Annotated in this window: 57 protein-coding genes and 1 pseudogene (1 of these 58 cut by a window edge); 28 read left to right on the top strand and 30 right to left on the bottom strand. The window is 71.4% G+C overall.

Annotated features, from left to right (window positions below):
• Positions 1-142 precede the first annotated feature (142 nt).
• Both OG453_RS42815 and OG453_RS42810 read left to right on the top strand, forming a co-directional pair.
• On the top strand, positions 143-730 hold the full coding sequence (locus OG453_RS42815) for a hypothetical protein (RefSeq protein ID WP_266874209.1): 588 nt from the start codon (positions 143-145) through the stop codon (positions 728-730).
• Between the two features lie 5 nt (positions 731-735).
• Positions 736-1,170, top strand: coding sequence for a hypothetical protein (locus tag OG453_RS42810; RefSeq protein ID WP_266874208.1), 435 nt, complete (start codon positions 736-738; stop codon positions 1,168-1,170).
• Positions 1,171-1,180: 10 nt separating this feature from the next.
• On the opposite strand, the gene OG453_RS42805 is transcribed toward OG453_RS42810, so the two are convergent.
• Both OG453_RS42805 and OG453_RS42800 read right to left on the bottom strand, forming a co-directional pair.
• Positions 1,181-1,918 (bottom strand): MerR family transcriptional regulator, encoded by a 738-nt coding sequence (locus OG453_RS42805; RefSeq protein WP_266874207.1) that lies wholly within the window; start codon positions 1,916-1,918, stop codon positions 1,181-1,183.
• 85 nt (positions 1,919-2,003) lie between these two features.
• Positions 2,004-2,918 carry an alpha/beta fold hydrolase gene (locus OG453_RS42800; protein WP_266874206.1) on the bottom strand — a complete coding sequence of 305 codons (915 nt, stop codon included), beginning with the start codon at positions 2,916-2,918 and terminating at the stop codon, positions 2,004-2,006.
• A 177-nt stretch (positions 2,919-3,095) separates the two neighbouring features.
• Here OG453_RS42800 and rph point away from each other — a divergent pair, with 177 nt between their 5' ends.
• Positions 3,096-5,708: a rifamycin-inactivating phosphotransferase gene (gene rph, locus OG453_RS42795; RefSeq protein ID WP_266874205.1), complete on the top strand. Its 2,613-nt coding sequence runs from the start codon at positions 3,096-3,098 to the stop codon at positions 5,706-5,708.
• A gap of 4 nt (positions 5,709-5,712) precedes the next feature.
• Here rph and OG453_RS42790 read toward each other — a convergent pair whose 3' ends face one another.
• Positions 5,713-6,933 (bottom strand): MFS transporter, encoded by a 1,221-nt coding sequence (locus OG453_RS42790; RefSeq protein ID WP_266874204.1) that lies wholly within the window; start codon positions 6,931-6,933, stop codon positions 5,713-5,715.
• 54 nt (positions 6,934-6,987) lie between these two features.
• Here OG453_RS42790 and OG453_RS42785 point away from each other — a divergent pair, with 54 nt between their 5' ends.
• Entirely contained in the window at positions 6,988-7,731 is a 744-nt protein-coding gene (locus tag OG453_RS42785; protein WP_266874203.1) for a helix-turn-helix domain-containing protein, read from the top strand.
• 36 nt (positions 7,732-7,767) lie between these two features.
• On the opposite strand, the gene OG453_RS42780 is transcribed toward OG453_RS42785, so the two are convergent.
• Complete coding sequence (locus tag OG453_RS42780) at positions 7,768-8,757, bottom strand: nitronate monooxygenase family protein (protein WP_266874202.1); 990 nt, start codon at positions 8,755-8,757, stop codon at positions 7,768-7,770.
• Between the two features lie 104 nt (positions 8,758-8,861).
• Between OG453_RS42780 and OG453_RS42775 the strand changes: the two genes are divergently transcribed.
• Positions 8,862-9,116 carry an alpha/beta fold hydrolase gene (locus OG453_RS42775; protein WP_266874201.1) on the top strand — a complete coding sequence of 85 codons (255 nt, stop codon included), beginning with the start codon at positions 8,862-8,864 and terminating at the stop codon, positions 9,114-9,116.
• Between the two features lie 31 nt (positions 9,117-9,147).
• Here the strand turns inward: OG453_RS42775 and OG453_RS42770 are convergent, their stop codons facing one another.
• Both OG453_RS42770 and OG453_RS42765 read right to left on the bottom strand, forming a co-directional pair.
• Positions 9,148-9,726: a DUF2867 domain-containing protein gene (locus OG453_RS42770; protein WP_266874200.1), complete on the bottom strand. Its 579-nt coding sequence runs from the start codon at positions 9,724-9,726 to the stop codon at positions 9,148-9,150.
• 48 nt (positions 9,727-9,774) lie between these two features.
• Positions 9,775-10,383, bottom strand: a complete 609-nt coding sequence (locus OG453_RS42765) for a TetR/AcrR family transcriptional regulator (RefSeq protein WP_266874199.1) — start codon at positions 10,381-10,383, stop codon at positions 9,775-9,777.
• A gap of 109 nt (positions 10,384-10,492) precedes the next feature.
• On the opposite strand from OG453_RS42765, the gene OG453_RS42760 reads away from it, so the two are divergent.
• Together OG453_RS42760 and OG453_RS42755 are read left to right on the top strand one after the other, a co-directional pair.
• The gene (locus OG453_RS42760; protein ID WP_266874198.1) at positions 10,493-11,971 is read left to right on the top strand and encodes a cytochrome P450; all 1,479 of its coding nucleotides are present in this window, start codon (positions 10,493-10,495) and stop codon (positions 11,969-11,971) included.
• Between the two features lie 201 nt (positions 11,972-12,172).
• Positions 12,173-12,460 carry a hypothetical protein gene (locus OG453_RS42755; protein WP_266874197.1) on the top strand — a complete coding sequence of 96 codons (288 nt, stop codon included), beginning with the start codon at positions 12,173-12,175 and terminating at the stop codon, positions 12,458-12,460.
• A 5-nt stretch (positions 12,461-12,465) separates the two neighbouring features.
• Here the strand turns inward: OG453_RS42755 and OG453_RS42750 are convergent, their stop codons facing one another.
• Both OG453_RS42750 and OG453_RS42745 read right to left on the bottom strand, forming a co-directional pair.
• Entirely contained in the window at positions 12,466-12,702 is a 237-nt protein-coding gene (locus OG453_RS42750; protein ID WP_266874195.1) for a hypothetical protein, read from the bottom strand.
• 56 nt (positions 12,703-12,758) lie between these two features.
• The gene (locus tag OG453_RS42745) at positions 12,759-13,367 is read right to left on the bottom strand and encodes a TetR/AcrR family transcriptional regulator (RefSeq protein WP_266874194.1); all 609 of its coding nucleotides are present in this window, start codon (positions 13,365-13,367) and stop codon (positions 12,759-12,761) included.
• 176 nt (positions 13,368-13,543) lie between these two features.
• On the opposite strand from OG453_RS42745, the gene OG453_RS42740 reads away from it, so the two are divergent.
• The 4 genes from OG453_RS42740 (at position 13,544) to OG453_RS42725 (ending at position 18,251) form a co-directional block, all read left to right on the top strand.
• Complete coding sequence (locus OG453_RS42740; RefSeq protein WP_266874193.1) at positions 13,544-14,962, top strand: cytosine permease; 1,419 nt, start codon at positions 13,544-13,546, stop codon at positions 14,960-14,962.
• 82 nt (positions 14,963-15,044) lie between these two features.
• The gene (locus OG453_RS42735; RefSeq protein ID WP_266874192.1) at positions 15,045-16,694 is read left to right on the top strand and encodes an amidohydrolase; all 1,650 of its coding nucleotides are present in this window, start codon (positions 15,045-15,047) and stop codon (positions 16,692-16,694) included.
• Between the two features lie 99 nt (positions 16,695-16,793).
• Positions 16,794-17,543 (top strand): SDR family NAD(P)-dependent oxidoreductase, encoded by a 750-nt coding sequence (locus OG453_RS42730; protein WP_266874191.1) that lies wholly within the window; start codon positions 16,794-16,796, stop codon positions 17,541-17,543.
• Between the two features lie 198 nt (positions 17,544-17,741).
• On the top strand, positions 17,742-18,251 hold the full coding sequence (locus OG453_RS42725; protein ID WP_266874190.1) for a hypothetical protein: 510 nt from the start codon (positions 17,742-17,744) through the stop codon (positions 18,249-18,251).
• 1 nt (position 18,252) lies between these two features.
• On the opposite strand, the gene OG453_RS42720 is transcribed toward OG453_RS42725, so the two are convergent.
• From OG453_RS42720 to OG453_RS42680, 9 genes are all read right to left on the bottom strand, one after another.
• Entirely contained in the window at positions 18,253-19,530 is a 1,278-nt protein-coding gene (locus OG453_RS42720; RefSeq protein ID WP_266874189.1) for a glycosyltransferase, read from the bottom strand.
• On the bottom strand, positions 19,530-20,375 hold the full coding sequence (locus tag OG453_RS42715; RefSeq protein WP_266874188.1) for a MerR family transcriptional regulator: 846 nt from the start codon (positions 20,373-20,375) through the stop codon (positions 19,530-19,532). The genes OG453_RS42720 and OG453_RS42715 overlap by 1 nt, the downstream gene beginning before the upstream one ends.
• Positions 20,372-21,109: an AraC family transcriptional regulator gene (locus OG453_RS42710; RefSeq protein WP_266874187.1), complete on the bottom strand. Its 738-nt coding sequence runs from the start codon at positions 21,107-21,109 to the stop codon at positions 20,372-20,374. Before OG453_RS42710 ends, OG453_RS42715 begins: the two co-directional genes overlap by 4 nt.
• A gap of 31 nt (positions 21,110-21,140) precedes the next feature.
• Complete coding sequence (locus OG453_RS42705; protein ID WP_266874186.1) at positions 21,141-23,042, bottom strand: DUF2264 domain-containing protein; 1,902 nt, start codon at positions 23,040-23,042, stop codon at positions 21,141-21,143.
• Positions 23,039-24,055 carry a hydroxyacid dehydrogenase gene (locus tag OG453_RS42700; RefSeq protein ID WP_266874185.1) on the bottom strand — a complete coding sequence of 339 codons (1,017 nt, stop codon included), beginning with the start codon at positions 24,053-24,055 and terminating at the stop codon, positions 23,039-23,041. Before OG453_RS42700 ends, OG453_RS42705 begins: the two co-directional genes overlap by 4 nt.
• Positions 24,056-24,104: 49 nt before the next feature.
• A complete protein-coding gene (locus OG453_RS42695; protein WP_266874184.1) occupies positions 24,105-24,968 on the bottom strand; it encodes a carbohydrate ABC transporter permease in 864 nt (287 codons plus the stop codon).
• Positions 24,965-25,936: a carbohydrate ABC transporter permease gene (locus OG453_RS42690; RefSeq protein WP_266874183.1), complete on the bottom strand. Its 972-nt coding sequence runs from the start codon at positions 25,934-25,936 to the stop codon at positions 24,965-24,967. The genes OG453_RS42695 and OG453_RS42690 overlap by 4 nt, the downstream gene beginning before the upstream one ends.
• 76 nt (positions 25,937-26,012) lie before the next feature.
• Entirely contained in the window at positions 26,013-27,347 is a 1,335-nt protein-coding gene (locus tag OG453_RS42685; protein ID WP_266874182.1) for an ABC transporter substrate-binding protein, read from the bottom strand.
• 91 nt (positions 27,348-27,438) lie between these two features.
• Positions 27,439-28,533, bottom strand: coding sequence for a substrate-binding domain-containing protein (locus tag OG453_RS42680; RefSeq protein WP_266874181.1), 1,095 nt, complete (start codon positions 28,531-28,533; stop codon positions 27,439-27,441).
• Positions 28,534-28,728: 195 nt separating this feature from the next.
• Between OG453_RS42680 and OG453_RS42675 the strand changes: the two genes are divergently transcribed.
• Positions 28,729-29,091, top strand: coding sequence for a hypothetical protein (locus OG453_RS42675; RefSeq protein ID WP_266874180.1), 363 nt, complete (start codon positions 28,729-28,731; stop codon positions 29,089-29,091).
• On the opposite strand, the gene OG453_RS42670 is transcribed toward OG453_RS42675, so the two are convergent.
• Positions 29,078-30,565: a membrane-associated oxidoreductase gene (locus OG453_RS42670; protein ID WP_266874179.1), complete on the bottom strand. Its 1,488-nt coding sequence runs from the start codon at positions 30,563-30,565 to the stop codon at positions 29,078-29,080. The genes OG453_RS42675 and OG453_RS42670 overlap by 14 nt on opposite strands.
• A gap of 166 nt (positions 30,566-30,731) precedes the next feature.
• Here OG453_RS42670 and rpmF point away from each other — a divergent pair, with 166 nt between their 5' ends.
• A complete protein-coding gene (gene rpmF, locus OG453_RS42665) occupies positions 30,732-30,902 on the top strand; it encodes a 50S ribosomal protein L32 (protein ID WP_160503106.1) in 171 nt (56 codons plus the stop codon).
• 4 nt (positions 30,903-30,906) lie between these two features.
• Positions 30,907-32,079: a GTP-binding protein gene (locus OG453_RS42660; RefSeq protein ID WP_266874178.1), complete on the top strand. Its 1,173-nt coding sequence runs from the start codon at positions 30,907-30,909 to the stop codon at positions 32,077-32,079.
• On the opposite strand, the gene OG453_RS42655 is transcribed toward OG453_RS42660, so the two are convergent.
• A complete protein-coding gene (locus OG453_RS42655) occupies positions 32,068-32,304 on the bottom strand; it encodes a hypothetical protein (protein WP_266874176.1) in 237 nt (78 codons plus the stop codon). The two genes, OG453_RS42660 and OG453_RS42655, sit on opposite strands and share 12 nt — an antisense overlap.
• A 7-nt stretch (positions 32,305-32,311) precedes the next feature.
• Positions 32,312-32,983, bottom strand: coding sequence for a TNT domain-containing protein (locus tag OG453_RS42650; RefSeq protein WP_266874366.1), 672 nt, complete (start codon positions 32,981-32,983; stop codon positions 32,312-32,314).
• Positions 32,984-33,219: 236 nt separating this feature from the next.
• On the opposite strand from OG453_RS42650, the gene OG453_RS42645 reads away from it, so the two are divergent.
• The 3 genes from OG453_RS42645 to OG453_RS42635 are packed head-to-tail and all read left to right on the top strand — an operon-like array spanning position 33,220 to position 34,705.
• Positions 33,220-33,927, top strand: coding sequence for an AAA family ATPase (locus tag OG453_RS42645; protein WP_266874175.1), 708 nt, complete (start codon positions 33,220-33,222; stop codon positions 33,925-33,927).
• The gene (locus OG453_RS42640; RefSeq protein WP_266874174.1) at positions 33,876-34,313 is read left to right on the top strand and encodes a hypothetical protein; all 438 of its coding nucleotides are present in this window, start codon (positions 33,876-33,878) and stop codon (positions 34,311-34,313) included. Before OG453_RS42645 ends, OG453_RS42640 begins: the two co-directional genes overlap by 52 nt.
• A complete protein-coding gene (locus OG453_RS42635; protein WP_266874173.1) occupies positions 34,310-34,705 on the top strand; it encodes a helix-turn-helix transcriptional regulator in 396 nt (131 codons plus the stop codon). Before OG453_RS42640 ends, OG453_RS42635 begins: the two co-directional genes overlap by 4 nt.
• A gap of 33 nt (positions 34,706-34,738) precedes the next feature.
• Here the strand turns inward: OG453_RS42635 and OG453_RS42630 are convergent, their stop codons facing one another.
• Positions 34,739-35,113 (bottom strand): STAS domain-containing protein, encoded by a 375-nt coding sequence (locus OG453_RS42630; protein WP_266874172.1) that lies wholly within the window; start codon positions 35,111-35,113, stop codon positions 34,739-34,741.
• A 245-nt stretch (positions 35,114-35,358) separates the two neighbouring features.
• On the bottom strand, positions 35,359-36,816 hold the full coding sequence (locus OG453_RS42625; RefSeq protein WP_266874171.1) for a cytosine permease: 1,458 nt from the start codon (positions 36,814-36,816) through the stop codon (positions 35,359-35,361).
• 69 nt (positions 36,817-36,885) lie between these two features.
• Here OG453_RS42625 and OG453_RS42620 point away from each other — a divergent pair, with 69 nt between their 5' ends.
• The 3 genes from OG453_RS42620 to OG453_RS42610 all read left to right on the top strand — a co-directional run bounded on the left by OG453_RS42620 (position 36,886) and on the right by OG453_RS42610 (position 40,521).
• Positions 36,886-37,539 (top strand): TetR/AcrR family transcriptional regulator, encoded by a 654-nt coding sequence (locus OG453_RS42620; protein WP_266874170.1) that lies wholly within the window; start codon positions 36,886-36,888, stop codon positions 37,537-37,539.
• A gap of 49 nt (positions 37,540-37,588) precedes the next feature.
• Positions 37,589-39,211: an amidohydrolase gene (locus OG453_RS42615; RefSeq protein ID WP_266874169.1), complete on the top strand. Its 1,623-nt coding sequence runs from the start codon at positions 37,589-37,591 to the stop codon at positions 39,209-39,211.
• Between the two features lie 134 nt (positions 39,212-39,345).
• A complete protein-coding gene (locus tag OG453_RS42610; protein ID WP_266874168.1) occupies positions 39,346-40,521 on the top strand; it encodes a lactonase family protein in 1,176 nt (391 codons plus the stop codon).
• Here OG453_RS42610 and OG453_RS42605 read toward each other — a convergent pair.
• Positions 40,518-41,186, bottom strand: coding sequence for a hypothetical protein (locus OG453_RS42605; RefSeq protein ID WP_266874167.1), 669 nt, complete (start codon positions 41,184-41,186; stop codon positions 40,518-40,520). The genes OG453_RS42610 and OG453_RS42605 overlap by 4 nt on opposite strands.
• A gap of 174 nt (positions 41,187-41,360) precedes the next feature.
• Here OG453_RS42605 and OG453_RS42600 point away from each other — a divergent pair, with 174 nt between their 5' ends.
• From OG453_RS42600 to OG453_RS42590, 3 genes and pseudogenes are all read left to right on the top strand, one after another.
• The gene (locus OG453_RS42600; protein ID WP_266874166.1) at positions 41,361-42,971 is read left to right on the top strand and encodes an alpha-amylase family glycosyl hydrolase; all 1,611 of its coding nucleotides are present in this window, start codon (positions 41,361-41,363) and stop codon (positions 42,969-42,971) included.
• A 75-nt stretch (positions 42,972-43,046) separates the two neighbouring features.
• Complete coding sequence (locus OG453_RS42595; RefSeq protein WP_266874165.1) at positions 43,047-43,730, top strand: TetR/AcrR family transcriptional regulator; 684 nt, start codon at positions 43,047-43,049, stop codon at positions 43,728-43,730.
• Positions 43,727-44,447: pseudogene (locus tag OG453_RS42590) on the top strand (SDR family NAD(P)-dependent oxidoreductase). The gene OG453_RS42595 and the pseudogene OG453_RS42590 overlap by 4 nt, the downstream one beginning before the upstream one ends.
• 39 nt (positions 44,448-44,486) lie before the next feature.
• Here OG453_RS42590 and OG453_RS42585 read toward each other — a convergent pair.
• Positions 44,487-45,056: an isochorismatase family protein gene (locus OG453_RS42585; RefSeq protein WP_266874365.1), complete on the bottom strand. Its 570-nt coding sequence runs from the start codon at positions 45,054-45,056 to the stop codon at positions 44,487-44,489.
• 46 nt (positions 45,057-45,102) lie between these two features.
• Positions 45,103-46,293 (bottom strand): amidohydrolase family protein, encoded by a 1,191-nt coding sequence (locus OG453_RS42580; RefSeq protein ID WP_266874164.1) that lies wholly within the window; start codon positions 46,291-46,293, stop codon positions 45,103-45,105.
• A gap of 185 nt (positions 46,294-46,478) precedes the next feature.
• Between OG453_RS42580 and OG453_RS42575 the strand changes: the two genes are divergently transcribed.
• Positions 46,479-46,778: a YkvA family protein gene (locus OG453_RS42575; protein ID WP_266874163.1), complete on the top strand. Its 300-nt coding sequence runs from the start codon at positions 46,479-46,481 to the stop codon at positions 46,776-46,778.
• On the opposite strand, the gene OG453_RS42570 is transcribed toward OG453_RS42575, so the two are convergent.
• Entirely contained in the window at positions 46,749-47,468 is a 720-nt protein-coding gene (locus OG453_RS42570; protein WP_266874162.1) for a DUF2470 domain-containing protein, read from the bottom strand. The two genes, OG453_RS42575 and OG453_RS42570, sit on opposite strands and share 30 nt — an antisense overlap.
• 247 nt (positions 47,469-47,715) lie before the next feature.
• Between OG453_RS42570 and OG453_RS42565 the strand changes: the two genes are divergently transcribed.
• Positions 47,716-48,564 carry a fumarylacetoacetate hydrolase family protein gene (locus tag OG453_RS42565; RefSeq protein ID WP_266874161.1) on the top strand — a complete coding sequence of 283 codons (849 nt, stop codon included), beginning with the start codon at positions 47,716-47,718 and terminating at the stop codon, positions 48,562-48,564.
• A gap of 57 nt (positions 48,565-48,621) precedes the next feature.
• Here OG453_RS42565 and OG453_RS42560 read toward each other — a convergent pair whose 3' ends face one another.
• Both OG453_RS42560 and OG453_RS42555 read right to left on the bottom strand, forming a co-directional pair.
• Positions 48,622-49,254, bottom strand: coding sequence for an MBL fold metallo-hydrolase (locus tag OG453_RS42560; RefSeq protein WP_266874160.1), 633 nt, complete (start codon positions 49,252-49,254; stop codon positions 48,622-48,624).
• Positions 49,254-50,339, bottom strand: coding sequence for an S-(hydroxymethyl)mycothiol dehydrogenase (locus OG453_RS42555; RefSeq protein WP_266874159.1), 1,086 nt, complete (start codon positions 50,337-50,339; stop codon positions 49,254-49,256). The genes OG453_RS42560 and OG453_RS42555 overlap by 1 nt, the downstream gene beginning before the upstream one ends.
• 148 nt (positions 50,340-50,487) lie before the next feature.
• On the opposite strand from OG453_RS42555, the gene OG453_RS42550 reads away from it, so the two are divergent.
• Complete coding sequence (locus OG453_RS42550; protein ID WP_266874158.1) at positions 50,488-51,270, top strand: ABC transporter permease; 783 nt, start codon at positions 50,488-50,490, stop codon at positions 51,268-51,270.
• A 33-nt stretch (positions 51,271-51,303) separates the two neighbouring features.
• A complete protein-coding gene (locus OG453_RS42545) occupies positions 51,304-51,795 on the top strand; it encodes a glutathione peroxidase (RefSeq protein WP_266874157.1) in 492 nt (163 codons plus the stop codon).
• Between the two features lie 262 nt (positions 51,796-52,057).
• Here OG453_RS42545 and OG453_RS42540 read toward each other — a convergent pair whose 3' ends face one another.
• Positions 52,058-52,957 (bottom strand): helix-turn-helix domain-containing protein, encoded by a 900-nt coding sequence (locus OG453_RS42540; protein ID WP_266874156.1) that lies wholly within the window; start codon positions 52,955-52,957, stop codon positions 52,058-52,060.
• Between the two features lie 96 nt (positions 52,958-53,053).
• Between OG453_RS42540 and OG453_RS42535 the strand changes: the two genes are divergently transcribed.
• Positions 53,054-53,848: an NAD(P)H-dependent oxidoreductase gene (locus OG453_RS42535; RefSeq protein ID WP_266874155.1), complete on the top strand. Its 795-nt coding sequence runs from the start codon at positions 53,054-53,056 to the stop codon at positions 53,846-53,848.
• Positions 53,849-53,869: 21 nt separating this feature from the next.
• Here the strand turns inward: OG453_RS42535 and OG453_RS42530 are convergent, their stop codons facing one another.
• A protein-coding gene (locus OG453_RS42530; protein WP_266874154.1) for an NAD(P)H-binding protein crosses the window boundary here: on the bottom strand, positions 53,870-54,423 show its 3' portion. The gene runs 274 nt beyond the window's last position; the window shows 554 of its 828 coding nt (coding positions 275-828); the start codon falls outside the window, past its right edge — the gene reads right to left on this strand; the stop codon is at positions 53,870-53,872.

Genomic DNA, 54,423 nt, shown 5'->3' with positions numbered 1-54,423 from the left:
GTGACGTGTACGTGGTACGTCACGGTGAACGCCCTGCCCATCACCCGGACGCGCGGCAGCGACGGCCGCCCGGCGACGACCTCTCGCCGTAACGTCCCCTTCGCCCCGATTGACCTGCCGTCAGGTGAAGGAGAGTTCCTACGTGCGTGCCCGTCTCATGGCCGCTTCCCCCGTCCGCGCCGCCCTCCCCCGACTCGTCGCCCTGTTCCTCCTCCCCCTGCTGACCACGCTGAGCACCGTCCTGCTCGCCCCGGCGCACGCCCACGCGGACGTCCGGGTGCCGCAGGCGGCGTCCGTCAGCACACTGCTCGCCCCGCCTCCCACCGCGGACGAACCGTGCACCAGCAGGGACCCCGCGGTCTGCCTCATCCGGCAGATGAGCCCGCAGGAGCGCGAGCAGGCCCGCGAGACCCGGCTCCGCTACCACCTGCTCCTGGACACCATGGAGGCCGTGGCGGACCACATGCACGAGGAGGGCCGCTCCGACGAGGAGATCGCCCGCGTCCTGGTCGACATGCGCAACCATGCCAAGGACATCACCCGCGCCGGGATGACCCCCGAGGCGGTGCAGGCCCTGGAGCAGCGGAACATGGAGAAGTACGGCAACCCGCTGGGCCCGACCGCAGACCAGCAGTACGCCAAGTACGGCAGCTGGGCCAAGGTCATCGAGGCGGCCACCCGCACCAGCGCCGCCGTCGACCAGGAACTCGGCATCCCGCCGCGCGGCTGACCTCCATGATCCTGCGGGACTACGACCACCACGGCCGGACGTGGGAGCTGAACCCCCGAACGGGGCTCCTCTCCCCCGCGTCCGGCCGTTGCCACGGCTTCGTCCACGTGGGCGCGGACGCGGCGACGGCGTTGTACGCCGACACGGAGACCCTGTGGCTGCAGCACGGCGAACACCGCTGGAACTGCGCCACGGTGACGGTCCATCAGTCGACCCAGGCGCACGGCACCCGCCTCTTCACGATCGAGGACGCCCAGGGCACGGCCCTCGAACTCCCCTACCCTGCACCGGACTCGGGCCCTTTCGACCCGACGTACGACTGGATCGACGCGGAGGCGGACGACTTCTACCTCTGGGCGGCGGGCCGCCTCGCGGACGGTGACGCGACGTCGTACACCACGCTGTTCACGCACTTCCGGGCCGGATTCCTGCCGTCCTGAGCCGCCTGCTTCAGCTCGCGCGCCCGGCGGTGCGGCGCCGCTCGGCGCGGTGGTCGAGCGCGTCGACGATGCGTTGCCATGCCGGTGACGCCTCGGAGATCCGGGAAGACACCAGCTTCAGATACCCCGGCCGGCTGCCGTCCCGTTCCTGTTTGATCTCCCACGCGTCCAGGTCGTCGATGAGCCGCTCCAGGCGTGGATCGTACGGATCCCATTCGACTGCCTGATCACAGGCGAGAAACAGGCGCGTGGTCTCGGGGTCGTCCAAGCCCGCGTTCTTGTCCCGTATCCGCTCCGGCATGACGTGCGGATCCAGCGCCTGCATCAGGATCCACGCGTCGCGCTCGAGCAGCACCCTCCGTTCGCTGACCCCGAGGCCGCGCATCCGGTCCAGGATGGCGACCACCTCGGGGGGCAGGACAAGCCTTTCGCCGCTGTCCAGTTGGGCGATCCGGCGGCGGTATTCGGTGAGTTGGCCGATCTTGCGCCGCAGTTCCGCGTCGATGTCGGTGACGGCCGCGGCGAATTCGGTCGGCTGCGCGTGCAGCAGCGCGTCGATTCGGGCCAGTGGTACCCCCGCATCGGCGAGGGTTCTGATCCGGATGAGATCCACTGCCGCCTGCGCGCTGTACCGGCGGTAGCCGGAGGCATCGCGCTCGGGCTCGGGCAAGAGGCCGACGTGGTGGTAGTGGCGGACGGTGCGCACGGTCACTCCGGCGGTCGCCGCGAGCCGGCTGATCGTGAGCACCGTCCTCCTCGGGTCTACGTGAATGGCGATCGGGGGTTTACGCGAATCGCGATCAGGGTCTACGTGAAATGTGATCCGGCCGATTCTAGAGGCGAGCCGCGCGGTCGATGACGTCGCGGATCGCCTGGGTCACGGCATCGGGTCGGTCGAAGCAGAGTCGGTGGTGGGCCGTGTCGGAGAGGATGCGCTGTTCGCCGTGCGAGACCCCGCTCACCAGGGCAGCGTCCATTCTCGTGCGGCCGTCCTGCATCTCTTGCAACGTCCGCTCCGACATCAGCCCCTTCTGGCCCGGGTCGGTGCCGACCACGGTGAGAGCGATCACCGGGACATCGGGAGTCTCCGGCCCGGCCCGCAGTTCGGTGGCGAGTCCGGCCAGCTTGCCGCGCTCGGCGATGCCCACGTCGGTCCATGCGTCGCTCACCTTGGCATCGACCAGCGCCTGCCGCAGTTGCTCCGGGTCGTCCGCGTGCAGCTCGGCGTACATCTCGCGCAGGGCCGGGCGCATCTGTTCCAGCTGCTCCCGACCAGGTGCCATCCGCTCGACCGAGGCCAGAGACGCCTCGGGCGGCATGAAGTCGTCCCAGTCGCGATGGAAGGCGTCCAACGAGACAAGGCCTGCCACGTCCTGCGGGTACAGCTGCGCGAACCGATGCGCGTAGAAGCCGCCGAGGGAGTGCGGCACCAGAACGTAGGGGGCGGCGATGTGCTGGGCACGCAGCAGCTCGCGCAGTTCCGTGGCGACCGCGGCGGCGGTGCGCGGCAGCGGCAGGGCATCGCTGAATCCCGTGCCGCCGCGGTCGTACACAACGGCGGTGGTGAACTGCGAAACTGCCTGCTGGACCCCGAAGTAGTCCAGACCCACCGCGCCGGCGCCCGGCAGGAACACGACGGCCGGTCCGCCGCTGCCCGACCGGTGCACGAAAATGCGGCGGCCTTCGATCTCCTGGAATCCCCCGATCGGCGGGGCGAGCCGAGCCGAGGAAGTGCTGTGGTTCGTCATGCGCCCAGGCTCCAACCCTGACGCAGGGTCAGGGTCAACCCCGTCGGCGAAACGAGGGCGCGTCGTGGGTGTGTTGTCGACGTATTCGGCAGAGACGTATTCGGCAGAGTTGGCGTCGCCGGTGATTCGATCGGCCAGTGCCGTGCAACGGAACACGGCTGCCTCGGAGGTGTCGCAGTGATCGGGCAGTACGTGTTGGGTCTTCAAGAGGTGGACGAGACGCAGGTCGCCGTCGTCGGCGGCAAGGGCGCGCACTTGGGCGAGCTGTCGCGCGTCGACGGCATCCGCGTACCGAGTGGCTTCTGCGTGACGACGGATGCCTTTCGGCGGATCGTGGCGGAAGCGCCGTCGATCGGCGAGCGGCTCGATCAGTTGTCGCGCCTGGACCCGGACGACCGGGAGGGGATCCGCACGCTCAGCGCGCAGATCCGCCGGATCATCGAAGGGATCGCCGTCCCGGGCGATCTCGCGGCGGCGATCACCGGCGCGCTCGGCCGGCTCGGCGAGCAGGCCGCCTGCGCCGTCCGGTCCAGCGCGACGGCAGAGGATCTGCCGACGGCCTCCTTCGCCGGCCAGCAGGACTCGTACTTGAACGTCGTGGGGCCGGCGGCGATCCTTCAGCACGTCAGCCGGTGCTGGGCCTCGCTGTTCACCGAGCGTGCCGTGACCTATCGCCGGCGGAACGGCATCGACCACCGTGCGGTCCGCATGGCCGTGGTCGTGCAGCAGATGGTCTTCCCGGATGCGTCCGGCATCCTGTTCACCGCCGACCCCGTCACGGGCAACCGGAAGGTCGCCACCGTGGAAGCCGGCTTCGGCCTCGGCGAGGCCCTGGTCTCCGGCCTGGTGAACCCGGACGTCTTCAAGGTGCAAGACGGTGCGGTCGTCGCCAAGGCGATCGCCGCCAAGCAGCGGGCCGTTCGCGCCCTGCCGGCCGGCGGTACGCAGGAAGTGGCGATCGATCCGCCGCGGCAGGAGCGGCCCGCGCTGACGGATGCTCAGATCGTGTGGCTCGTACAGCTCGGGCGGCGGATCGAAGCGCACTTCGGCCGCCCGCAGGACATCGAATGGTGCCTGGTCGACGACGGCTTCCAGATCGTTCAGAGTCGGCCGATCACGACGCTGTTCCCCATCCCCGTCCCCCAGGGCGGCGATCAGGAGAATCACGTGTACGTCTCCGTCGGTCATCAGCAGATGATGACCGACCCCATGAAGCCCCTGGGGTTCTCCATGTGGCAGCTGACGGCCATGGTGCCGATGCACGAGGCCGCCGGGAGGCTGTTCGTCGACGTCACCCGGCGCCTGGCCTCGCCCGCGAGCCGCGCCGCCCTCCTGGACGTCATCGGGAGAGGCGATCCACTGATCAAGGACGCTCTGGAGACCGTCCTCGACCGCGACGATTTCATCCCGACGCTCCCTGACGCGGGTCCCGGCGGGCCCCCGGTCGGCGGCCCGCCCGCCCCGGCCGAGACCGATCCGGCCATCGTCACCGAGCTGATCGAGCGCAGCCGGGCATCCATCGCCGCCCTGGAGCGCGGCATCCGGACGAAGAGCGGACCGGCGCTGTTCGACTTCCTGCTCGAGGCCTTCGAGGAGCACAAGCGAATCCTCAGCGATCCGCTGAACTTTCAGGCGATCATGGCGGGGATGGAGGCCACTTGGTGGCTCAACGACCAGCTGCAGGAGTGGCTGGGCGAGAAGAACGCGGCGGACACGCTCACCCTGTCCGCCCCCGACAACATCACGTCGGAGATGGGTCTCGCGCTGCTCGACGTCGCGGACGTGATCCGACCGCATCCGGAGGTCGTCGCCTTCCTTCAGGGCGTCGAGGACGAAGGCTTCCTGGACGAGCTGGCGAAGCTCGCGGGCGGCGGGGCCGAAGCGCGCGACGCCATCGAGTCCTACCTCGAGCGGTACGGCATGCGCTGCGTCGGCGAGATCGACATCACGAGGCCGCGCTGGCGTGAGCACCCCACCACGCTCGTTCCCGTCATCCTCGACAACGTCAGGAACTTCGAACCGGGCGCCGCCGAGCGGCGGTTCGAGCTAGGGCGGCAGAAGGCGCGGGAGAAGGAACAGGACGTACTGTCCCGCCTGCGGGCCCTGCCGGACGGGGAACAGAAGGCCGACGAGACCAAGCGGATGATCGACCGGGTCCGGAACTTCATCGGGTACCGGGAGTACCCGAAGTACGGCATCGTCAGCCGCTACTTCCTCTACAAGCAGGCCCTGTTGGAGGAGGCCGAGCGGCTCGTGCAGGCAGGCGTGTTCTCTGAGAAGGAGGACATCTTCTACCTCACGTTCCAGGAACTCCACGACGTCGTGCGCTCGAACCAGGACCAGGTGGACGACCGGCTCATCAAGGAGCGCAAGGAGGCCTTCCGGTCGTACCACGCGCTCATCCCGCCCCGGGTGCTCACCTCGGACGGTGAGGCCGTCACCGGGGCGTACCGGCGCGACGACGTGCCGGCCGGTGCGCTGATCGGCCTGCCGGTTTCCGCCGGGACCGTCGAGGGACGGGCCCGCGTCATCCTGGACATGGCGGACGCCGATCTCGAAGCGGGCGACATCCTGGTCACGACCTACACGGACCCCAGCTGGTCGCCGCTGTTCGTCGGAGTCGCGGGCCTGGTGACGGAGGTGGGCGGCCTGATGACCCATGGCGCGGTGATCGCCCGGGAGTACGGCCTGCCGGCGGTCGTGGGCGTGGAGCAGGCCACGCGGCTGATCCGGGACGGGCAGCGGATCCGCGTGCACGGAACCGACGGGTACGTCGAGATCGTGGCTTGACCGACTACGCCGAGAAGTTGGCCGGCCGTGCGGGGGCTGCCTCGGCATCCGTGTCGTCTCCGCTCTGTTGCGCCGCCGCCGTGGGCTTCGGCGCGGTGGGTTCGGGCAGTGTGCGGAACAACAGCCAGCTCAGGGCGGGCATCAGGATCAGCGGTGTCAGGGCGGTACGCAGGGAGGTCGCGTCGGCGACGCTGCCGATGAGAGGGCTGACCAGGCCGCCGATGCTGACGGTCAGCCCGAGGGTGATGCCGCTGGCGGTGCCGACGCGTGTGGGCAGGTAGTCCTGGCCGAGGGTGACCTGCAGTGAGAAGGGGACGTACAGGCCGGCGGAGGTCAGCGCCACGAACACGTAGATCGCCGGGCCGGGCATGAACACGATCCCCGCGACGGCGGCGATCGTGAGGAGGTACGACCAGCGGGCGACAGTGACCCGGTCCCAGCGGTTGGCCAGGTTGCCGCCCAGCACGGAGCCGACCGCGCCGCCGAGATAGAGCACGACCAGCGCCGCGGTGCCCGCTGCCGTACCGCCTCCCAGACGCTCCTGTGCGTAGAGCGAGATGAACGTGCTCAGGCCGATGAAGACGATGGACCGGCAGACCACGGCCAGCGACAGCTTCACGAACGACGCCCTGTCGTCGGCGCCCGTCGCAACTGCGGTGCCGGAGCCGCCGCGTGCTGTCTTCTCCAGTGCGCGCAGGACAGGCAGGCACAGCACGCTGCCGGCGAGGGCCGGCACCACAAGCAGCGGCGACAGGCGCAGTCCGCCGGAGGCGACGACGGCGGTGACCATGAGCGGCGCGGCGGCGAAGCCGAGGTTGCCCCCCAGGGAGAACCAGCCCATCGCGCTGTGGCTGCCCTCGCTGACGAGCCGCGCGACGCGGGCGGACTCGGGATGGTAGGCGGCGACCCCGACACCGGACACCGCCACGAACGCCAGCGTCAGAGCGTACGAACCACTCAAACCGCTCAAGGCGATACCCAGTCCGCCGAGGATCGTACTCACCGGCAGGAGCCAGGGCATGGCCCAGCGGTCGGTGAGCGCGCCGAACACCGGTTGCGCGACCGAGGACAGCAGAGACGCGGCGAGCACGATGCCCGAGACCGCGGCGTAGCTGTAGGCGCGCTCGGCGACGAAGAACGGGACGAGCGACGCGACAGCGCCTTGGTAGACGTCGACGCAGGCATGGCCGACCGACAGCATGATGATTGATCTGTTCCTTGGCACATCGCCATGGTCTTCGCCGGGCAACGTGTCGCGCTTCCGATAAACTGCCGATCAATGACGGAAATCCGCCACGAGCCGGTAGCGCCGACCCGCACCCAGTGGCTGGCCCCCGGGGCCGCCATAGACGCGCACCGCCACGACGACCACCAGATCGTCTACGCGGGCCGGGGCGTGCTGGCCGTGACGACCAGTACGGGCTCGTGGATCGCGCCGGGTACGCGCGCCATCTGGGTACCGGCCGGCACCGTGCATGCTCACCAGGCCCACGGCGAACTCGCGCTGCACCTGGTGGGCCTGCCCGCGAGTGACAACCCGCTCGGCCTGGACAAGCCGACCGTGCTGGCAGTCGGCCCCCTCCTTCGTGAACTGATCCTCGCCTACACGCGCACCCCGCACGACGACGGTCCCGAACGTGGGCGGCTGCGGGCCGTGTTGCTCGATCAGTTGCGGGCCTCGCCCCAGGAGCCGCTGCACCTGCCCACCCCGACCGCCCCTCAGCTGAAGGCAGTGTGCGAGATGCTGCGCACGAATCCGGCCGACGACCGCACCCTGGCCGCACTGGGCAGGGAGGTCGGCGCCAGCGACCGCACGCTCTCCCGCCTCTTCAAGGCCGATCTCGGCATGACCTTCCCGCAGTGGCGCACCCAACTGCGCCTGTACCACGCCTTGGTGCTGCTTGCCGAGAACATCCCGGTGACCACCGTGGCACACAGGTGCGGCTGGTCGTCCGCCAGCGCGTTCATCGATGTCTTCCGCCGTGTCTTCGGGCACACTCCAGGAGCACATCAGCACCGCTAGCCGGACAGACTCTGTTTCGCCAGATGCCGAAGCCCCCTAACCCCGTGGCTGGTCGTTCGGCCGATGCCTTCCCGCGCGGCTCAGCGCGTCCTCGGCCTGGGCGGCCAGGTCGGTCACGAGGTCGGCCGCGGACGGCACATCGGTGATGAGGTCGACGGCCTCGCCCGCCCAGACCGGCAGGGGTGGAATCGCCCCTCGTGCCACGTCGTCCTGGTACTCCTGACGCGCCTGCGCGTCACCGGCCAGCTCGGCCTCCCGGCCGCGCCATCGGTCGAGATAGGGATGGCTCAGTACGCGGGCGGTGTACCGGTCCGTCGACCAGCCCGCGCCGCGGGCGATGTCCAACACTCCGTTGCGCTCGGTGTCCTGGCCTCGGCCTTCGATGATCGCCGTACGGATCGAGGGGGCGACCAGGGCCTCGGTGGTGGCCTGGAAACGCGTGCCGATGAGCGCTCCGGCCGCGCCCAGGGCCAGCGCCGCGGCCACGCCCCGGCCATCGGCGATCCCGCCTGCCGCCAACACCGGTACGGGCGCCGCGAGATCCACCACGAGCGGCACGAACGGCAACGTGGACCGCCCGTGCCGCGCACCGTGCCCACCGCTCTCCGTCCCCTGGGCCACGATCACATCGGCCCCCACCTCCACGGCACGCCTCGCCTCATCGAGGTCGGTGACCTGAACCATCAGAACCGCGTCGGACCGGCGGATCCGGTCGACGAACGGGCCCGGGTCGCCGAAGGACAACATCACCGCGGCGGGACGGAACTCCAGCGCACGCTCCACCGCGTCGACTTCGGTCCCCCAGGTCAGAAAGCCGACTCCCCACGGTTCGGCGGTGCTCTCCGCGACGATCGCCAACTCTCGCTCCAGCCACGGCCGTTCCCCGTGGCCACCGCCCACCATCCCGAGCCCGCCCGCCCGGGACACGGCTGCGGCCAGCGCGCCGCCGGCCGAACCACCCATCGGCGCCAGCACGATCGGGTGCCGTACGCCCAACAACTCCGTCAACTCCGTCGACAACGCCATGGCCCCATCATGGCTCCCGTCCCGGCGGACAGGTTCAAGTCCCTTGGCGCAGACCGCTGTCCGGCGCGAGGACATCCAGGCCGAGCAGGTCGACGACCTGGCTGATGAGCTCATCGGCCCGCGACTGGTACCGGGCCGTGCCGTTCAACCCGCCGGGCCGCCTGGCCAAGATCACGGTCCCGACCCTGTTCGTCCCGAGCGACAGCGACCCCGCGCTCGGCCGCACCGGCGCCGAGCTCACCCGCAGGTTCGTGACCGGCCCGTACACCCTGCACACCCTGACCGGAATCGGGCACTGGATTCCGGAGGAGGCCGCCCACGAGGTGGCCAGCCTCCTCCGTGCCCACCTGGCCCGCTGACCCAAGTGACACCACCGTCAACCGGTCCGCTTCACGGCGTCGTACGCCACTCCCGTTCGATCTTCCGCATGAGTGCCGGGTACACGACCAGGTATCGCAAGGGTTTGATCGCGGCCATGTAGGCGGCGCCGAGCAGTCCGTTGGGCTTCACCAGGACCGCCATCTGGCCCCGGTGGCCGCCGGACCCGTCCGGGACCCAGCTCATGTGCATCACGGTGTGCACGGTCCCGTTGGCCAGCTCCGCCGCCCACTCGTCCTCCAGCAGGTACAGCGGGGCGAACGGGAGCGAGGCGAACTCCGGCCCCGTCGGGACGTCGCGCAGGTCCTTGGGCATGCGGTTGCGCAGCGAGGTCACCCGGGTGCCGATGCCGGCCTTCGGGCGGTCCCAGCCGAGCACCTTCCCGATCTTCCAGCGGGCCTCCCAGAGCAAGCGCGCGGCGAGCGGGGCGCCGTCGGGGAAGTTCCCGGAGACGGTCTGTGAGACCAGGCGGGGGAAGTCGTCGGGGCCGCCGGGCGTCGGCAGCGCCCACACGTCCTCGACCTCGAAGTCACGGGTGAGTTCGTGGATCCGCCAGGGGCGTTCGGTGTGTGCGGCCTTCGGCAGTCTCATCCGGGTACCTCCGGGTGGCGGACCGAGCACGTGTACGTACGTTACGCCTCAGGGCGAGATCGCGCCCAGGAGCGCTCTCGCGCAGAGGTCCCGCACCTGTTCCCTGGGCAGTTCCGGCTCCTCGAGCCACTCCAGGCAGACGGCCACCATGAACGCGAGCCAGCCGCGCACGGCCAGGCGCAGGGTGGGCAAGTCGTGTGCGGTGGCCGCCGCTTCGGGGTCCGCGGCCAGGGCCTCGAGGATCTGGTGTTCCTGCGCCGCGAGGCTCTCGCGGTAGACCTTGCGCGCGGTCGGGTCGCCCGTCGCCTGAGCCCGGTGGAAGGCGCGGAAGCCCTCCGCGTGCGCCTCCACGTACGAAAGAAACGTGTCGAGGCCCGTGGTGACCTGCTCGCGGACCGGGATCCCCGGCACCGCTGCCGTCAGCCGCAGCATGCGCAGGCTCTCGCGCTGCACGACGGCGGCGAAGAAGTCGCTCTTGGTCGGGAAGTAGTGGTACAGCAGGCCGCGTGAGACACCGGCGATCTCCGCCACCCGCTCGACCCATACGTCGTCGTACGGATTCTCCGCGAAGAGCCGCGCCCCCGCCGTGAGCAGTTGCTCGCGCCGCTCCTCGGTGCTGAGTCTGCGGCGCGTGCGTTCCTGCGGTTTCGCGGCCATGGGAGCACCTTACTTGACGTGGATTCAATAAGGGGACCAGACTGAAGCGCCTTATTGAATCCGCGTACAACAGGCTCAACGAGCGCGTGGCACAAGGGAGATGGCACTCATGGCGCAGTTGTCTCAGGTGGCGGAGCCGGCGGGTGCCCCCACGCCGAAGGGGTTCCGCAGTGCCGACCTCGGGTGGCCGCGGCTCGACCTCGTGCCGCATCCGCCGCGCCGCGTGCCGCTGATCGGCGATGTCCTCGGCGCCAACGTGCGTACGCCCGTGCAGGATTCGATGCGGATCGGGCGGGCCCTGGGGCCGATCTTCCGCCGCAAGGCCTTCGGCAAGGAGATCGTCTTCGTCTGGGGTGCCGAGCTCGCGGCGGAGCTGGCCGACGAGTCACGGTTCGCCAAGCATGTGGGGCTCGGCGTCGCCAATCTGCGGCCGCTCGCCGGGGACGGCCTGTTCACCGCCTACAACCACGAGCCCAACTGGCAGCTCGCGCACGACGTTCTCGCACCGGGGTTCAGCCGTGACGCGATGGCGGGCTACCACCCGCTGATGCTGGACGTCGCCCGGCAGTTGACGGCCCGCTGGGACGAGCGCGAGGCGGCGGGACGCTCCGTGGACGTGCCCGGCGACATGACGAAGCTGACCCTGGAGACGATCTCCCGCACCGGCTTCGGGCACGACTTCGGGTCCTTCGAGCGGTCCCGGCCGCATCCGTTCGTGACGGCGATGGTCGGCACGCTGTCCTACGCCCAGCGCCGCAATGTCGTGCCGCCCGCGCTCGCTCCGCTGGTGCTGCGCGGTGCGACGCGGCGCAATACGGCCGACATGGCCTATCTCAACCGCACCGTCGACGACGTCGTCGCGGCACGGCGCGCGGCGCCCGGCCGGGGCACAGGCACCGGCACCGGCACCGGCGATCTGCTCGACCGGATGCTGGAGGTCGCCCACCCCGAGACCGGCGAGCGTCTTTCCGCCGAGAACATCCGCCGCCAGGTCATCACCTTCCTGGTCGCCGGGCACGAAACGACGTCGGGCGCCCTGTCGTTCGCGCTGCACTACCTGTCACGCTCCCCCGAGGTCCTGGCCCGCGCGCAGGCCGAGGTCGACGAGATCTGGGGTGACGTGGCGGAACCCGCGTACGAGCAAGTCGCCAAGCTGCGTTATCTGCGCCGCGTCCTCGACGAGTCGCTGCGGCTGTGGCCCACCGCCCCCGGCTTCTCCCGCCAGGCCCGCCAGGACACGACGCTCGGCGGCACACATCCGATGCGCGAGGGGGCCTGGGCGCTGGTCCTTGCGACGCTGCTGCACCGTGACCCGGAGGCGTGGGGCGAGCACCCCGAGACCTTCGATCCGGACCGGTTCGCGCCATCGGCCGTCCGGGCCCGGCCCGCCCATGTCTTCAAGCCGTTCGGCACCGGCGCCCGTGCCTGCATCGGCCGTCAGTTCGCGCTGCACGAGGCGACGTTGGTCCTCGGTCTGCTGCTGCGCCGCTACGACCTGCATCCCGATCCGGGCTACCGGCTGCGGGTCGCCGAGCGTCTGACGCTCATGCCGGACGGGCTCACGCTGCGGCTCAGCCGCCGCGCCTAGCGCTCCGCGGGAAGTGCGGTATTCGGCTGCGGGTTCGTCGTGGCTTGTCGCGCAGTTCCCCGCGCCCCTACGGGGCGCTGCCGCCCCGTAGCGGACTTCGACACGACCGCGTACAACCGCGATTGTCAGACCCATGCGCAAGAGTGGAAGGTCCGCCGGTGCGACCGCCGGCCGGACCGACCCGCGCTAAGGAGCTCTGCCATGACCAGCACGCCGACCCCGGAACTGGCCGCCGCCCAGGCCTGCTTGCGGCTGCTGCACACCGCACGTGCGGCCCTGACGGGTCCCGTCCCGACGGCCGCCGCGGCCTCGCTGCTCGCCGGACCGATGGCGGAGGCCGACGAGGCGCTGCGCCGCGCGGGCCTGACGGGCAACGAGGCCGAGCTGCTCGCAAGGATCTACGACCTCGATCCGCACCCTCCCACGCCGTGCGGTGACGACGGCTCCCCCGTCACCGGGTCCGCCGTCTCCAGCTCTGCCTCCACTTGACCCTGTCAGCTCGGCTTCCACTTGAACTTGTCGCCGCCCACCCAGTGCACGACCTCCGGATCATCCGCGTCGTGCACGACGACGCCCGCCCGGGCGGCGACCTCCAGTACGTCGACGAGCCCCGTGGCCTCGCCGACGACCTCGCCGTCGATCTCCACGATGCGGAAGGGGGGTCGGCCGGGATTGACGCCAAGGACCGTGATCCGAGGGTGGGCCACATGGAGGTTCGCGCTTTCGGTCATGCCTGGAGACTGCCACGCTCCGGCCCGGTCATGACCTGCCCGTTCGGCCGCTCGGGCTACGCACCCGTGGGCTCGGGCCGTCCGATCAGCCGCTCGGCCGCCGAGCGCGCCGAGGCGAGCGCGCCCCCGCGGTCCGCGCCGCGCTGACCCAGGACGACACGGGTGCTCAGGCCGTCGAGCAGCGCGAGGAGTTCACCGGCACGGCCCGCGGCGTCGTCCACGGTGAGCACGCCCCGGTCCGCGCCCTGGGTGAGCAGCGCCTCCAGGTCCTGCTGCCAGCCGTGGTCCAGTTCGTCCTGCGCCGTGCGGAGCGGTTCGTTCGCACCGGCGCGCGCCCACAGCTCGATCCACAGCATCCAGCGGGGGTCGCGCGGCCCCGCGGGCAGGTACATCCGCAGGAAGCGGTCGAGTTTGCGGGCCGGTGCCGTCCGGCCCGCGAGCAGCGCGCGGCGTTCCTCGGCGAGCGCCGCCTCGCTCCAGCGCAGCGCCTCAAGGAGCAGGCGGTCCTTGCTGCCGAAGTAGTACAGGATGTGCCCGCCGCTGGTGCCCAGGCGGTCGGCAAGCGCGGACATGGTGAGCGCCGCGAGGCCGTTCTCGGCGATCGCCGTCATCGCCTCCTCGAGCATCCGGTCCCGCGCGACCTGCCCGTCCCGCCGTCGTGCCATGCCTGCTCCCGTTCCGGTTCCCGCGTCCCGCTCCACGCCCTCGAGCCTAGCCGGGCCGTTCCGTGCCGATTTCGCGCAGGGTCTTGACGGCCCCCTAACCCGTGCCTCATTTTGAATGCCATTCAAAGTCATAGAACGGCATTCAAAGTCTGGGTGCCGGAGAGTGAGGTGCCCGCATGGCAAGACAGGCCACAGGAGTCACCAGCGACGAGGTGTTCCGCGTCGAGACCCACGGCATCGACCCGATCCCCGACGCCGACCGGCACGGCAGCGCCAAGGATCTGTTCTGGCTCTGGTTCGGCTCCAATCTGACCTTCACGTACGTCATCAACGGCGCCCTCGCCGTCAGCTTCGGCCTCAGCTTCTGGCAGGCCACCGCCGTGGTCGTGATCGGCGGTCTCGCGTTCTTCGTCATCAGCGCGGCGGGCCTCAGCGGCATCCGGACCGGCACCGCGACCCTGGTCATCTCCCGGGCGGCCTTCGGCGTCCTCGGGAACTGGCCCGCCGGGCTGCTCAACTGGGTCGTCTCCATCGGCTACACCATCGTCAACACCGTGGTCGGCACGCTCGCCCTTGAGGCCCTCTTCACCGACCTCGGCTGGACGGGCGGCGGGAACGCGGCGCGTGGCCTCGCGCTCGCGGTGACCCTCGTGATGACCTTCGCAGTGGCCATGTGGGGGCACGCGACCGTGCAGCTCGCCGAGCGCTGGATGGCGTACGTCCTGGCCGCCGGATTCGGGGTGCTGCTGCTCTTCGTGCTGCCCGACGCCGACTTCGGCGCCGCATCGGGCGGCGGCGCGGGCTTCTCCGGCTGGACGTGGGCGTTCGTCGTCATGCTGGCCGGGCCGTTCTCGTATCTGCCGATGCCCGCCGACTACACCCGCTATCTGCCCCGGGACACCTCGCTGCGCTCCATCACGCTCACCGGCGCGCTCGGCGGCTTCGTCTCCTCGGTCGCGCTCGGCGTCGCGGGGGTCGCGGCCGCCACGCAGGCCGACATGACGGACGCGGTCGCGGGGGTAGAGAAGCTGCTTCCGGGCTGGTTCCAGGCGGTGTTCCTGCTGCTCGTGCTCGGCGGCTCGGTCACCAACTCGATCCTCACGCTCTACTCCTCCAGCCTCAACCTGCAGGTGCTCGGCATCCCCTGGAGCCGTGCGAAGGCCATCGTCATCAGCATCGTCGTCACGGCACTCGGCTCGCTCGGCGCGCTCTTCCTGACCGACTTCACCGAGTCGCTGCTCAGCTTCCTCTCCCTGCTGATCATCGTGTTCGCGCCGTGGGGCGGGGTGTTCCTCGCCGACATGCTGTTGCGGCGCTGCCGCTACGACACGGACGCGCTGCACACCACCGGGCGCGACGGGGCGTACTGGTACCGGGCCGGATTCCACCCCGCCGGGATGGCCGCCCTCGTCGCCGGCATGGCCTTCGCCGCGCTGACCTGCGACTCCGAGCTGTGGACAGGACCCCTGGTCGCACCGCTCGGCGGCGGCGACCTCACGCTCCTCGGCTCGGTGGTCGCCGGGCTCGTGTACTGGGCGCTCGCCCGCCGCAGCATCCCCGCCGCCACCCCCGCTCCCGCCTCCACTTCGGCATGAAGCACACCCCATCGACGTGAAGCACCCCTCGCCGGCGCACGACACGCACCACCATCCGCACCACCCCAGGAGTTCACCCCTCATGACCAGCACCACCCCCGGCCCCGCCGATCTCGTCCTGCGCAACGCCCGTATCCACACCGTCGACCCGGACCTCCCGTCGGCCGAGGCCCTCGCCGTGCGGGACGGGCGCATCGTGTGGCTCGGGCCGGACGAGGAGGCGGACTCCTGGACGGGTCAGGGCACCCGCGTCGTCGACGGGCGCGGACGTCTTGTCCTGCCGGGCTTCATCGACGCCCACAACCACGTACGCCTCGGCTCCGACGACGACTGCGTACAGCTCGCCGGGGCCCGCACCCTCGCCGAAATCCACGACCGCATCCGCGCCTGGCACGACCACCACCCGGACGCCGACTGGATCGAGGCCGAGGCCTTCGACTACTCCGCGATCCCCGGCGGCCGCATGCCGAACGCCGCCGATCTCGACCCCGTCACCGGGGACACCCCCGCCTTCGTCCTCAGCTACGACGTGCACACCGCCTGGCTCAACACGGCCGCGCTGCGTCGCCTCGGTGTGGACCGCGACCGTACGTCGCTGCCGTTCGGCCGCGCCGAGACCGACCCGGAGACCGGCGAACCCACCGGTTTCATCAAGGACTTCGCGGTCAAGGGCCTCTCCCGCGACGGCCACCGGGCACTGAACGAGCTCGGCGTGCCGTGGGCCTCGCCCGACCGGCAGTACGGCCGCCTGGCCAAGAGCCTGGACGACGCGATCGGGTACGGCATCACCACGGTCGTCGAGCCGCAGAACTCCCTGGACGACCTGGCGCTGTTCAGCCGCGCCCGCGCGGAAGGGCGGCTGCGCTCGCGGATCGTCGCCGCGCTCTTCCATCCGCGCGGCACGACCGACGCGGACCTGGACGACTTCGCTGCGGCCGCGCGGGACTTCGCCGACGACCGGCTGCGGGTCGGACCGCTGAAGCTGTACATCGACGATGTGGTCGAGCCGCGCACGGCCGCGCTCCTTGAGCCCTATGCCGGGTGCGGGCACCACCGGGGCGACACGTTCTATCCCCCGCACGAGTTCGTGGAGCTGCTCGCCAAGCTGGACGCCCGCGGCTTCCAGTGCTTCGTACACGCCACGGGCGACCGCGGCATCCGCACCGTCCTGGACGCCGTCGAGCACGCCCGCTCCCTCAACGGTCCGCGCGACGCCCGCCACCAGGTCGTCCACGTCGAATGCCTGGACCCCGCCGACACGCCGCGCTTCGCCGAGCTCGGTGTCGTCGCCTGTATGCAGCCGCGTCACTGCGCCCCCGAGATCGCGGGGCCCGGCCAGGACTGGGCCGAGAACATCGGTGCCGAGCGCTGGCACAAGGCCTGGCCGATGCGCAGCCTGCACGAGGCGGGTGCGGTGCTCGCCCTCTCCAGCGACTGGAACGTCGCCGAGATGGACCCGATGGCCGGCATCTACACGGCCCTGACCCGCCGCCCCCTCGGCGGCGGCGACGCCTGGCAGCCGGGCGAGACGCTGGACGTGGAGACCGCGATCCACGGCTACACGATGGGATCCGCGTACGCCAACTTCCTGGAGGACGACCGCGGCTCCCTGACCGTCGGCAAACTCGCCGACTTCGTCGTCCTGTCCCGGGACATCCTGCGCGTACGCCCCGAGGACATTCCCGGCACACGTGCGGAGCTGGTCGTGGTGGGCGGTGAAGAGGTGCGGTAGCAGCGACTCGCCGCCGGATGTCGAAATCCGGCGGCCCGTCCCGACGTACCTTCCGAGATCCGGGCGCACCGGACTCGCACCACGAGGAAGGACCGGGACATGCTGCTCGAGAACAAGGTGGCCGTGCTGTACGGGGCCGGAGGGCCGATCGGCGGCGCGGTGGCGCGCGCCTTCACCCGCGAGGGCGCGCGGGTCCACCTCGCAGGACGCACCGGCAAGACGCTCGACGCGGTCGCCGACGCGATCCGCGCGCAGGGCGGCGTAGCGGAGACCGGCGTCGTCGATGCCCTGGACGAACAGGCCGTGGACACCTACGTCGACGGCATCGCCGCGCGCGAGGGGCACATCGACATCTCGTTCAACGCCATCGGGTACGGCGATGTGCACCAGCCACTGGCCGAGATCGCCGTGAGCGACTTCCTCCGGCCGATCACGAACGCGATGCGCTCGCAGTTCCTCACCACCAGGGCCGCGGCCCGCCACATGACCGCACGCGGTACGGGAGTGATCCTCGCGTTCGGCGGTGGCGGGCCGCAGACGCTCCCGGGGCTCGGCGGCTTCAAGATCGCGCTCGACGCCATCGAGGGGCTGCGCCGCCAGTGGGCCTGTGAACTCGGCCCGTCCGGCATTCGCGTCGTCACCCTCAAGACTGGAGGCGTACCCGAATCGCTGCCCGAGGGCTTTCCCGGGGCGGCGGAGATCGCCGCGGGCCTTCAGGAGGCGACGCTCCTCCCCCGCACGGCGACGCTGAGCGATGTGGGTGCCACCGCGGCCTTCGTGGCGTCCGACCAGGCGCGCACCATCACCTCCACCGAGATCAACATCTCGTGTGGTGCCATCGTGGACTAGGGCGACACCAAGTCGCCGACCTGCATATTCGTGACTCCACTCCGGCAGCTGCACCATTGCCAGCATGGGGCTGCGCCATAAATGGCTCGCTATGGCGCCACGCATGTGCCATGATGACGCCACGAACCGAGCACTCCTCCGCCCCGCAGGCCGAGCAGTGCTCGGTTCGCCAAGTCAGCCAATACAGGGGGTCGGATCATGGAGACAGCACAGAGTCAGGAGCAGACGGCGCCCGGCGCCTTATCCGCCTTCGCGCGCTTCGTGCTCTGCGGCGGCGGGGTGGGGATCGCCTCCAGCTTCGCCGTGGCGGGACTCTCCTCCTGGATTCCCTGGGTACTGGCCAACGCCCTGATCACCGTGGTCTCCACGCTCCTCGCCACCGAGCTGCACGCCCGCTTCACCTTCGGAGCGGGCGGGCGCGCGACCCGGCGCCAGCATGCGCAGTCGGCCGGATCCGCGGGGGCCGCGTACGCGGTGACCTGTGCGGCGATGCTGGTCCTGCAGCTGCTGGTGGCGGCGCCCGGTGCAGTGCTTGAGCAGGTGGTCTATCTGTCCGCCTCCGCGCTGGCCGGTGTCGCGCGGTTCGTGGTGCTGCGGCTCGTCGTCTTCGCACGGAACCGTTCGCAGGGCGCGGCCACCGTCCGTACCGTGCAGGCGGCCGTGGCAGGTGCCCCGGCCGACCCCGCGGTGCTCTGTTACGCCGCCTGACTCATCGCTCGTCTGCGGCTGTGTCGTGGCTGGTCGCGCAGTTCCCCGCGCCCCTTCGGGGCGCGCCCAGCCCCTCCACCGCCTTGAGGACATGACCCGCACCGTCCTCCGCGCCCATCCGGCGGGCGATGCCCCCGGCAGCCGCCTTCAGCGAGTCCTCGCGCACTGCGCCGCCCAGCTGCTCGGCCAGGCGCTCCGCAGTGAGGTGTTTGAAGGGGATCGGCGTGGTGGCGGCGCCCAAGGCGGCCACGCGGGCGGCCCAGAACGGCTGGTCGGCCATGACGGGGACGGGGATCGCGGGGACCCCGGCCCGCAGCGCCGCCGCCGTGGTGCCCGCGCCCGCGTGGTGGACGACCGCGGCCATCCTCGGGAAGAGCAGCGCGTGGGGCACCTCGTCGACCGTGAGGATGTCGTCGCCGTACGCCATCAGGCCCGCCCGCCCCTCCTGGAGAACGCCGCGCAGCCCGGCCTTGCGCAGGGCGGCCACGGCGATCTCGCTCAGCCGTTCCCCCTCGCCGGCGGCCATGCTGCCGAAGCCGATGAAGACGGGCGGCGGGCCCGCCCGCAGGAAGTCCTCGTGGGCGGCGGGCAGCGGGCGGCCCGGGTCGTGGTGCGGCCACCAGTTGCCGACGACGTCCAGGCCGTCGCGCCAGTCTCCGGGCCGGGGCACCACAGCCGGGCTGAAGCCGTGCAGGACCGGCCACCGGGCCTCCTCCCGCCGGCGCCGGACGGCTCCGGGCGCGGCCGCGGGCAGGCCGAGGCGGCTGCGCAGGTCCCGGACGGCGTCGGCGTAGACGCGGTCCGTCATCCGCAGTGAGAAGCGGCCCATCGCTCGGTTGCCGGGGCCGCCGAGGGAACGGGCACCGCTGACGACCGGTGCGAACTCGCGGGTGGGGTGCGTGGGTTGCAGGTACACACCGAGGGTCGGTACGCCCATGGCCTCGGCCAGCTGCCAGCCGAGCGGGGCCGTGGTCGTCGACAGCAGCAGTACGTCAGGGCCGCCGCCGTGCTCCGCCGCGTCGACGAGCCCTGACCCCAGTTCGCGTACGAACGACGCGGCCGCCCGCAGCAGCTCCCGCTTGCCGCCGCTCCCGCCGCCGGAAGCGTGCGGGTCGGCGGGCAGCGGACGCAAGGTGAGACCGGCGGCGCGGACGAGCGGCGCGAAGGTCTCCTGGGTGGCGAGGGCGACGTCGTGGCCCGCTTCGCGCAGCCGGGCGCCGAGTCCGGTGTACGGCGCGACATCGCCGTACGACCCGGCCGCGGTGATCAGAACACGCATCAGCTTCCCTCCCTCCCGGCGAGTGACTCCACGCCGGACTCGACCCCACCCTCAACCTCAGGTTTAGCTTTACCTTCAGGGTTGGCTCGGGCATTGGCGAGCACCGCGGCACGCAGGAACATCGCAAGGCCGGGCCGCTGCTGGGAGGGCGGCACGACGAGCGCGAAGGCCCTCGGGTCCTCGGCGAAGTCGTCGGCGACGCGGATGTGCATCTCGGGCGGGCACGGCGTGAACCAGCGGGAGATGTGCCTGCGGTGCTCCTCGGCCAGGGCCGTCGCGCGCTCTCCCTCGGCGGGCTCTCCCTCGTCGAACGCCGCGACGAGCCGATCGCGCCACCGCGCCGCCTCGCTCATGAGCAGCGCCCAGTCCTCCTTGGAGTGGGCGGCGGCGCGGCTCATCGCCTCGCGATGTCCCGCGCTGCCCGCCCACTTCAGCTCGGCCTCGGTGGCGTAACTCAGATCGAAGGTGATCTCCCCGAACACCTCGAACCGCTCCTGCGGGCTGAGCCGTACGCCGGTCTGCTGCACCTCCATGGCCCGCTCGGCGACCTCCACCAGGCGCCCCAGCTTGCCGATCTGCTCGACCAGCGCCTTGTGCCGGGCGCGCAGCTGGTCGAGGGCGTTGGACTGCGGGTCCGCGAGGATCTCCGCGATCTCCTCCAGGGCGAAGCCGAGTTCGCGGTAGAAGAGGATCTGCTGCAGGCGGGCCAGGTCGGCCTCGCTGTACAGGCGGTAGCCGCCGGGGCTGCGCTCGCTGGGGGTGAGCAGACCCGCCCGGTCGTAATGATGCAGGGTACGGACGGTCACCCCGGCGAACCCGGAGACCTGCCCCACGGTGTAACTCATGGACCTCGCCTTTCGTCGGGCTGAAGCCTGCAGCCTGACGCGGCGTGAGGGTCAAGCCCGCCGCGCCGCAGCGAACCCGGCGTGCGGCCCACCAGCTTGCGGACGGTGCGGGTGAGGTGGGCCTGGTCCGCGAAGCCGGCGGCGGTGGCGGCCTCCGCGATGTCCGTACCGCCCTCGACCAGCGCGCCGACCGCGGTCCGCAGCCGCTCCCACTGCCGCAGGGTGCCGAGCGGAATGCCCACCTCCGTGCGGACCAGCGTGCGCAGCCGCGCCGGGGAGAGCCCCACGTCGGCGGCGACCTCGTCGAGCCGGGCGGCTCCGCCGCAGGCCCGGACCGCATGGCGCACGCGTGCGTCGACGGCGGTCGGCGGCCCTGCGAACGCGGCCAGTTCGGCGCGCAGCGCCGCGCCGTCCAGCTGCGGCCCCAGCGCGTCGCGCATCCTCCGCGTCCGCGCCGCGTCGAGCCAGACCGGCCGCACGGCGTGGGCCGCGCCCGGCACCCGCCATGGTTCGAGGAAGACGGCGACGAAGCCCGACGAGGTGCCGCAACCGTGCTCGAACCGCGGCGGCACCAGCACGCCCGCCCCGGCGCCCGCCCCGGCGTCCGCCCCGACGGTGACGTGTCCCCCGGCCGGCAGGACGAGCTTCCAAGCGGGATGCCGGTGCCGGGTCACCTCGTACGGACGGGATTCGGCGAAGACGGTGATGCCGTGCCCGGCGGTGAACATGCCCATGGTCGGCCAGTGTGCCCAATCCCCTGAACTGTCAGCCCATCGGAGCCCCCTCCCGGTGTTCAACGGCCAGCGGCTCGAAGGAGATCCGTGTCGTGGATCCGTCGTCGGCCCACCGCACCTCGACCCCGTCGGCCGTCGCGTCCACCGCGGTGACCGCATCCGCCAGTGGCGCGGGTTCCGGCGCCGCAGTGAGCAGGGCGAGGGCCGCGTAGAGGGAGGTACCCTCCGTGTCCGCCGTGAGGCGCGGCATGCGGGCCCACCGGGTGAACGCGGTGCCCTGGGGTGCGCGTTGTTCGTCCTGAGCTGTCCAGCCGTGCAGTGGATGGAGCGCGGAGTGCAGGTTCTCCTCGGGCCCGGTCGCCCAGCCCGTGTGGGTGACGCGGGCGCCGTGCGGTGCGCCGATGACGCGGTGCACGCGCAGCTCGTACGGGCCCTTGGCCACGGTGACGCTCTCCACGCTCAGCCCCGGCACCATGGGCGGGCCGCCGACGAAGACCGGGGTGTGCCGGGATGCGGCCCAGCCCCAGCCGGCCCCGTTGTCGGCGCCGAGCGGCTCGATGCGGCAGCGGGCGCTGCGGATGCCCGCCACTTCTACGGCGATGTGGTTGTCGGGGGTGTTGCCGCGTGCCGTGGGTCCCGTGCGGGTGGAGTAGGCGTGGCGGGCGTAGAGCGGGTCCTCGTGCGCGGCCGACTGCGCCTCGTGCGGGCGCGCGTGGTCGCTGCCGTGGTTGTGCAGCCGGACCACCCCGTCCGCGCGGGTGCTGTGCACGAGCAGGCCGGGGGCGGGCAGCGCGAGCACGCGGTCGCGGGTCTCGCTGGGCGCCGGTTCTTCGGTCGCCGTCCACAGGGGGTGTCCTGCCGGGGCGAGCAGGCAGACGAACGCCTTCGACGCCCAGTACGGCGACGCGGGCCCCGAGTAGTTCTGCAGGCCCGCCTCGTGCGGGCCGTGCCAGCCGAGGCTGAGCAGGCCGTCGTCGCCGACCGAGCCGCGGTCGAGGAAGTAGCGCAGCGATCCGCTCAGGAGGCGGCGCGAGGTGCCGGGGGTGAGCGGGGTGTGGCCGGTGACCGCGCCGAGGGCGATGGACGCCGCGGCGGCGAACCGGTAGGTCAGGGAGCGGCCGAAGTGGATCGGGGCGCCGTCGCCGCCGAAGAGGAGCCCGAAGCTCTTCAGGTGTTCGCGCAGACGGAGGCCATGGACCTCCAACTGGCGCTTGTCGCTGGACAGTTGGGCGTCGAGCACCGGGTAGAGGTGCAGTGCCCAGCCGTTGTAGTGGTCGAAGGCGCGGCCGTCGCCGTCGGCGTACCAGCCCTGGCCGCGGTACCAGGTCTCCAGGAGTTCCAGGGCCCGTTCGCGGGCCCTGGCCGTCTCCGTGTCGCCGCGGCCCACCGACTCCAGGAAGCCTGCCACGGTGTAGGGGAAGAGGTACCAGTTGTTCGGTGCGGGGACGTGGCGGAGCGCGCCGCGCAGCCATTCCTCCGCGCGGTCCTGTACGTCGCCGTCGAGGCGGTCCCACAGCCAGGGGCGGGTCAGCCGCAGGCCGAGGGCCACGGAGGCGGATTCGACCATGGGTTGGCCCTGGACGTGGTGGTCGAGGATGACGGGCCAGGACTCGGTGTCGACGCGGCCGGGTGTGCGGGTGCCCGCCGCGAGCCCCCGCGCGTACCGGTCGAGCCAGCCGTGCGGGTCCTTGCCCTCGGCGCCCGCCACCCGGAACGCGGCGGCGAGGAAAGTGCGGGCGTATCCCTCCAGGCCGTCCGACCGTACGCCGGACGCGGAGGGCCGTCCCGGCAGGTCGAGGAGGGCGCCGTGCGGTGTCGCCCACTGCCAGGCGGCGCCCAGGAGGCCGTCGGCGGCGGCCTCCCAGTGCTCGCGCGTGTAACCGGTGTGCGGGCTCAACTCCCGGTTCTCTTCGGGCAGTCCGGGGATGCTCATGCGAGGTAGGCCAGCCTTTCGCGTCGTACGGGATGGGCGAAGCCGTCGCCCGCGGCCCAGCGGCCGAGCTCGGCGACGGCGAGATCGGCGAGGCGCCCCCACTCGTTGCCCTGCGATCCGGCGAGATGCGGGGTGATCGTGACGTTGTCGCAGTCCCACAACGGGTGGTCGGGAGGCAGCACTTCAGGGTCCGTGACATCGAGGACGGCCCGGATGCGGCCGGCCGTGGCGGCCTCGGTGAGGGCGTCCTGGTCGAGCACGGCGCCGCGGGCGGTGTTGATGAGCACCGCGTCGTGGCGCATCGCGGCGAGCAGGTCGTGGCCGACGAGGCCGCGGGTGGCGGGCAGCAGCGGCGTGTGCACGCTGACGACGTCGCTGCTCGCGAAGAGCTCCTCGATGCCGACGGGCCGCACACCGAGCGCCGCGGCCGCCTCGTCGCTGACGTACGGGTCGTGCAGCAGTACCCGCAGGTCGTACGGCCGCAGGAGTTCGATCACCCGCCGGCCGATCAGCGATGCGGAGAGGATGCCGACCGTGCGGCCGTAGTTGCCGACGCCCTGCGAGACGCCGAGCCAGTCGTCGCGGCGGCGGGTGACGCCGAACTCACGGGCACGCTCAAGGACTTGCTTGCCTGTCAGCAGGATCATGGCGACCGTGTATTCGGCGACGGGCAGCGCGTTGGCCGCGGCGGCCGACGACACCTCGATGCCGCGCTCCCAGCACTCCTCGGTGATGTGCCCGCGTACCGACCCCGCGGTGTGGACGACGGCCCGCAGCCGGGGCGCCGCCGCGAGCGCGGCGGCGTCAAGGGGCGGGCAGCCCCAGCCGGTGACGAGGACCTCCACGTCCGCGAGCACGGAGCGGGCCCGCGGGGTGGTGAAGTCGTCCAGGACGGTGTCTGGCACCAGATCGCAGACCTGGCCGAGCGCGGCCAGGGCGCCGGGGCCGAGCACGGCCGTCGCCGCGTCCTGCCCCATGGCGAGCGCGGTGTGCGGACGGTGACTGCCGTTCATCAACAGATTCCCTTTCACATGGCCCTTTCCTATGGCCCTTTCCCATGGCTCACTTGACCGAGCCCGCGGTCAGGCCCGACTTCCAGAAGCGCTGCAGCAGGATGAAGGCGAGGATCAGCGGCAGCACCGCGAGGAGCGAACCCATGATCACCACGGGGTAGTACTCGGGCGAGACGCTTGCGGAGCTGTTCCAGGTGTAGAGGCCGAGGCTGACGGGATACAGCCTCTCGTCCGAGAGCATCACCATGGGCAGGAAGAAGTTGTTCCAGATGGCGGTGAGCTGGAAGAGGAACACCGTCACCAGGCCGGGCCCCAGCATCCGCAGGGCGACACGCACATACGTGGTCAGCTCCCCCGCCCCGTCCATCCGCGCCGCTTCGAGCACCTCGTCGGGAACGTACCCCTGACTGAAGATCCGCCCGAGATAGACGCCGAACGGGTTGAAGAGGACCGGGATGAACACCGCCCAGAAGGTGTCGACGACACCCGTGGCCGACGCCATCAGATACAGCGGCAGGGCGAGCACCGTCTGCGGCACCATCACCGCCGCGAGCACCAGGCCGAAGACCTTCTCCTTGTGCCGGAAGCGGTACTTGTCGAAGGCGTAGCCGCAGGCGACGCTGATCAGGGCGCTGATCGCGGCGCCGAGGACGGCGTACAGCAGGCTGTTGGTGTACCAGCGTCCGTACAGGCCGCCGTCCATCGCGAACAGGTCGCGCAGATTCTGTACGAAGGAGAAGTCGGCCAGCGAGAAGAAGTCGCTGCTGAACAGGGCGTCCCGGTTCTTGGACGCGGCCAGCACCAGCCACAGGACGGGCAGCAGGGTGTAGAGCACCGCGATGCCGACCACGGTGTTGACGACGGTGCGGCCCAGGAGGCGGGGGCGGCCCGCGGTGAGGGTGTCGGCGCTCATCGTGCGGCCTCCTTCTGGGAGCGGTTCGTCCAGCGCGTGACGCCGTACGACAGGGCGACCGTGCACAGCAGCAGGATCACCGAAGCGGCCGCCGCCAGGCCGTAGTTGTTGCGGGTGAAGGCCGCGTCGTAGATGTACATGCTGGGCGAGAAGCGCGAGTTGATCATCGGGGAGGACTGGCTGAGCAGCATCGGCTCGGTGAACAGCTGCAGCGCCCAGATCAGGGTGAACATGGCGACCATCACGATGGAGGAGCGCACCAGCGGCGCCTTGACCTGGAGTGCGGTGCGCACCGGTCCCGCGCCGTCGACGACCGCGGCCTCGATCACCTCGCGCGGGACAGCCTGCAGGGCGGCGTAGAAGATCACCATGTTGTAGCCGAGGTTGCTCCACAGGGCGATGTTCACGATCGACGGGAGCACCGTGTGCACGCCGAGGAAGTCGACGGTGATGTCGCCCTTGGCGAGGAGTTCGACGACGGGGCTGAGCCCCGGGGTGTAGAGGTAGAGCCAGATGAGGGCGGCGATGATGCCGGGCACCGCGTGCGGCAGGAAGAGGCTCAACTGCGCCCAGGCCCGCAGCCGTACGAGGCCCGAGTCGAGCAGCAGGGCGAGCGCGAGGGCGCCGATCACCATCAGCGGGATGTAGATCAGGCAGTAGAGGGCGACCACGCCGAGGCTGCCGAGGAAGGTCGGGTCGGTGAGGACGGCCGTGTAGCTGCGCAGGCCGACGAAGACGGTGCGTTCGGGGCCGAAGCCGAGGCCGGGCTGGTCGTCGCTGAAGAAGCTCAGCCAGACGGCGGTGCCGACGGGGATCAGGAAGACCGTCGCCAACAGGATCAGGAAGGGGGTCATCAGGACGCCGCACGCCATGTGTTCACGGCGGCGCGCACTGGCGCGGGCGCCGCGGGCAGCGGCGGGGGCAGCGGCCGTGCGGGCGGCGCGGGCCGGGGGCGCGGTCGTGGTCATCGGGGGTCACCTGCCTTTCTGCTGGTGCTCGGTGGCGTACGGGGTGCTTGGCCTCGCCCTGTCCCCTTCGCGCCGGTCATGTGCTGTGCTCGGTGGTGGAGAGGCCCAGGGCCTTGAGGTCGGGCATGGTGCCGTCCTGCGCCGCGTGCACCGCGTCGACGATCGAGCCCTGGCCGCCGCCCGCGCGGGCGAAGCCGTCCTGCATCACGCGCTGGGTCGCGGTCATCCGCGGACCCCAGACCCAGCCGTCGCGGATGGTGTCCGCCTGTTCCTGGAAGAGGCGGTAGATGTCCTGGCCCGCGTAGTAGGAGCGGTCGAAGGCGGCGCGGCCCACAGAGACCAGGCCGGGGACGGCCGGGTACTGGCTGCTGGTGCCGCTGGAGAGCCGGGCGCGCAGGGCGTCGGGGTGCGAGACCTGCCACTCGATGAACTCCATGGCGGCTTCCGGGTTCCGGCTGTCCTTGGTGACGGCGAAGGTGGAGCCGCCGTGGGTGCCGACGACCGGGTGGTCGGGGTCCCACTGCGGGAGCGGGGCGATCGCCCACTGCTTCTTCTGGCCCGGCCGCGCGTTCATCTGCGCGCCCGCGTCCCAGGCGCCGCTGAGCCGGGCAAGGACCAGGCCCTCACCGAGCTGCGAGTCGTGCTGTCTGCTCTCGGAGGCGTTGGCGAAGACCAGGTCGTCGTCGACGAGCCGCTGCCAGTACGCCGCGACCTCGCTAGTCGGCCGGTCGGCGAGCGAGACGTTCCAGGCGCCGTCGCGGGTGTCGAACCACTGGGCGCCCGCCTGCCACGCCCACGCGGCGAACTGGGTGAAGCCGTCGGTGGGGAAGAGCGCGAGCCGCCGCCGGTCGCGGGACTTGTCCCGTACGGTGCGGGCGGCTTCGGCGAACTCGTCCCAGGTGCGCGGGACTTGAAGGCCGTACTGGTCGAACAGATCGGTGCGGTAGTGCAGGACCATCGGCTCCACGTCGAGCGGAACGGTGAAGACCCGCTTCTCGAACGTGGTCAGGCCGAGAGCCTGCGGGAGCAGCTTGGCGCGCAGCCGGTCGGTCAGGAGCGGGGTGAGGTCACGGGCGACGCCGTCGATGGCGAAGCCAGGGACCTGGGGGTACTCGATGGTGGCGACGTCCGGGGCGTTGCCGGCGCGGGCGGCGTTGCTGAGCTTGGCGTAGCCGCCCATCGCCCCTGACGGGATCTGCTGGAACTCGACCTGGACTCGGTCGTGGGTCTTGTTGAACGCGTCGACCACTTCCTGGCTGCCGCGCAGCGCGGACCAGAAGGTGATGCGTGTACTGCCGCCCTTGGTGCGTGCCGTTCGGCCCTTGCCGCCCGAGCAGGCGCTCAACGCGCCTGCCGCGGGAACGGCGGCTGTCACGGCGAGCAGGGACCGGCGACTCGGTCGACCGGGCATGGGTGCCTCCCGCGGCTCTTGTTCGGGACACGGGAATCCTGATCGCGTGAACGAAGCCGGTCAAGAGACCGATCAAAAGAAACTTAAGCGGTCAAACGATCGCGGGATGGGTGGCGGAGCCGCGCACCTTCAGCTCCGGCAGCAGCTCAACTCGCTGCGGGTGCCCGGCGCCTGACGCCTCCGCCTCGGCGAACCTGCGCAGCAGGAGCTGGGCCGCGACCCGTCCCACCTCGTGCTTCGGCGGGGACACCGCGGTCAGCGGGGTGCTGCCAAGCGCGGCCACCACATCGTCGTACGCCACCACCGAGCAGTCCTGCGGTACCCGCACCCCGCCTTCGATGAGCTGCGACACGAGCATCAGCGCGTCGACGTCGCCGTGCAGCACGGCGGCCGTGGCCCGGCGCTCGCGCAGCAGCGCCGCGAGGTCGAGGGGTTCGCGCGCCCGGCCGGGTCCGGCGTCGCGGGCGCTGAGCACCACCGTCCAGTCCTCGATCTCCGCCCGGGACGCGGCGATCTCGGCGAAGGCCGCGCGCAGCGCACGGGCCGTCGGGCTGTCGTCGCGCGCGGCCAGGACGATCCGGCGATGGCCGAGCTGCACGAGGTGGTCGACGGCGAGATGGATGCCGAACCAGTGGTCCGTGCACACGGAGTCCATGGCGTGCAGCGCGCTGCCGGCCCGCGGCCGCCGCTCCATCACCACGGTGGGCACACCGGACGCGGCGAGCCAGGCGTAGTCCGCCTCCTCCTCGGCCGCGGTGCGCCAGCGCGGAGCGATGAGCAGCCCTCGCACACCCTCGGCCAACACCCGTTCCACCAGCGGCCGTTCGGCACCTTCCACCTGCGGCGCGATGTGCAGGGCGACCCGCATCCCCGCCTCGCTCAGGGCGCCCCGCGCCCCGTGCATCGTCTCGTACAGATAGGTGTGCCGCTCGGGCACCATCAGCGCCACGGCTTCCCCGGAGGCCACCGGTTCGGCGGGCGCGGTGGTCCGTTCCACGGGCCCGACCGAGCGTGCCACGCCGTGACCGCGCCGCAGCCGGCCCTCGCGGGCCAGGTCTTCGACATCGCGGCGAACGGTGATCACCGAGACCTCCAGATCGGCGGCGAGATCACTCAGCCGCGCCTCGCCGCGCGACTCCACGACCGCGAGTATCCGCTGCCGCCTGATTTCCCTCGGCTCCCGCATGCTGCCGGCCCCCTCGCGACGTACCCATCGGGTGTTCGTTTGAGCGTTTCCGCTGGAGGATATCGATCGTTGCCCCGTCCGCGCCCGTGCGTCGCGTGATCTGTTCACGCACGCGATCTGTTCATCACGCGCGTTCCGTTCATCACGCGCGTTCCGTTCAATACGTGGCCCCGCCGACGCCCCGATCATCGCCGCATGTACGACTTCGCAGCCCTGGCCCTCGCGTCCTTCCTGACCGTCACGGCCGTCACGCACTTCCTGTTCCCCGCCTATTTCCGCACCCTGGTCCCGCGCTGGCTTCCTTCCCCCGCCACCCTCGTCGTCGGCAGCGCGGTGGCCGAACTCGCCACGGCCGCCCTGCTGTTCGCCCCCTCGACCCGCACGGCCGGCGGCTGGGCCGCCGTCGCGCTGCTGAGCGCCTTCCAGGTTTCGCATGTCGACGCGGCGTTCCACACCCGCACCCGTACGGGATTCCTCAACAGCCCCTGGGGCGTGACCGCCCGGCTGACCGTGAACGCCGCCTACATCGCCTGGGCGCTCACGGTCACTGCCGGCTGAGCGACCGCGAGATGCCCGCCGCGACCGTGGTGACAAGCACCCAGCCCGTGGCGATCAGCAGATACGAGAGCCACTGGTACCAGCCGTCCGGCGCGAACGCCGCCTCCTGCCCGAAGCCGATGATCGGGAGGAGCAGGTCAAGGCTGTAGAAGACGGGGTTGAAGTCGGGGGCCTCACCGGACTTCAACGGACGCGGATGGTGCAGGGCGAAGGCGAGCGCGCCGCCGAGCAGCAGGACGAACAGCCATCCGGCGGCGCGCATGGGCCGGAAGCCGTAGCCGACGGTCACGTCCTGGAGATGCCCCCAGATCCGGGCGTACGGGGGCAGGGTGCCGCGATGCCGGCGGAGCTTGGCCAGCTGGACGGTGCGGGCGGCGGCCTCGTCGCCGACCGTGCGGTATGCGGCGGCCAACTGCTCGTAGCCCTGCGGGAGATAGCCGCCCGCCTCGCGGTCGAGCAGCGGAAGCCGCTGTTCGGCGGGCAGATGCGGGGCGAGCCGCTGGTAGCCGAGGCCGTCGAGCTTGACCTGATCCGGCCACACCTCCGGGGGGACGTGCAGCAGGTCCAGCTGGGAGCGGCGCAGATTGACGGCGCCCTCGATCGGGGCGGCCTCCCGCAGCCACAGCTCGCCGACGACGCAGCTGCTGGCGCGCAGCGCCGACCCCTCGGGGTGGGAGAGACGGGCGTAGGCGAGATTGATGTGGCGCGGGATGCGGGCACCGCTCAGATTGACCGTGCCACGGGCCCGCAGCCGCACGGCCCGCAGATCGGTGCCGACCGACAGGGTCTCGGCGTGCAGGGCGACTCCACCAGGGGCACTCAGTTCGGCGTCGTCGAGGTTGACCTGGCCGCCGACAGTGGCGCCGTTCATCCGGACCTGGCCGTGCGCGACAAGGCCGACGGCCCATACGTCGGTGCCGACCTCCGCATGATTCAGCTGAAGCACCGCTTCGGCGTCCTCCGCGGGCGGCTCGTCGGGCACGGGCGGCGCGCCGAGCTCCGCCCCGTTGACGAAGAAGGCACCGGTGATCTGCGCGCCCGCGAGCCGCACGGGCCCCGCTATCCGGCAGCAGGTGATCCGCAGGACCAGCTCCACCCGGAGGGTTCCCGCGGTCAGCCCCGGCAGGACCGAGTCGCTGAGGACCAGGGCGCGGACCTGCGCCCCGTACAGATTCGGCGCCTCTTCGAAGTGGCAGGACCGCAGCCGCACGGGATGCTCGACCGTCCCGTACATCAGGTCGAGCCGCCCGGTGATCCGCGCGCCCGTCAGCTTCAGGCCCGCGATCTCGCCGTCCCGCATCGGCCCGTTGAGCAGCAGCGCCCGCAACACCTCGGCCCGCACGGTCCGTTCGGGCCCCCACGAGCCGCCGGCCCGGGGGTCGTCATCGGGGCTCTCACGGAAGTCGACGCCCGTGCCGAGCGGGAACGCCCGCCAGACGCGCAGCTCCGCCGGTGTCAGGTCCGTGATCTCCATCGACGGGATGCTGTCGCGGGTGTGTTCGGGCTGTCAACTGCGGAATCGGCCCGCAGAGCGGTTCCGGATCCCGGCGCTCGCCGCCGCCCGGACCCTCCAGTTCGTAATGGGATCCATTTTCATATAGCCTCGACGCCGCACCACCGAGAAAGGAACCCGAGAACCCATGGCCGTACCCAAGCGCAAGATGTCCCGCAGCAACACCCGCCACCGCCGCGCCCAGTGGAAGGCCACCACCCCGCAGCTGGTCCCGGTCACTGTCGACGGCTCCGCCTACCTCGTCCCCCAGCGCCTCGCCAAGGCGTACGAGCGCGGCCTGCTGCGCCCCGAGGGCTGACGGGATGGCCGAGCGACTGCCGGTCACCGTCCTGTCCGGCTTCCTCGGCGCGGGCAAGACGACCCTGCTCAACCATGTCCTGGGCAACCGCGAAGGCCTGCGCGTCGCGGTGATCGTCAATGACATGAGCGAGATCAACATCGACGCCGCCCTCGTGCGGGGCGGCGATGCCGCTCTCTCGCGCACTGAGGAACGTCTCGTGGAGATGACCAACGGGTGCATCTGCTGCACCCTGCGCGACGACCTCCTGGAGGAGGTCGACCGTCTTGCGAGGGCGGGTCGGTTCGACTATCTCCTCATCGAGTCCAGCGGCATCTCCGAACCGATGCCGGTGGCCGCCACCTTCGAGTTCCCGCGCGACGACGGCGTCACCCTCGGCGATCTCGCCCGGCTCGACACGATGGTGACGGTCGTCGACGCCGCCAACTTCCTGCCGGAGCTGACGGGCGGTGACGGTCTGGCCGAGCGGGGGCTCGATCAGTACGAGGAGGACGAGCGCACGGTCAGCGATCTGCTGATGGACCAGATCGAGTTCGCGGACGTCATCGTCCTCAACAAGCTCGACCTGGTCGACGAGCGGGACGCCGAGCGGCTCACCGCCACCCTCGCGCGCCTCAATCCGCTCGCCCGCCTCGTGCCCGCGACCCAGGGCCGGGTGGATCTCCAACAGGTCCTCGGCACCGGCCTGTTCGACCTGGAGCGGGCCCAGCAGGCTCCGGGGTGGGTGCGGGAGCTGAACGGGGACCATGTGCCGGAGACCGAGGAGTACGGCATTTCCAGCACCGTCTTCCGTGCCGAACTCCCCTTCCACCCCGAGCGGTTGTGGAACTTCGTCACGCAGGGTCTGGACAGCGGAAGCTTCGGGGACGTGCTGCGCTCCAAGGGCTTCTTCTGGCTCGCCAGCCGTCCGAACGTGACCGGATTGTGGTCACAGGCCGGGTCCGTCGCCCGCTTCGAGCCGTCCGCCGCGCGCGACGCGGAGGACTTCCAGGGGCAGGAACTGGTGTTCATCGGGACCGGGTTGCGGCCCGATGCGCTGCGCGCGGCACTGTCCGGCTGCCTCATGGCCGAGGGCGAGAGCCTCCCGCCGCTCGGCCTCGACCCGTTCCCCGCCTGGGACACGTACGGCATCGACGACGCCTGCGAGCACGAGGCGCTCGCCGGCTCACACCAGTAGCCGCAGCAGCTGCGCGCAGGCCTCCGCCTCGTCCGCATGCCGGGCGAGCGGGTGATGCGTGCCGCGTTCGTACGTCCCGGTCTCCCACGCCATGCCGCCCTCGGTCCGCCGCAGGTAGACGAAGTCGGGAGGCGTGGGGGCCGGTTCGTGGACGCCCTCGATCCAGTAGTAGCCGTCGGCGACACCGGCCTCGCGCAGGGCGGCGGGCAGTCCACGGATGTCCATCGGCGTGCTAGCTGTTCGCGGGCTCGAGGTAGCCGTGCTCGAGGAGCCACTTCACGTTCAGGCGCTGCCCCTCGCCCGGGTCGAGGAACACCGCGTCGAGCTTGATCTGCTGGCCGTGGCCGGGCTGCTCGAACCAGGGGGCGATGCTGCCCTGCCAGACGTAGAACGGCTTGCTCACCTCGTAGACGCGGTAGTCGCAGGCGACCGCGGCGTCGCGGGTGTTGAGGTTCTGCGGGGGCAGCGCACGCTTGGCGTACGGGTCGCCCGCGGGGGCCAGGAACGAGCCGTACTCCGAACCGAACCGGTCGAGCAGCTCGCCCTCCTCCAGCTCCTCGGGGTGCTTGTCGACCTGGCCGTTGACCGTCTCGAAGCCGTCGTTCGGCGGGTACTTCCAGCTGCCGGAGTCCGCGGGGCCTTCCCAGTACTTCTTGAGGAACGACGACGGCGCCAGGTCACCCGTCCGCTTCCAGCCCTTGAGCAGCGGGCCGACCGGCTTCTGCCACTTCTTGGGCAGCCACTTCGGGCCGAGCCGCGCGTCCTTCTGGAACTCTCCGGTGCAGGGCTCGTTCGGCTTCGACGCCGCCGCGGCCTTCGGCTCCGCGGCCGCCGTCGCGGCGGGGGCCGCCGCCATGGCGGTCGCGACACCCAGCGCGGCAAGAACGGTACGGATCCGGATCACAGAACTGCGGTCCACTCGACAACTCCTCGCGTGCCCACGGGAAACGGGAACAGATCGGGAACAGGTACGGGACGAGAAACGAAAACAACTCGCACACCGTATCCGAGCAGTGGCTCTCAGTGGTCACCTTCCATGGTGACGGGCCGAAACCAGCCATCCGCATCGGGGTGTGGCCTTCCCGCGCAGCCTTGAGGGGTCCCATTCGGGGGCAGGTGGCAGCGGAGGGGCCGGCACGGGTGCGGCTTGGACATGTCCGGGAGCCTGCCGGCGAACTGCCGCTGGAGGTCACCGGGTTCATCGGGCGTGAGCGTGAACTGCGCGAGGTCGGCGCACTGCTGGGCAAGGCCCGCCTCGTGACGCTCACCGGACCCGGTGGCGTCGGCAAGACCCGGCTAGCGGTGCGGGCCGCCCGCGCCGCGCCGCCCCGGTTCCCCGACCGTGCGTGCTTCGTCGAACTGTCCTCGCTGCACGACCCGGTACTGCTCCCGCACACCGTGGCCGGGGTGCTCGGGCTCTCCGAGCAGGGCGACCGTGACCCGGTGGGCCTGCTCGCCGCGTATCTTTCCGAGCGGCGGATGCTGCTCGTCCTCGACACCTGCGAGCATCTGCTCGACGCCTGCGCGATGCTCGCCGACCTGATCCTGCGGATCACGCCCGGCGTCACGGTCCTCGCCACCAGCCGCCAACCCCTCGACGTACCGGGTGAGTTCGCCCTGCCCATCACGCCACTGCCCAGGGACGACGAGGCGGTGCGTCCTTTCGCCGAGCGGGCGGCCGCCGTGGTGCCCGGGTTCACTCTCACCGAGGCCAATCGCGACGATGTCGTCTCGGTGTGCCGCTGGGTCGAGAGCATGCCGCCGGCCATCGAGCTTGCCGTCGTGCGGCTGCGGGCATGTCGCTCGGCGAGCTGTCCGCCCGGCTCCAGGGCCGCCTCCAGGCGCTGACCGGCGGCCGCCGCGCGGCGTCACCCGGCCACCACCGGACGCTGCGGGCCACCATCGACTGGAGCCACGACCTGCGCACCCCGCAGGAGCAACTGCTGTGGCGGCGGCTCTGTGTGTTCGCGGGAGACTTCGACGCCGAGGCCGCCGAGGCCGCCGAGCAGGCGTGCGGGGGCGGGGCGCTGCACTCCGACGACGTGCTCGAACAGCTCATCGGCCTGGTCGACAAGTCGGTGGTGCTGCGCACCGACACCGACCCGACCCGCTACCGCCTCCTCGACACGCTGCGCGAGTACGGGGCCGAACGGCTCGCCGGGAGCGGCGAGGAGGAGACGTACCGCATCCGGCACCTCGCCCAGGTCGAGGCGATGGCCGACCGCGCCGAATGACCATGGAGATCCTGCAGGCGGAGCAGCGGACGGCCGCGGCGACGGCGCGTGCCGCACTCGGCGACACGGCGTACGAGGATCTGCACGCGCGCGGGGCTTCGCTGGACGGGGCGGCGGCCGTGGCGTACGCCGTGGAGGACAGGGACGGGCTCCCGGAGGCCGAACCGGCCACCGCCGCCAGGGAATCCGCGGTCCCCCGGCGAGCGCGGACGGGGTCCGGCGGACTCACCCACCGGGAGCGGGAGGTGGCCGCGCCGGCCGTCGAGCGGCTGACCAACCGGGAGATCGCCGAACGGCTCGTCGTCTCCCAGCGGATCGTGGACGCCCATGTGGAGCACATCCTGACGAAGCCGGGGCTCACCTCACGGACGCAGATCACCGGCCTTGAATGAGCCCCCGGCGCGACCCGGCCAAGGACCCGCGCCTCACGCCGGGACGTCATCGCCGTCGGGAACCTCCAGTTCGGCGGGCAGGGCGTCCAGGACGGTGAAGCTGCGGTCGAGGCGGGTGATGCCCATGACCCGCCAGACGCGTGGCGAGCAGCGGACGAGACTCAGGGCGCGGCCTGTGGCGGCGGTTCGGTTTTTGATGCGCACGAGGAGCCGCAGGCCCCCGGCGTCCAGAAACGTGACCTGGCGCAGGTCCACCACCACGTCGGAGCCCGCTCGGTCGAGGAACTCCCTTAAACACGGCTCCAGTTCCTGCTCCGCCCAGGCGTCCAGCTCACCGTGGAGCGTCAGCACGGTCAGACCCTCCACCACATGGTGACGCAGCCCAAAACTCGGGTCGGATATGCCCATGGGCTACCCCCAAATTCCCTTCCCCGCATACGAAGAGTGACGAATTCGCGCACGGTACGGCCTGCCCGACGGCACCGGGCGCCGCCGGGGTCCGGGGCGGCGCCGAGTATGGCATCTACATCTTGCCCGTTCAGATGCCTTTCATGCCTCGCGATGGCGCAACCGGCCGCAACTGGGGGCAACTTGGCGGCAATTCCAGATCAGTTACTCTCCGTAGTTTCCGCTCTGGATGCGGGGGTGAGGGCTCATGCCCGCGGCATCTTTCCGAGCCCGTCGCGGGTGCGGCGCGTCATGAGGACGTAGACCGCGGATGCCACCAACATGCCTGCGGGCAGGGCGAGATCAACGCCTCCGAGAGCGTCGGCGACCGGGCCGGTGTACGCGGTGTTCACACACAGGGCGGCCGCGGTGACACCGGCGGCGAGCGCCGCCGCACCCGCCCAGTTGACGCCCGCGGTGAACCAGAAGGGGCTGCCGGGGGTCTCGTCGGTGAGCGCGATGCCGTCGTAGCGGTTGCGGCGCAGCACGATGTCCGTGGCGTAGACGGCCATGCTCGGGCCGAGCAGGACGACGGTCAGTTGGAGGACATTGCTGACGGTGTCGAGGAAGTTGGAGGCGAGCAGTCCGTACAGGGTGAGCGAGACGGCGGCGATCCCGTCGACGATGACGCTGATCGAGCGGCGGATGCGCACACCGACGGCCTGCAGGGCGAGGCCGGCGCTGTAGGCGGTGAGGGCGTTGATGGCGATCGTGCCGAGGATCAGGGCGAGCAGGAAGACGGGAGTGAACCAGCCGGGCAGGATCTTCTCGAGCGCGGACTGCGGGTCGGTCATGTCGACGGCGGTGGCGGCGAACACCCCGAGGGAGCAGACGATCATGCTGGGCACGAACCCGCCGAGGAGGGTCCAGCCCACGATCGCCTTCTTGGGCGTCGTGGCGGGCAGATAGCGCGAGAAGTCGGCGCTGGTGGTGTACGACAGCGGGCCCGACGCGATGAGCGTGACACCGGCGATGACGGTCGCCCACAGGTCGGTGCCGGTCAGCGGTTCGGCGGGCATGTACGAGAAGTCGGTGTGCCCGATCACGCTGACGGCGACGACGGTGAACGCGGCGGCCAGGGCCAGCGTGATCGGGAGGTAGAGCCTCATGATCATGGCGTGGCCGAAGACGCTGATGGTCAGGGTGAGCGCGGCGATGACGATGATGACGACGACCTTGACGCCGGTGTTCGCGGTGATGCCGACCTTCTCGACGAGGGAGAAGGCGGCGACCGCGGCGGCGGACAGGTTCAGGGCGAAGTAGCAGACGGAGATCATCCAGCCGACGACCGCGTTGTTCACCCGGTTGCCCCGGATCCCGTACATCGCGCGGGTGACCACCTCGCTCGGCGCGCCCGCGGCGGGGCCCGAGACGGAGAGGAATCCGGTCAGCGCCCAGAACAGGTTGCCCACGAAGAGCACCGCGAGGGCCTGCCAGAGGCTGAGGCCCATGAGGATCAGGGCGCCGCCGACGACCAGGCTCAGATAGTTGACGTTCGCCGCCGCCCAGACGGAGAACAGCTCGCGCGGACGGCCATGGCGTTCCCGTTCGGGAATGTGGTCGATGCCGTGTGCCTCGATGCGAACCGCACGCTCAGAGGGCAGCGGCGCCTTGGCGGCGCCGTCCGTGCCTGGCCGGTGCGGGTCGGGAATCGTGGACGCCATGAGGCCCTCCGGATGCTTGTCGTGCCCGACTGCTTGCTTATTGGTCGCACACTCAATAACGTTGTGGTCATGTCGTCAAGCGTTCAGCGCAAGCGAATTCGGAAATCTCCGGCCGCCCGACGTGCGGAAATCGTCGAGGCGGCCGCCGCCGTCGCCCTGACCGAGGGGCTCGAGTGCATCACTCTGCGGCGGATCGCCGATGAGCTCGATGTCCGGCCCGGGTTGGTCAGCCACTACTTCCCCTCGGCGGAGGACCTCGTCGCCGAGGCGTTCGGCGACGCCGCGAGCGCCGAGCTGGATGCCCTCCTGCCGGCCGAGCGGCCCGACGCCTCTCCCACCGAGCACCTCGCGCGGTTCTTCGCACGCGCGACCGGCGAGGCGTACGAGGACATCAGCCGCCTCTGGATCAACGCGCGCCACCTCAGCCGCTACCGTCCCGCCCTGCGGGACCGGGTCGGCGAGCAGGAGGCCTCGTGGCGCGGCCGGCTCGAAGACCTCATCCAGGAGGGTGTCGAGCGCGAGGAGTTCCGCACGGACGACCCCTATGTGACGACCATTCAGATCCTGGTCGTGATCGACGGCCTCGGCGCGCACGCCAACACGGACACCAGCAACCGTCCCGCGGCGGTGACGCGGATGGCCGTCACCACGGCGGAACGCGAACTGGGCCTGGTGAACGGCACGCTGACCCGAGCCGTCGACACGTCCTCCGACCAGGCGTAGCCGCCCCTCCGCCGCCCCGTCTTCCCCACCCGCACCTCAAGGAGCCTCTGTGCGCACCCGTCTCGTCCTGCTCTCCGCCCGGCTGCTCGACCCGGTCACGGGCCGGTTCCTGCCGGACACCGCCCTGGCCGTGTCCGGAGGGCGGATCACGGCGCTGGGCGACGACCGGCGGATCCGTGCCCTCGCGGACGCGTCGACGGAGGTGATCGACCTCAAGGGCGCCGTGGTGACCCCCGGCCTGGTCGACGGCCACCTGCACCCCGTCTCGGGAGCGGAGCTGACCCACGGCCTCGACCTGTCGGCCTGCACCGACCTGGAGGAGGTGCGCGCGGCGCTCGCGGGCGAGGTGCGTTCGCTGGCGCCCGGCGCGTGGCTGCACGGCTGGGGTCTTGACCCGAACGTCTTCGGGGACCGGCCCGTCGAGACCGCCGCCCTCTCCCCCGTGCTCGACGGCGTACCGGCGCTGCTCCAGATGTTCGACGCCCACTCGATGCTGGCCAGCCCGCGCGCGCTCGAGCTCGCCGGTGTCGACGGACCGCGCACCTTCGCGCAGGCCGCCGAGGTCGTCTGCGACGACGCGGGCCGGCCCACCGGGCTGCTCCTTGAGGACGCCGCCTGCGAACTGGTCGAGCGCGCCGCCCCGCGGCCCACGCACGCCGAGCGGCGCGCCCGGCTCGCCACCGCCCTGCGCTCCATGGCCGCGGCGGGTCTCACCGGCGGCCACGCCATGGACGCCAATGGCGAAAGCCTCGCGCTGTACGCCGAGTTGGACGCTGCCGGGGAGCTGCCGCTTCGGCTGCGTGTCGCGCCCTGGTGCCAGCCGGGCGCCGACGCCGATGCGCTGCGCGCACTCATCGAGCAGCAGGGCGCCGGCGGTGCGCTGTGGCGGACCGAGGGCGTCAAGCTCTTCATGGACGGCACCATCGACAACGGCACCGCCTGGCTCGAACGGCCCGACTGCCACGGCGAGTCCACGCACGCCTTCTGGCCCGATCCCGCCGCCTACACCCACGTCATCGGCGAGCTCCACCGGGCGGGGGTGCCCACCGCCACGCATGCCATCGGTGACGCGGCCGTGCGGCATGCCCTCGACGCCGTGGAGAAGGCGCGGGCCACCGGGGAGCGCGCCGTCCGGCACCGGATCGAGCACATCGAGACGGTGCCCGACGACACCCTGGCCCGGTTCGCCGAGCTCGGCGTCATCGCGTCCATGCAGCCCACGCACTGCTGCGACTTCACCCGGGCCGACCACACCGACAACTGGTCGCGCCGTCTCGGCGAGGAGCGGGCGTCGCGCGCCTGGCGCTGCCGCGATCTGTGGGACTCCGGCGCCACGGTCGTCCTGGGCTCCGACTGGCCCATCGCCCCCTACCCGCCGCTGGGTGTCATGGCGGGCGCCCGCCACCGCCGCCCGAGCCGTGACCTCGGCCGGCCGCCGCACGGCCCCGAGCAGGCCCTGTCGGCGCTGGAATCGCTGCAGGCCATGACGGTGAACGCCGCTCACGCGGCGGGCGATGAGCACGAGGCCGGGCAGCTCGCCGTCGGCTTCCGCGCCGACCTGACCGTCCTCGCCGACAACCCGCTCACCACCGGCGCCACCGATCTGCCGGATCTGCCGGTCCTGCTCACGGTCCTCGACGGCCGCGCCACGCACCGGGACACGAGCCTCTGAGCCGCCCCCGCCCGTTGCGCAGAACGCAACTCAGGTTGCACCTCTTGTCCATGGGCCTTCCGGGCAGCACTGTGTCTGTCACACGCGTCACCACCGTCACATGAGGAACATGAGGAGCGGGCATGGAGGCAGGCATGAGCAGTGGGTCCGACGGGCGGCCCGGGGCGCACGGCTGGGGTCGGCGCGGGTTCATCGGAGCCGTCGCCGCCACGGCCGCAGCCACCGCCCTCTCCTCGTCGCAGACCGCCGCCGCCCTGTCGCCCCGACGTCCGCAGCGCCGGACTCGGCCGCTCTTTCTCGGTACGTACACCACCCAGCCCGGCGGCGGCACCGGCCTGGGTCTCGCGACGTACGACGACGCCACGGGACGTATCACCGCCACCGGGACGCTGACCGGCGTACCGGATCCCTCCTACCTCTGCCTGCACCCATCGGGCAGCACCCTGTACGCCGTCAACGAGCAGGAGCAGGGCGGTGTGACCGCGGTCGCGCTCTCGCCCGCGGGCCCCGAAGTCGTGGGCTCGCGCGGCACCGGTGGCGCCGGGCCCTGCCATCTGTCCGTGCACCCGGGCGGGCGCTGGCTGCTCAGCGCCAACTACCTCTCCGGGAGCGTGGCCGTCCATCCCGTCCAACCCTCGGGTGCGCTTGGCGAGTTGACCGATGTCGTCACGCACTCCAGTCCCCCGCCCGGTCCGGGGCAGGAGGGGCCGCACGCCCATCAGATCGTGACGAGCCCGGACGGCGGGCATGTCCTCGCCGTCGATCTCGGCACCGACGCCGTGTACAGCTACCGCCTCGACACGAAGGCGGGCAAGCTGACACAGGTCTCGTACGCCACGCTCCGTCCCGGCGCGGGGCCGCGGCACCTCACCTTCCACCCCTCGGGGCGGTTCGCCTACGTCGCCAACGAGGTGGACAACACAGTGGCCGTCTGCGCGTACGACCCCGCCAGTGGGCGGCTGACTCCGGGTGAGCCGCAGTCCACGGGCACGGGCGAAGGCACCAGCTATCCGGCGCAGTTGCTCGTCACGCGCGACGGCGCCTTCGCCTTCCTCGCCAATCGCGGGCACAACAGCCTGACCCGGTACGCGATCGAGGCGGGCGGCGCCCGGCTGCGGCTGCTCGACACGGTGCCCGTCGGCGGCGACTTCCCCCGACACATCGCCTTCTCGCCGTCGCAGCGACTGCTGTTCGCGGCGAACCAGAAGTCGGGTTCGGTGAGCGTCTTCCATGTCGGCGCGAAGGGCCAACTGCGCCTGGCGGGCGATCCGTTCGCGGCCCCCATGGCCGTGTGCGCGCTGCCTCTCTAGGGCGCGTACAGCTGGGAGGCGGAGGGTGTCCGCGCCCGCTGCCGGTCAGGCGTGGTGTAGGCGAAGTTCAGCACGGTACGGCGGACGCCGGGCCGGCTCAGTGCGGTGACACGGTGGGCGCTGGTGTCGGCCCGCAGGAGGTAGCCGTCGCCGCGCCGGTGGTGGGCGTGGGCGGCGGTGGCGTGCAGGGCGTCGAGGGCGCTGGTCCGGGTGGTGTAGTGCAGGAGGCCGCCGTCGGCCGGGTCGGCGGGGGCCTCGATGAACAGCACGAGGGCCAGGGGGTAGTCGTCGGTGTGGGCGCCATGGGTGTCGCCGGGCCGGTGCAGGATGTTCAGGACGTGCCGCTCAAGGGGGTCGGCGACCTCGACCGCGGGCAGGGCGGCGACCCGGCCGAGCCAGGTCAGGAGCTCCTGGTCGCGGTAGAGGCCCGGGATCAGGGTGGATTCCTCGTCGATGGTGTGACCGCCGAGGGTGGTCATGTGGCGGGGCGAATCGTCCATCGACGCCATGGTGAAGTCCCGGCGCACGGCGAGCTTTTCGAGCCGCTGCACCTCACGCGTCAGATCCTCCAGAAGAGGGGGCGGGATGAGCGAGGGCAGTCGCAGATAGCCGTCGACGGCGAAGCGGTCGCTCAGCGGCGGGGTGTACTCGGGTAAGGACAGCACCGTGCGGACCTACCCTGGCCATGAACGAGACAAGCGCACCGCGCCTTCGGCACGACACGGCGGAGACGGCCTCAGTTTCTTCTGCTCATCCAGCAGTTGAGCCCCGCGGCCTGACAGGGCTGAGCCCGCTTCCGCCGCGCCGCACACCTACGAGGGAAAGGCTGCACCCCGTCCATGACTTCGTTCCGCCCCGCCCCCGCCTGGCTCTCCGACGCCGTCTTCTACCAGATCTATCCGCAGTCCTACGCCGACTCCGACGGCGACGGGATCGGTGACTTCAACGGCATCACCGAGCACCTCGACCACCTGGCCTGGCTCGGGATCGACGCCGTCTGGATCAATCCCTGCTTCGCCTCGCCGTTCCGCGACGCCGGGTACGACGTCGCGGACTACCTCTCCGTCGCGCCCCGCTACGGCACCGAAGACGACCTGGCCAAGCTCGTGGACGAGGCGGGGCGGCGCGGCATCCGGGTCCTCCTCGACCTGGTCGCCGGTCACACCTCCGACCGGCATCCGTGGTTCACCGCGTCCGCCGACGACCCGGACGACCACCGCTACATCTGGGCGCCCGACGGCTGCCCGGACGGTTTCGTACGGTCGCCGGGGTCCCGCCCGGGCGCGTATCTGCCGAACTTCTTCGACTCCCAGCCCGCCCTCAACTTCGGCTACGCCCGCCTCGATCCGGCCGAGCCGTGGCGGCAGCGGGTCGACGCCGACGGTCCGCGCGCCAACCGCGCCGCGCTGCGCGACGTCATGCACCACTGGCTGCGGCTCGGCCTCGCCGGCTTCCGGGTCGACATGGCGCACTCGCTGGTCAAGGACGACCCGGACCGCAGCGCCACGGCAGCGGTGTGGACCGAGCTGCGCGGCTGGCTGGACACCACGCATCCGGAGGCGGTGCTCCTGTCGGAGTGGGGCGATCCGGCGGTGTCCGTCCCCGCCGGGTTCCACGCCGACTTCTTCCTCCAGTTCGGCGGTCCCACCGACGGCAGGCCGCTGCGCTCGCTGTGGAACAACCGCGCGGGCACCGACTCCGAGGCCTGGGATCCGGTCGACCCGTTCTTCGACCCGAGCGGCCGGGGCTCCCCCGATACGTTCGTCGAGGCGTGGCGGGCGGCCAGCGCGGCCATCGGCGACGCCGGGCACATCTCGCTGCCCACCTCCAACCACGACTTCTCGCGCCTCAACTGCGGTCCGCGCACCGCCGAACAGCTCCCCGCGGCGTTCGCCTTCCAGCTCACCTGGCCCACGCTCCCGGCGATCTACTACGGCGACGAGATCGGCATGCGCTACCTCCCCGGCCTGCCCGACACCGAGGGCAGCGTGCTCGGCCCGCACTACAACCGGGCGGGATCGCGCACCCCCATGCAGTGGAACGACGGCCCCACCGCGGGCTTCTCCACCGCCCCGGCCGAGCGCCTCTACCTCCCCGTCGACCCCGATCCGCGGCGGCCCACCGTCGCGGCCCAGCGCGCCGACGGCACTTCGCTGCTGCATCTCGTACGCCGCCTGATCGCGCTGCGCAAAGCCGCCCCCGAGCTGGGCCCGGACGGCTCGGTGGAGGTGCTGCACAGCGGCTATCCGTTCGTGTACCTCCGGGGCGGGCGCTTCCTCGTCGTGGTCAATCCGCGCAGCGCGCCCGCGACGTTCACCACCGGGCTCGTGGCCGGTACGGCGCCGCGCGCCCTGGAGGCGGACGGCGTGGAGGCGGAGGGCGGCGCCGTCACGGCGCGGGGATTCGGGTACGGCATCTTCGATCTGGACCCCGCGTTGAAACCCTCGTAAGCCCCTCTTAAATCCCTCTCAAGTCCCTCCGGGACAGATGTCCCATTGGGACGCGACGGGTGCACAGTCGAAGACATGAAGGCGACGAAGTCCACGGAATCCACGGATTCGACACCCCGCGCACCGGCCCCCGGCCGGGCGGGCGAGGACCGCAGGCAGCGCAAGGCCCGGCAGGCGCGGGAGGCGCTCGCCGACGCGGCGATCGACCTGATCCTGGAGCACGGCCTCGCGGCCGTCACGGTCGAGGCCATCGCCGAGCGCGCCGACGTCACGCGCCGCACCTTCAGCCGCCACTTCGGCGGCAAGGAGGCCGCGGCGCTCGACTTCACCCGCGCCGACGGCGACCGCATCAACGCGGCCCTGCGCACCCGCCCCGCCGACGAGCCCCCGCTGGCCGCCTACCGGGCGGCCGTCCAGGACTGGCTCGCCGATCCCGAGACGCCGGGATGGCACCGCCGCCCCCGGACGCGGGCGCTCCTCGCGCTCGTCGACACGGAACCTGCGCTGTTCGCCGCGTACGAACGCGTCCGGGTCGACGCCCAGGACGAATCCGTCCGGATCATCGCCGACCGGCTCGGCACCGAACCGGTCCGGGACCAGCGCCCGGCCGTGATCGTCGGCGCCGCCGCCGGGGTGCTGACCGCCGCCCTGCGCAGCTGGGCGCGCGGCGGGCACGCGGACGACGAGGACCTCGCCGCGCATGTGGAGCGGGCCTACGACGTCCTCACCGGGGAGGCCGCCCTCGCGGGACCGCTCTGATCACCGGCGCCGCCTCGGGCATCGGCCTGGCCACGGCCCGTCGCGTCGGCAGGGGCGGAGCGAATGTCGTCATCGCCGACTACAACGCCGAGGGCGCCGAGAAGGCCGCCGCGCAGCTGCTCGCGGAGGACATCAAGGCCGCCGCGGTCGCCGTGGACGTCACCGAGCCGGCGTCGGTCGAGGCCGCCGTGAAGTTCGCCGTCGACACGTTCGGCGGGCTCGACCTCGCGGTCAACAACGCTGGCATCGGCGGGGAGAGCAAGCCGACGGGTGAGTACGACATCGACGTCTACAACCGCGTCGTACGCACGAATCTGGACGGCGTCTTCTACTCGATGCGCCACGAACTCCCCGCCCTGGAGGCCGCGGGCGGCGGCGCCATCGTCAACGTCGCCTCGATCCTCGGCTCCGTCGGCTTCGCGGGCTCCCCCGCCCATGTCGCCGCCAAGCACGGCGTCGTGGGCTTCACGAAGACGGCCGCCGCCGAGTACGCGGCCAAGGGCATCCGCGTGAACGCGGTCGGCCCGGGCTTCATCGAGACCCCGCTCCTGCAGAACATGGACAAGGAGGCGTACGACGCGCTGGTCTCCCTGCACCCGGCGGGCCGCCTCGGTCACGCCGAGGAGGTCGCCGAGCTGATCGCCTTCCTGCTCTCGGAGCGCCTCGTTCATCCACGGCAGCTATCACCTGGTGGACGGCGGCTACACCGCCCGCTGATCCCGCTCCCCCTGCCAGTGTCTACATCTACGTCTACGTCTACGGCTTGGTGAAGTCGACGTCCTGGGCCCTCGCGACGATCTCGACCTCGTCGCCGAGGGCCCATTCGGCGACCCGCGACACCATCGCCGCCGGGACCGTGTCGCTGATTCCCTCCGCGGCGGGGATGTCGTACGTCGCGTGCGCGTCGTGCGGCATGACGACGCGGAAGTCGAGTTCGAGGGCGGTGCGCGCGGTCGCGAGGACGCACATCTCGGACTGCACCCCGCAGATGGCGAGGTCGCGCACGCCCGCATCCGTGAGCAGCTCTTCGAGCCCGGTCTCCTCGAAGCCGTCGTCGATGGTCTTGCACAGCACGGTCTCGCCCCGGTCCGTGTCCACGGGGAGGTGGATCTGCCAGCCGGGAGTGCCGGGTTCGTCGACGGACCCCGGCTCGCCGTCGTTCTGCAGCTGGATGACGAGGGCGCCTGCGGCGCGGGCCCGCGTGATGAGGTCGTTCGTACGGTCGAGGACGCGGGCCGCTTCCGGTACGGCGCCGTCGCCGGAGACGAAGGCGGACTGCATGTCGACGACCAGCAGGGCCTGAACGGGCTTCGTGGCCCCGTCCATGGACTGCATCTTGTCTATGGGCTGCTCTAAAGGCTGCGTCTTGTTCTCAGTCACGGTCCACCATCTTGCCTTCCGCCATCACCAGTCGTACGTCCCCCAGGGCCTCCACGCCCTTGAGCGGGTCTCCGCGCACCGCGATCAGGTCGGCCCGGTAGCCGGTCGTCAGGCGTCCGACGTGGTCGGCGATGCCCAGGGCGTCGGCGGCCTCCGTGGTGGCCATGTCGATGACGCGCTCCGGTTCGATGCCCAGGTGCTGGTAGAAGCCGAGGCTCTGGGCCAGGCCGTCGCAGCCCGCGCGCTGGACTCCCGCGTCCGTCCCCGCGATCAGGCGGGCGCCGTGTTCCGCCATGGTCCGCACCTGGTCGAACATCGCCTTGGCCCGTTCGGCGCCGAAGAACATGGGCAGCATCCGCCAGTTGGGGCTGACGGTGGGGCAGATCCGGATGCCCTTGGCGACGATGGCGTCCAGGACGTCCTCGCGCAGGTCGAGGCCCTTGCGGGTCATCCAGGTGCAGTGCTCGATGGTGTCGACGCCGGCCATCACGGCGGCCACGATCCCGGCGGTCCCGTGTCCGTGCGCGGCGACCGGCAGCCCGGCCCGGTGCGCCTCGCGGACGACGGCACGGATCTCGGGGGCGCCGAACTGGGCCTGCCAGGTGGCGGGGCCGCCGTGGGTGAGGCCGCCGCCGGTGGCCATCACCTTGATGACGTCGGCGCCCAGTTCGGCGTTGCGGCGTACCAGGGCACGGATCTCGTCCTCGCCGTCGACCTCTCCGCCGAGGAACCAGCAGTGGCCGCCCTTGGTGGTCAGCGGTGTGGTGGCGGCGACGATCCGGGGGCCTGGCACGGCGCCGCCGGCGATCGCCTCGCGCAGCCGCAGGGTGAGGCGCCCCCGGTCGCCCAGGTCGCGCACGGTGGTCACGCCGCTGTGCAGGAACTGGCGCGCCCGCTCCTCCATCGCGGCCATCAGCGTGCGGTCGTCGTGGGCGTCCAGGACGGCCACGGGGTCCTTGCTCGCGTCGAAGACCAGGTGGACATGGGCATCGATGAGGCCGGGCAGCACCGTGGCGTCGGGCAGCGCACAGCGCCGCGCCCCGTCGCGCACCAGCGGCTCGACAGCGGCGCGGGGCCCCGCGGCGACGATGGCCGCGCCGTCCGTCAGTACGGCGCCGTCCTTGACGCACTGGCCACGCGGCCCGGTCAGAACCCGCCCTGCCGTGATCAACGTCTGGCTCATCTCGACCTTTCCCACAAGGAGTTGGCGGAGCCGGCGGTGCTTGCCGGGTTCCATCGTCCGTCATGGGAGGGCGGAAGGGGATGTTCTGGCGGCCGTCCCGATGTGGACGCCGTATGCACGCGCTGTCCGGCGGGGGCGCATAGCCTGGGGCGGAGCGCCCCTCTCAGGACGGAGGTCAGGGTCTGATGAGCACGGAAGTCACGGTCCTCCTCATGGCCGCCGGGGTCCTGGCGGCCGCCACACTTGCGGTCGCGGTCGCCCTGCTCGTACGCCTGGTCAGGGCGCGCCGCAGGCTGCGCAGGGCGGGGTTGCCGGTGGAGCGTCAGTGGGTGTTCTGGGGTGCGGTCGCCTATCTCGTCCTGCCCGCGGATCTGCTGCCCGATCCGGTGTTCCTCGACGACATCGGAGTGCTCGCGCTCGCGCTGCGGTCGATGCGGAAGGAACTGACGGCGGGCTCAGGACTCGGGAGTCGCGGGGCGCAGTAGCGGGCGGCGCACGTGCCGGGCCTTGGTCAGCAGGATGTGCATGCGCTCGGTCACCTGGGAGACGTCCTCGACGGGCTCGTCGAACGACAGCCGCACATCGGCCTGGCTGCGTGCCCGCTCCAGGCGCAGGGTGAGGCCGTACTGGTCGATGGCGAGCGGGCGTACGCGCACCACTCCGTTCAGGCTGTCGGCGTGGACCAGCCGGGTCAGCTGCTCGACGGCGTCCTCGTGCGCGTCGGCGAGGTGGGTGAGAAGGCGCGCCTCGGCCTCGGCCAGCGGGTCGGGGGCCGTCACGGCGAGCTCGTCGAGGCCGATGCCGATCCGCTCGCCGGTGGCGTCGTGCAGCACGGCGCAGGTCGGCGCGAAGACGAAACGCTCGCCGTCGGGCACGAGCGACCCCGAGAGCCACAGCCGGGCCCGGATCCGGTCCCTGACCGGCACCGGGGAGACATCGGCGAGCTCCAGCAGGGTGGACGGCTCCCCGCGCGGCGCGCAGATCATCGCGGTCGCCAGTGCGCTGTCCCGCGGCGGGACCAGCAGAACCGTCCCGTCCGCGCCGACGCTGTGCGCTCCGACGAGTTCGTCCCTGCCGATCTCGGTGGTCACCGCGCAGGACCACGCGGTGGCGAGCAGGGAACGCGCGCGTGCCGCTGCGGTGGGCAGGGTCGTGCTGATGTGACGGACACCCATTCGTCAACCTCCATTAGGTAAGCCTTGCCTAACTTATCGGAGATCAAGAGTGGGTGCCACCAGGCGGGGCCGACTTCCACCTCGGGGATGCCCGTCGGGCACGGTCGCGTGTGGGCAGCGGCTCGGGGCGAACGCGATCTCCGAGGTCCTACGCCTGTTCCACGGGCTGCCGCCGATGCAGGCTGTGGGGGCGACCACCACGATCCCCCGACCGCGATCTCCCTTACCGCACAGGAGAGTTCACCCCATGCGTCTCATGCGCATCGGCGAGCCCGGCCGCGAACGGCCCGTCCTCGCCTCATCCGACGGCCGGCATCACGACCTCTCGTCCGTGACCCGCGACATCGACGGCGCCTTCCTCGCCGCCCTGTCGGACGACCCCTCGCTCGTGCCCGACGCCTCCGGCCTGCCCGAGACGGACATCACCGGGCAGCGCGTCGGTGCCCCGATAGCCCGCCCGTCCGCCGTGCTCTGCATCGGGCAGAACTACGCAGCCCACGCCGCCGAATCGGGCTCCGAGCCGCCGGAGGAGCCGATCCTCTTCTACAAGGCGCCGAACACCGTCATCGGTCCGTACGACGACGTCCTCATCCCGCGCGGCTCGAAGAAGACCGACTGGGAGGTGGAACTCGCCGTCGTCATCGGGCGGCGGACCTCCTATCTGGACTCGCCCGCCGACGCGCTCGCCCATGTCGCGGGCTACGCCGTCAGCAACGACGTCTCCGAGCGCGCCTTCCAGCTGGAGCAGTCGGGCGGCCAGTGGTCCAAGGGCAAGAGCTGCGCCACGTTCAACCCGCTGGGGCCCGTCCTGGTGACCGCGGATGAGGTGGGCGACCCGCAGGGCCTGCGCCTGCGGTCCTACGTCAACGGGGACGTCCGGCAGGACTCCGTGTCCGCCGACATGATCTTCGGGGTCGCGGAGCTCGTGCACCATCTGTCGCGGTATCTCGTCCTCGAACCCGGCGACGTCATCAACACCGGTACGCCACAGGGCGTCGCGCTGTCCGGGCGCTTCCCCTATCTGGGCGCCGGCGACGTGATGGAGATGGAGATCTCGGGCCTCGGCCGGCAGCGCAGCCGCTGCACTCCCGCGTGACAGGGAAATCGGCCGGCGGCGAGCCCCGTGCAGCACAGGTCCCGCCGCCGTGCCCGCTCAGTGACCGCGGGCGATCCACTCCTCCAGGTGCGGCGCCTCGGCGCCGATCGTCGTGCTGTCGCCGTGACCGGTACGCACCACGGTTTGCGGCGGCAGCGTCAACAGCCGGTCCCTGATCGAGTCGACGATCGTCGGGAAGTCGCTGAACGAACGGCCCGTCGCCCCAGGACCGCCCGCGAACAGCGTGTCGCCGGTGAAGACGGTGGCAAGGTCCGGCGCGTACAGGCTGACCGCGCCCAGGCAGTGGCCCGGGGTGTGCAGGACCTTCAACTCCGTGCCCGCCACGGACAGTTCCTGTCCGTCGGTGAGCTCGCCGTCGGGGGCGCGGTCGGGGTGGGTCTGCTTCCACAGCTCCGCGTCGGCGGGGTGCAGCAGGATCGGCGCGCCGGTGCGGGCCGCGAGTGCGGGGGCCGCGTCGATGTGGTCGTCGTGGGCGTGCGTGCACACGATCGCGACGACCCTGCGGTCCCCGACGGCGGCCGCGATGGCGTCCGCGTCGTGCGCGGCGTCGATGACGACGACCTCGCTGTCGTCACCCACGATCCATACGTTGTTGTCGACGTCCCAGGTGCCGCCGTCGAGGGAGAAGGTCCCGGACGTGACGAGGTGGTCGATGCGAGCCGCCGCCATCAGAAGACCACCACCGAACGCAGGACGTCCCCGTGATGCATCCGCTCGAAGGCCTTCTCCACGTCCTCCAGGGCGATCGTCTCGGAGACGAACGCATCCAGGTCGAGCCGCCCCTGGCGGTAGAGGTCGATGAGCATCGGGAAGTCGCGTGAGGGCAGACAGTCCCCGTACCACGACGACTTGAGCGCGCCGCCACGGCCGAAGACGTCGAGCAGCGGCAGATCGATGCGCATCTCCGGTGTCGGCACGCCGACCAGGACGACCGTGCCCGCCAAGTCACGGGCGTAGAAGGCCTGTTCGTACGTCTCCGGGCGGCCGACCGCCTCGATGACGACGTCGGCGCCGTTGCCGCCGGTCAGCTCGCGGATCGCCTCGATCGGGTCCGCCGTGCGGGAGTTGACGCTGTGCGTGGCGCCCAGGCTCTTGGCGGTCTGGAGCTTCTTGTCGTCGATGTCCACCGCGATGATCTTCGCGGCGCCGGCGAGCCGCGCGCCCACGACCGCCGCGTTGCCGACACCGCCGCAGCCGATGACGGCGACCGAGTCGCCCCGGCCGACCTCGCCGGTGTTGATGGCGGCGCCGAGCCCGGCCATCACGCCGCAGCCGAGAAGTCCGGCCGCGGCGGGCGATGCGGCCGGGTCGACCTTGGTGCACTGGCCGGCGGCGACGAGGGTCTTCTCGGCGAAGGCGCCGATGCCGAGCGCGGGCGAGAGCTCGGTGCCGTCCGTGAGGGTCATCTTCTGCTTGGCGTTGTGCGTGTCGAAGCAGTACTGCGGGCGGCCGCGCAGACAGGCGCGGCACTGACCGCACACAGCACGCCAGTTGAGGATCACGAAGTCGCCCGGCGCGACCTCGGTGACGCCGTCGCCGACCGACTCGACGACGCCCGCGGCCTCATGGCCGAGGAGGAAGGGGAAGTCGTCGTTGATGCCGCCCTCGCGGTAGTGCAGATCGGTATGACAGACGCCGCACGCCTGCACCTTCACCACGGCTTCTCCCGGGCCCGGGTCCGGCACGACGATCGTCTCGATCCTTACCGGCTCGCCCTTCGCGCGGGCGATCACGCCCTGTACCTGCTGCGCCATGAGGTCAGCCCTTCTTTCTTCGGCATCTTTCGGCATCACATGTTCCTCGGGCATCCTCACATCCTGGGCACTCCCTCGACGACCCGCTCGCGCAGGTTGCGACGGCCGATTCCGATCTCCTGGGCGCGCCGCCGCCTAGGGTGGGCGGGTGCGTGATCTCGCTGCTCAGGCCCTGCTTCCGGTCAATGCGACGCTCGGCGCGGCGCTGCTCGTGCTGCTCCTTGTCGCGGCCGCGACGGCCGCCGTGTTCCGACTGTCCCCCGACGGCTCGTACGGCAGGGCGCGCGAGATCGTGGTGGCCGGGGTGCGGGCGGCCGCGCAGCTGGGCGTGGTGTCCCTGGCGATCGGCTGGGTGATCCATCACCTGGCGGCGCTCTTCGCCTTCCTGCTCCTGATGTTCGCCGTCGCCGCCCGGACCGCGGGGCGGCGCATCACCGAGAACGGCAGCTGGTGGTGGGCGGCGCTGCCGATCGCCGGTCCCGTCGTCCCGGTGGTGACCGGCCTGACGCTGGCCGGGCTGCTCCCGGTGCGGGGCATCGCCATGATCCCGGTGACCGGCATCCTCATCGGCGGTGCGCTGACGGCGACCGTGCTTGCCGGCCGCCGGGCCCTGGACGAACTCCGGGCCCGCAACGGCGAGTTCGAGGCGGGCCTGGCCCTCGGCCTGCTCGCACGGGACGCCCGCCTGGAGGTGATCCGCCCCGCCGCCTCGGACGCCCTGCTGCCCGGACTCGACCAGACCCGCACGGTGGGCCTGGTCACGCTGCCGGGAGCGTTCGTCGGCATGCTCCTGGGCGGCGCGTCTCCCGCCCTCGCGGGCGCGGTGCAGCTTTTCGTGCTGATCGCCCTGATGGCGGTCCAGGCGATCGCGGTCGCGGTGACGGTCGAGCTGGTCGCCTGCGGCCGGCTGAACCGCACGGAGGCGGCGTGAGCGGCGCCGGGCCCTGAGCGTAGGCTCCCAAACATGTCTGTCTACGAGAATGCCGAGATCGCCGCCCTCCAGGGTGGCCCCGCGAACCTGGACCAGCACCTGGGCAAGGCGGTCCTGATCGTCAACGTCGCCTCCAAGTGCGGTCTGACCCCGCAGTACGCGGGCCTGGAGCGACTGCACGCGCAGTACGCCGCCCGCGGCTTCACCGTCCTTGGCGTCCCCTGCAACCAGTTCATGGGCCAGGAGCCCGGCACCTCGGAGGAGATCGCCGAGTTCTGCTCGGCGACGTACGGCGTGACCTTCCCGCTGACCGAGAAGGTCGACGTCAACGGCGATGCCCGCCACCCGCTGTACGGCAACCTCGTCGGCACCGCCGACTCCGAGGGGCACAGCGGAGACATCCGCTGGAACTTCGAGAAGTTCGTCATCGACGCAAGCGGATCGGTCGTCGCGCGCTTCTCCCCGCAGACCGAGCCGGACGCGCCCGAGGTGCTCGCCGCGATCGAGGCGAACCTGCCGAAGTAGTCGGCGAATGCGGCCGTCTGCCCTGCTGTGCGGCAGGGCAGACGGCTCGCGTCGAAAGTCCAGAGATCAGAGTCGGTGCAGGCAACGTGGTGCTCTGGCCGCTGAGCTACGCCGACCCGAAGTCGACGACGGGATTCGAACCCGCGACCGCCCCATTTACAGTGGAAGTAGCCCGCCCCTGCGCACCTGGACAACTCCACCGTAGCGATCACCGCGCACAGTGGCACCAGGTTTTCCGCGCGGCTGGGGCGCTACGGCTGGATCAGCTCACGGCGAGGGCGGCGAGTCCGGCGAGGGCGGTCGCCTCCGCGCTGTCCTCGTCGGCGCTGAACACGTGCACCACCAGACCCGTCTCGCCGGGTGCGGCCGGTACGTGCAGGGTCTCGAAGTTCAGCGTGAGCAGCCCGGCGGCCGGGTGCCGCAGGCGTTTGCGGCCCGCCGCGCACATCACGACCTCGCCGCTGTCCCAGATCCGCCGGAACTCGCCGCTGGCCGCGGTCAGTTCGGCGATGAGCGCGGCCAGTTCCGTGTCTTGCGGGTAGCGGCCCGCGGCGACGCGCAGCTGGCCCACCGCCTCCGCCGCACGGTCCTCCCACTCGGGGTGTACGAGACGGGACGCGGGGTCGAGGAAGAGGAATCTGGCGTTGTTCCGGTCGCGGCGGGCCGGGTCGGCGAGGCCGCCGATCAGTTCGGCGCCCAGGGGGTTCCAGGCCACCACGTCGAGGCGGTGGTCGGTCGCGAAGGCGGGGAAATCGCCCAGGGCGTCCAGGATCCGTCGCAGCAGGGGGCTGACCCTGGCCGTGGGCGGAGGCTCGCGACGGGCGGCGGCCAGTGTGGTGAGGTGCGCGCGCTCCGCCGTGCCGAGGCCGAGCGCCCCGGCGAGCGCGTCGAGCACCTCGGCGGACGGCTGGGTGGCCCGGCCCTGTTCGAGGCGTACGTAATAGTCCACGCTGATCCCGGCCAGCTGGGCCAGTTCCTCACGGCGAAGCCCGTGCACCCGGCGGCGGCGACCGCCGGTGAGCCCCACGTGCTCCGGCGTCACGCGCCCCCGCCGGGCCCGCAGAAACCCGCCGAGGTCCCGCCCCGTGCCGCCGGTCCCGCCGCCGGTGCCGCCCATGTCGTCCTCGCCGTTCACACCGCTCACACCGCTCACGCCGTTCATGGGCCAAGTATGCGTGGCCCTGGCAGTACCAGGATCGGCGTTCCGAGGTCGAACAGGGTGCTGGCTGACCGGGGCGCGCCCGGAGATCGTGGCTCCATGAACACCACCACGCCGCCCCGCCCGAAGAAGATCCTCGTCGTCAGCGCCCACCCCGAACCCCGTTCGCTCAACGCCTCCTTGGCCGCCTTCGCGGTCGACGAACTGCGCGCGGCGGGGCACGAGGTGCGGGTCTCCGACCTGTACGCGATGAAGTGGAAGGCGACGGTGGACGCCGACGACTTCTCCGGTCACGCCGGGGATCAGCGACTGCATGTGATGGCCGCCTCCGAGCGGGACACGTTCGCCGACCGTCTCTCGTCCGACATCGCGGCGGAGCAGGAGAAGGTGCGCTGGTCGGACGCGGTGATCCTGCAGTTCCCGATGTGGTGGTTCTCGGTGCCCGCGATCCTGAAGGGCTGGATCGACCGGGTGTTCACCAGCGGGTTCGGCTACGGCCCTGCGGTCCCGCCGCCCTACAGCGAGGGCGTCCTCGCGGGGCGGCGTGCGCTCGTGTCGGTGACGCTCGGCGCCCGTGAGTCGTCGTTCTCCGACCGGGGAATCCATGGCCGGCTCACGGACGTCCTGTATCCGCTGCAGCACGGGCTGTCCTGGTTCACCGGCATGGCACCGCTGGAACCGTTCGCCGTGTACGAGGCGAACGAGCTGCCCGATGAGCGGTTCGCTGCGGCGAAGCGGGAGTTCGGGCGCCGGCTCGACGGCCTCTTCACCGACGAGCCGGTCCCCTTCCGTTCGCTCGTCGGCGGCGACTACGACCACGACATGCGCCTCCTTCCGGGTGTGGAGACACCGGGGACGAGCGGCCTCGATCTCCATGTCCGCCCGCGCGGCTGATCAAGTCACCGCCGTGTGCCGCTACTTGAAGGCGGCGGCGTTGCGCGCCGCCCACTCGGCGAAGGGCCGGGGCGGGCGGCCGAGGACCCGCTCGGCGTCGGGGCTCGCCCGCTGTTCGTCGGGCGAGGGTGAGCCCAGGATGGCGAGGGTGGCCTGCACCACCTGCTCGGGCATGAAGGCCAGCATCTGTGTCCGTGCCTCCTCCTCGTTCTGCTCCACAAACCCCACCGGCTCGCCGATCGCGTCCCCGATCGCCGCGGCCTGCTGCCTCGGCGAGACCGGGTCCGGCCCCGTCAGCACGTAGGTCGCACCGGCGTGCCCGGCCTCCCGCAGCGTGAGAGCGGCGACCGCCGCGATGTCGTCCGGGTCGATCACCGGCAGGGCGACATCGCCGAACGGCGCGGCGACCGTCCGGGTCGCGCGGACCGTCTCGGCCCAGCGGAACGCGTTCGAGGCGAAGCCGCCGGGCCGCAGCACCGTCCACTCCAGGCCCGACCGCTTGACGGCCTCCTCGTACGCCGGTGGATGGCGCAGCGTTCCGACGCCTTGGGAGGAGAGCAGGACGACCCGCCGGA

The sequence above is a fragment of the Streptomyces sp. NBC_01381 genome (genome assembly GCF_026340305.1).
Taxonomy (GTDB): domain Bacteria; phylum Actinomycetota; class Actinomycetes; order Streptomycetales; family Streptomycetaceae; genus Streptomyces.
Note: the sequence above shows the minus strand (reverse complement) of the source record. Positions and strands in the feature narration are given on the sequence as shown.

Bases quoted from the DNA above. Each gene is read 5' to 3' on its own strand.
- OG453_RS42810 (WP_266874208.1), top strand. From the start codon at position 736: ATGATCCTGCGGGACTACGACCACCACGGCCGGACGTGGGAGCTGAAC.
- OG453_RS42800 (WP_266874206.1), bottom strand. From the start codon at position 2,918: ATGACGAACCACAGCACTTCCTCGGCTCGGCTCGCCCCGCCGATCGGG.
- OG453_RS42785 (WP_266874203.1), top strand. From the start codon at position 6,988: ATGACGGAAATCCGCCACGAGCCGGTAGCGCCGACCCGCACCCAGTGG.
- OG453_RS42780 (WP_266874202.1), bottom strand. From the start codon at position 8,757: ATGGCGTTGTCGACGGAGTTGACGGAGTTGTTGGGCGTACGGCACCCG.
- OG453_RS42775 (WP_266874201.1), top strand. From the start codon at position 8,862: ATGAGCTCATCGGCCCGCGACTGGTACCGGGCCGTGCCGTTCAACCCG.
- OG453_RS42770 (WP_266874200.1), bottom strand. From the start codon at position 9,726: ATGAGACTGCCGAAGGCCGCACACACCGAACGCCCCTGGCGGATCCAC.
- OG453_RS42765 (WP_266874199.1), bottom strand. From the start codon at position 10,383: ATGGCCGCGAAACCGCAGGAACGCACGCGCCGCAGACTCAGCACCGAG.
- OG453_RS42760 (WP_266874198.1), top strand. From the start codon at position 10,493: ATGGCGCAGTTGTCTCAGGTGGCGGAGCCGGCGGGTGCCCCCACGCCG.
- OG453_RS42755 (WP_266874197.1), top strand. From the start codon at position 12,173: ATGACCAGCACGCCGACCCCGGAACTGGCCGCCGCCCAGGCCTGCTTG.
- OG453_RS42750 (WP_266874195.1), bottom strand. From the start codon at position 12,702: ATGACCGAAAGCGCGAACCTCCATGTGGCCCACCCTCGGATCACGGTC.
- OG453_RS42745 (WP_266874194.1), bottom strand. From the start codon at position 13,367: ATGGCACGACGGCGGGACGGGCAGGTCGCGCGGGACCGGATGCTCGAG.
- OG453_RS42740 (WP_266874193.1), top strand. From the start codon at position 13,544: ATGGCAAGACAGGCCACAGGAGTCACCAGCGACGAGGTGTTCCGCGTC.
- OG453_RS42735 (WP_266874192.1), top strand. From the start codon at position 15,045: ATGACCAGCACCACCCCCGGCCCCGCCGATCTCGTCCTGCGCAACGCC.
- OG453_RS42730 (WP_266874191.1), top strand. From the start codon at position 16,794: ATGCTGCTCGAGAACAAGGTGGCCGTGCTGTACGGGGCCGGAGGGCCG.
- OG453_RS42725 (WP_266874190.1), top strand. From the start codon at position 17,742: ATGGAGACAGCACAGAGTCAGGAGCAGACGGCGCCCGGCGCCTTATCC.
- OG453_RS42720 (WP_266874189.1), bottom strand. From the start codon at position 19,530: ATGCGTGTTCTGATCACCGCGGCCGGGTCGTACGGCGATGTCGCGCCG.
- OG453_RS42715 (WP_266874188.1), bottom strand. From the start codon at position 20,375: ATGAGTTACACCGTGGGGCAGGTCTCCGGGTTCGCCGGGGTGACCGTC.
- OG453_RS42710 (WP_266874187.1), bottom strand. From the start codon at position 21,109: ATGGGCATGTTCACCGCCGGGCACGGCATCACCGTCTTCGCCGAATCC.
- OG453_RS42705 (WP_266874186.1), bottom strand. From the start codon at position 23,042: ATGAGCATCCCCGGACTGCCCGAAGAGAACCGGGAGTTGAGCCCGCAC.
- OG453_RS42700 (WP_266874185.1), bottom strand. From the start codon at position 24,055: ATGAACGGCAGTCACCGTCCGCACACCGCGCTCGCCATGGGGCAGGAC.
- OG453_RS42695 (WP_266874184.1), bottom strand. From the start codon at position 24,968: ATGAGCGCCGACACCCTCACCGCGGGCCGCCCCCGCCTCCTGGGCCGC.
- OG453_RS42690 (WP_266874183.1), bottom strand. From the start codon at position 25,936: ATGACCACGACCGCGCCCCCGGCCCGCGCCGCCCGCACGGCCGCTGCC.
- OG453_RS42685 (WP_266874182.1), bottom strand. From the start codon at position 27,347: ATGCCCGGTCGACCGAGTCGCCGGTCCCTGCTCGCCGTGACAGCCGCC.
- OG453_RS42680 (WP_266874181.1), bottom strand. From the start codon at position 28,533: ATGCGGGAGCCGAGGGAAATCAGGCGGCAGCGGATACTCGCGGTCGTG.
- OG453_RS42675 (WP_266874180.1), top strand. From the start codon at position 28,729: ATGTACGACTTCGCAGCCCTGGCCCTCGCGTCCTTCCTGACCGTCACG.
- OG453_RS42670 (WP_266874179.1), bottom strand. From the start codon at position 30,565: ATGGAGATCACGGACCTGACACCGGCGGAGCTGCGCGTCTGGCGGGCG.
- rpmF (WP_160503106.1), top strand. From the start codon at position 30,732: ATGGCCGTACCCAAGCGCAAGATGTCCCGCAGCAACACCCGCCACCGC.
- OG453_RS42660 (WP_266874178.1), top strand. From the start codon at position 30,907: ATGGCCGAGCGACTGCCGGTCACCGTCCTGTCCGGCTTCCTCGGCGCG.
- OG453_RS42655 (WP_266874176.1), bottom strand. From the start codon at position 32,304: ATGGACATCCGTGGACTGCCCGCCGCCCTGCGCGAGGCCGGTGTCGCC.
- OG453_RS42640 (WP_266874174.1), top strand. From the start codon at position 33,876: ATGTCGCTCGGCGAGCTGTCCGCCCGGCTCCAGGGCCGCCTCCAGGCG.
- OG453_RS42635 (WP_266874173.1), top strand. From the start codon at position 34,310: ATGACCATGGAGATCCTGCAGGCGGAGCAGCGGACGGCCGCGGCGACG.
- OG453_RS42630 (WP_266874172.1), bottom strand. From the start codon at position 35,113: ATGGGCATATCCGACCCGAGTTTTGGGCTGCGTCACCATGTGGTGGAG.
- OG453_RS42625 (WP_266874171.1), bottom strand. From the start codon at position 36,816: ATGGCGTCCACGATTCCCGACCCGCACCGGCCAGGCACGGACGGCGCC.
- OG453_RS42620 (WP_266874170.1), top strand. From the start codon at position 36,886: ATGTCGTCAAGCGTTCAGCGCAAGCGAATTCGGAAATCTCCGGCCGCC.
- OG453_RS42610 (WP_266874168.1), top strand. From the start codon at position 39,346: ATGAGCAGTGGGTCCGACGGGCGGCCCGGGGCGCACGGCTGGGGTCGG.
- OG453_RS42600 (WP_266874166.1), top strand. From the start codon at position 41,361: ATGACTTCGTTCCGCCCCGCCCCCGCCTGGCTCTCCGACGCCGTCTTC.
- OG453_RS42595 (WP_266874165.1), top strand. From the start codon at position 43,047: ATGAAGGCGACGAAGTCCACGGAATCCACGGATTCGACACCCCGCGCA.
- OG453_RS42585 (WP_266874365.1), bottom strand. From the start codon at position 45,056: ATGGACGGGGCCACGAAGCCCGTTCAGGCCCTGCTGGTCGTCGACATG.
- OG453_RS42580 (WP_266874164.1), bottom strand. From the start codon at position 46,293: ATGAGCCAGACGTTGATCACGGCAGGGCGGGTTCTGACCGGGCCGCGT.
- OG453_RS42575 (WP_266874163.1), top strand. From the start codon at position 46,479: ATGAGCACGGAAGTCACGGTCCTCCTCATGGCCGCCGGGGTCCTGGCG.
- OG453_RS42570 (WP_266874162.1), bottom strand. From the start codon at position 47,468: ATGGGTGTCCGTCACATCAGCACGACCCTGCCCACCGCAGCGGCACGC.
- OG453_RS42565 (WP_266874161.1), top strand. From the start codon at position 47,716: ATGCGTCTCATGCGCATCGGCGAGCCCGGCCGCGAACGGCCCGTCCTC.
- OG453_RS42560 (WP_266874160.1), bottom strand. From the start codon at position 49,254: ATGGCGGCGGCTCGCATCGACCACCTCGTCACGTCCGGGACCTTCTCC.
- OG453_RS42555 (WP_266874159.1), bottom strand. From the start codon at position 50,339: ATGGCGCAGCAGGTACAGGGCGTGATCGCCCGCGCGAAGGGCGAGCCG.
- OG453_RS42545 (WP_266874157.1), top strand. From the start codon at position 51,304: ATGTCTGTCTACGAGAATGCCGAGATCGCCGCCCTCCAGGGTGGCCCC.
- OG453_RS42540 (WP_266874156.1), bottom strand. From the start codon at position 52,957: ATGAACGGCGTGAGCGGTGTGAGCGGTGTGAACGGCGAGGACGACATG.
- OG453_RS42535 (WP_266874155.1), top strand. From the start codon at position 53,054: ATGAACACCACCACGCCGCCCCGCCCGAAGAAGATCCTCGTCGTCAGC.